Source organism: Allofournierella sp., assembly GCF_048388525.1.
Classification (GTDB): domain Bacteria; phylum Bacillota; class Clostridia; order Oscillospirales; family Ruminococcaceae; genus BQOK01.
Map to the genome: position 1 here is coordinate 1 of NZ_DBGCTQ010000041.1, position 47,009 is coordinate 47,009.

Annotated in this window: 39 protein-coding genes and 2 tRNA genes; 13 read left to right on the plus strand and 28 right to left on the minus strand. The window is 61.1% G+C overall.

The genetic code is table 11. From position 1 onward, the window contains the following. A partial coding sequence (locus tag ACMLHZ_RS04395; RefSeq protein WP_418666583.1) for a nucleotidyltransferase domain-containing protein occupies positions 1 to 336 on the minus strand: 336 nt, incomplete at its 3' end. 232 nt (positions 337 to 568) lie between these two features. Here ACMLHZ_RS04395 and ACMLHZ_RS04400 point away from each other — a divergent pair. After that, complete coding sequence (locus ACMLHZ_RS04400) at positions 569 to 805, plus strand: helix-turn-helix domain-containing protein (protein WP_418666584.1); 237 nt, start codon at positions 569 to 571, stop codon at positions 803 to 805. Positions 806 to 1,014: 209 nt separating this feature from the next. Here the strand turns inward: ACMLHZ_RS04400 and ACMLHZ_RS04405 are convergent. From ACMLHZ_RS04405 to ACMLHZ_RS04415, 3 genes are all read right to left on the minus strand, one after another. Continuing rightward, positions 1,015 to 1,106 (minus strand) — tRNA-Ser (locus tag ACMLHZ_RS04405). 167 nt (positions 1,107 to 1,273) lie between these two features. Next, positions 1,274 to 2,236 carry a rhodanese-like domain-containing protein gene (locus tag ACMLHZ_RS04410; RefSeq protein WP_418666585.1) on the minus strand — a complete coding sequence of 321 codons (963 nt, stop codon included), beginning with the start codon at positions 2,234 to 2,236 and terminating at the stop codon, positions 1,274 to 1,276. 81 nt (positions 2,237 to 2,317) lie between these two features. Continuing rightward, positions 2,318 to 3,241: a sulfurtransferase gene (locus ACMLHZ_RS04415; RefSeq protein WP_418666586.1), complete on the minus strand. Its 924-nt coding sequence runs from the start codon at positions 3,239 to 3,241 to the stop codon at positions 2,318 to 2,320. A 284-nt stretch (positions 3,242 to 3,525) separates the two neighbouring features. Here ACMLHZ_RS04415 and ACMLHZ_RS04420 point away from each other — a divergent pair, with 284 nt between their 5' ends. Beyond that, positions 3,526 to 5,103 carry a hypothetical protein gene (locus tag ACMLHZ_RS04420; protein WP_418666587.1) on the plus strand — a complete coding sequence of 526 codons (1,578 nt, stop codon included), beginning with the start codon at positions 3,526 to 3,528 and terminating at the stop codon, positions 5,101 to 5,103. A gap of 80 nt (positions 5,104 to 5,183) precedes the next feature. On the opposite strand, the gene ACMLHZ_RS04425 is transcribed toward ACMLHZ_RS04420, so the two are convergent. From ACMLHZ_RS04425 to ACMLHZ_RS04440, 4 genes are all read right to left on the minus strand, one after another. Continuing rightward, positions 5,184 to 5,939 (minus strand): ABC transporter ATP-binding protein, encoded by a 756-nt coding sequence (locus ACMLHZ_RS04425; protein ID WP_418666588.1) that lies wholly within the window; start codon positions 5,937 to 5,939, stop codon positions 5,184 to 5,186. Between the two features lie 14 nt (positions 5,940 to 5,953). Further along, positions 5,954 to 6,748, minus strand: coding sequence for an ABC transporter permease (locus ACMLHZ_RS04430; protein ID WP_418666589.1), 795 nt, complete (start codon positions 6,746 to 6,748; stop codon positions 5,954 to 5,956). A 20-nt stretch (positions 6,749 to 6,768) separates the two neighbouring features. Further along, positions 6,769 to 7,737: an ABC transporter substrate-binding protein gene (locus ACMLHZ_RS04435; protein WP_418666590.1), complete on the minus strand. Its 969-nt coding sequence runs from the start codon at positions 7,735 to 7,737 to the stop codon at positions 6,769 to 6,771. A 64-nt stretch (positions 7,738 to 7,801) separates the two neighbouring features. Next, positions 7,802 to 9,052, minus strand: a complete 1,251-nt coding sequence (locus tag ACMLHZ_RS04440; protein WP_418666591.1) for an ATP-grasp domain-containing protein — start codon at positions 9,050 to 9,052, stop codon at positions 7,802 to 7,804. A gap of 82 nt (positions 9,053 to 9,134) precedes the next feature. Between ACMLHZ_RS04440 and ACMLHZ_RS04445 the strand changes: the two genes are divergently transcribed. Further along, positions 9,135 to 9,353 (plus strand): sulfurtransferase TusA family protein, encoded by a 219-nt coding sequence (locus ACMLHZ_RS04445; protein ID WP_418455006.1) that lies wholly within the window; start codon positions 9,135 to 9,137, stop codon positions 9,351 to 9,353. On the opposite strand, the gene ACMLHZ_RS04450 is transcribed toward ACMLHZ_RS04445, so the two are convergent. Beyond that, entirely contained in the window at positions 9,350 to 10,249 is a 900-nt protein-coding gene (locus tag ACMLHZ_RS04450; RefSeq protein WP_418666592.1) for a LysR family transcriptional regulator, read from the minus strand. The genes ACMLHZ_RS04445 and ACMLHZ_RS04450 overlap by 4 nt on opposite strands. 274 nt (positions 10,250 to 10,523) lie before the next feature. Between ACMLHZ_RS04450 and ACMLHZ_RS04455 the strand changes: the two genes are divergently transcribed. The 5 genes from ACMLHZ_RS04455 (at position 10,524) to ACMLHZ_RS04475 (ending at position 14,154) form a co-directional block, all read left to right on the plus strand. Further along, a complete protein-coding gene (locus ACMLHZ_RS04455) occupies positions 10,524 to 11,267 on the plus strand; it encodes a YeeE/YedE thiosulfate transporter family protein (protein ID WP_418666593.1) in 744 nt (247 codons plus the stop codon). 57 nt (positions 11,268 to 11,324) lie between these two features. Next, the gene (locus ACMLHZ_RS04460) at positions 11,325 to 11,552 is read left to right on the plus strand and encodes a sulfurtransferase TusA family protein (RefSeq protein WP_177562719.1); all 228 of its coding nucleotides are present in this window, start codon (positions 11,325 to 11,327) and stop codon (positions 11,550 to 11,552) included. A gap of 129 nt (positions 11,553 to 11,681) precedes the next feature. After that, the gene (locus ACMLHZ_RS04465; protein WP_177562720.1) at positions 11,682 to 12,230 is read left to right on the plus strand and encodes a YeeE/YedE thiosulfate transporter family protein; all 549 of its coding nucleotides are present in this window, start codon (positions 11,682 to 11,684) and stop codon (positions 12,228 to 12,230) included. A 98-nt stretch (positions 12,231 to 12,328) separates the two neighbouring features. Next, entirely contained in the window at positions 12,329 to 13,555 is a 1,227-nt protein-coding gene (locus tag ACMLHZ_RS04470) for an FAD-dependent oxidoreductase (protein WP_418666594.1), read from the plus strand. 182 nt (positions 13,556 to 13,737) lie between these two features. Continuing rightward, positions 13,738 to 14,154 (plus strand): RrF2 family transcriptional regulator, encoded by a 417-nt coding sequence (locus tag ACMLHZ_RS04475; RefSeq protein ID WP_418666595.1) that lies wholly within the window; start codon positions 13,738 to 13,740, stop codon positions 14,152 to 14,154. A gap of 61 nt (positions 14,155 to 14,215) precedes the next feature. On the opposite strand, the gene ACMLHZ_RS04480 is transcribed toward ACMLHZ_RS04475, so the two are convergent. Further along, positions 14,216 to 14,563, minus strand: coding sequence for a helix-turn-helix domain-containing protein (locus ACMLHZ_RS04480; protein WP_418666596.1), 348 nt, complete (start codon positions 14,561 to 14,563; stop codon positions 14,216 to 14,218). Positions 14,564 to 14,866: 303 nt separating this feature from the next. On the opposite strand from ACMLHZ_RS04480, the gene ACMLHZ_RS04485 reads away from it, so the two are divergent. The 3 genes from ACMLHZ_RS04485 (at position 14,867) to ACMLHZ_RS04495 (ending at position 17,187) form a co-directional block, all read left to right on the plus strand. Next, entirely contained in the window at positions 14,867 to 16,054 is a 1,188-nt protein-coding gene (locus ACMLHZ_RS04485; protein ID WP_418666597.1) for a cysteine desulfurase family protein, read from the plus strand. Further along, a complete protein-coding gene (gene nifU / locus ACMLHZ_RS04490) occupies positions 16,041 to 16,475 on the plus strand; it encodes a Fe-S cluster assembly scaffold protein NifU (RefSeq protein ID WP_418666598.1) in 435 nt (144 codons plus the stop codon). Before ACMLHZ_RS04485 ends, nifU begins: the two co-directional genes overlap by 14 nt. A 220-nt stretch (positions 16,476 to 16,695) precedes the next feature. Next, the gene (locus ACMLHZ_RS04495; protein WP_418666599.1) at positions 16,696 to 17,187 is read left to right on the plus strand and encodes a YbaK/EbsC family protein; all 492 of its coding nucleotides are present in this window, start codon (positions 16,696 to 16,698) and stop codon (positions 17,185 to 17,187) included. Between the two features lie 102 nt (positions 17,188 to 17,289). Here ACMLHZ_RS04495 and ACMLHZ_RS04500 read toward each other — a convergent pair whose 3' ends face one another. The 4 genes from ACMLHZ_RS04500 to ACMLHZ_RS04515 form a co-directional block, all read right to left on the minus strand. Next, complete coding sequence (locus tag ACMLHZ_RS04500) at positions 17,290 to 18,180, minus strand: GNAT family N-acetyltransferase (protein ID WP_418666600.1); 891 nt, start codon at positions 18,178 to 18,180, stop codon at positions 17,290 to 17,292. Between the two features lies 1 nt (position 18,181). After that, positions 18,182 to 19,870, minus strand: coding sequence for an Hsp70 family protein (locus ACMLHZ_RS04505; protein WP_418666601.1), 1,689 nt, complete (start codon positions 19,868 to 19,870; stop codon positions 18,182 to 18,184). 16 nt (positions 19,871 to 19,886) lie between these two features. Then, positions 19,887 to 23,021, minus strand: a complete 3,135-nt coding sequence (locus tag ACMLHZ_RS04510; RefSeq protein WP_418666602.1) for a tetratricopeptide repeat protein — start codon at positions 23,019 to 23,021, stop codon at positions 19,887 to 19,889. 68 nt (positions 23,022 to 23,089) lie between these two features. Beyond that, the gene (locus ACMLHZ_RS04515; RefSeq protein ID WP_418666603.1) at positions 23,090 to 23,908 is read right to left on the minus strand and encodes an MYG1 family protein; all 819 of its coding nucleotides are present in this window, start codon (positions 23,906 to 23,908) and stop codon (positions 23,090 to 23,092) included. Between the two features lie 199 nt (positions 23,909 to 24,107). Between ACMLHZ_RS04515 and ACMLHZ_RS04520 the strand changes: the two genes are divergently transcribed. Next, positions 24,108 to 26,300, plus strand: coding sequence for an N-acetylmuramoyl-L-alanine amidase family protein (locus ACMLHZ_RS04520; RefSeq protein ID WP_418666604.1), 2,193 nt, complete (start codon positions 24,108 to 24,110; stop codon positions 26,298 to 26,300). 94 nt (positions 26,301 to 26,394) lie between these two features. Here ACMLHZ_RS04520 and ACMLHZ_RS04525 read toward each other — a convergent pair whose 3' ends face one another. The 7 genes from ACMLHZ_RS04525 to ACMLHZ_RS04555 all read right to left on the minus strand — a co-directional run bounded on the left by ACMLHZ_RS04525 (position 26,395) and on the right by ACMLHZ_RS04555 (position 34,416). Next, positions 26,395 to 26,874, minus strand: a complete 480-nt coding sequence (locus ACMLHZ_RS04525) for a PH domain-containing protein (protein WP_418666605.1) — start codon at positions 26,872 to 26,874, stop codon at positions 26,395 to 26,397. Positions 26,875 to 26,916: 42 nt separating this feature from the next. Further along, positions 26,917 to 27,984, minus strand: a complete 1,068-nt coding sequence (locus ACMLHZ_RS04530) for a branched-chain amino acid aminotransferase (protein WP_418666606.1) — start codon at positions 27,982 to 27,984, stop codon at positions 26,917 to 26,919. 296 nt (positions 27,985 to 28,280) lie between these two features. Beyond that, entirely contained in the window at positions 28,281 to 29,990 is a 1,710-nt protein-coding gene (locus ACMLHZ_RS04535; protein WP_418666607.1) for an ABC transporter substrate-binding protein, read from the minus strand. 409 nt (positions 29,991 to 30,399) lie between these two features. Next, positions 30,400 to 31,413 (minus strand): ABC transporter ATP-binding protein, encoded by a 1,014-nt coding sequence (locus ACMLHZ_RS04540; protein ID WP_418456215.1) that lies wholly within the window; start codon positions 31,411 to 31,413, stop codon positions 30,400 to 30,402. Then, positions 31,410 to 32,414, minus strand: coding sequence for an ABC transporter ATP-binding protein (locus tag ACMLHZ_RS04545; RefSeq protein ID WP_177562753.1), 1,005 nt, complete (start codon positions 32,412 to 32,414; stop codon positions 31,410 to 31,412). The genes ACMLHZ_RS04540 and ACMLHZ_RS04545 overlap by 4 nt, the downstream gene beginning before the upstream one ends. Positions 32,415 to 32,432: 18 nt before the next feature. Further along, complete coding sequence (locus tag ACMLHZ_RS04550; protein ID WP_418666616.1) at positions 32,433 to 33,479, minus strand: ABC transporter permease; 1,047 nt, start codon at positions 33,477 to 33,479, stop codon at positions 32,433 to 32,435. A gap of 19 nt (positions 33,480 to 33,498) precedes the next feature. Beyond that, entirely contained in the window at positions 33,499 to 34,416 is a 918-nt protein-coding gene (locus ACMLHZ_RS04555) for an ABC transporter permease (protein WP_418666608.1), read from the minus strand. Positions 34,417 to 34,821: 405 nt separating this feature from the next. On the opposite strand from ACMLHZ_RS04555, the gene ACMLHZ_RS04560 reads away from it, so the two are divergent. Beyond that, positions 34,822 to 34,898: transfer RNA gene (locus ACMLHZ_RS04560), tRNA-Arg, on the plus strand. A 596-nt stretch (positions 34,899 to 35,494) separates the two neighbouring features. Here ACMLHZ_RS04560 and ACMLHZ_RS04565 read toward each other — a convergent pair. From ACMLHZ_RS04565 to ACMLHZ_RS04595, 7 genes are all read right to left on the minus strand, one after another. Further along, on the minus strand, positions 35,495 to 37,279 hold the full coding sequence (locus ACMLHZ_RS04565) for an L-fucose isomerase (RefSeq protein ID WP_418666609.1): 1,785 nt from the start codon (positions 37,277 to 37,279) through the stop codon (positions 35,495 to 35,497). Positions 37,280 to 37,284: 5 nt separating this feature from the next. Beyond that, the gene (locus ACMLHZ_RS04570; protein WP_418666610.1) at positions 37,285 to 38,733 is read right to left on the minus strand and encodes a rhamnulokinase; all 1,449 of its coding nucleotides are present in this window, start codon (positions 38,731 to 38,733) and stop codon (positions 37,285 to 37,287) included. Continuing rightward, positions 38,730 to 39,164, minus strand: coding sequence for an L-fucose mutarotase (fucU, locus tag ACMLHZ_RS04575; protein ID WP_418666611.1), 435 nt, complete (start codon positions 39,162 to 39,164; stop codon positions 38,730 to 38,732). Before fucU ends, ACMLHZ_RS04570 begins: the two co-directional genes overlap by 4 nt. Positions 39,165 to 39,176: 12 nt before the next feature. Then, positions 39,177 to 39,884 (minus strand): class II aldolase/adducin family protein, encoded by a 708-nt coding sequence (locus tag ACMLHZ_RS04580; RefSeq protein ID WP_418666612.1) that lies wholly within the window; start codon positions 39,882 to 39,884, stop codon positions 39,177 to 39,179. A 90-nt stretch (positions 39,885 to 39,974) separates the two neighbouring features. After that, positions 39,975 to 44,732 (minus strand): hypothetical protein, encoded by a 4,758-nt coding sequence (locus tag ACMLHZ_RS04585; protein WP_418666613.1) that lies wholly within the window; start codon positions 44,730 to 44,732, stop codon positions 39,975 to 39,977. 53 nt (positions 44,733 to 44,785) lie between these two features. Then, complete coding sequence (locus ACMLHZ_RS04590) at positions 44,786 to 46,777, minus strand: DUF5107 domain-containing protein (RefSeq protein WP_418666614.1); 1,992 nt, start codon at positions 46,775 to 46,777, stop codon at positions 44,786 to 44,788. A 29-nt stretch (positions 46,778 to 46,806) separates the two neighbouring features. Beyond that, the coding region (locus ACMLHZ_RS04595) for a 1,3-beta-galactosyl-N-acetylhexosamine phosphorylase C-terminal domain-containing protein (protein ID WP_418666615.1) at positions 46,807 to 47,009 on the minus strand (203 nt) is incomplete at its 5' end.

The following is a 47,009-nucleotide window of genomic DNA, read 5'->3' on the forward strand; positions in this document are numbered from 1 at the left end:
TCCCGCCAGCGGCCGCAAAAATTCCAGATCGCCCACAACAGGCGCCGTATCCGAATAAAGGGCAAACAGGTCTCCCGGCTCCCAGCCCAGCAGCTCCTCTTTTCCTCCCACAAACCCGCACAGCTTTTCACGGCAGGGCAGCCCGCACACCGCTTCGCGGTACCGTGCGAGGTCGGCCGGGGTCAGCCGGTCCAGCACCAGCACCGCGTCGATGTCGCTCTCCGGCGTGGCTTCGCCCCGCGCCTGGCTGCCCTGCAGGCCCAGGCACACCACCCGGCTTCCGAACGCGGCCTCCACCGTCGCTCTGTATTCCTCCATCCAGGCGTTCAAATCCATCTTTCTCTCCTTTCTCTTGCCGTTCTCCGGGTGCTTTTGTGTGCACCCGAGAATATTGCGAAGCGCTTGCCCTCCGCCAATTCCATGTGCTCGTCGGAGCTCCCGCAGGCTGTCAAGCGGTCCTTTATTGTATATTGCGCGCAATTTTCCGTATTTCCCCATAAAAACGAATTATAGTGCGTTTTATCCTGCCGCCAATTGGGATACGATTCCACTAGAAAGGTGGAATTTTATGTCAATCAGTGTTGCTTTTATGAATGCCGTGACAAGCCAGAGAGAAGCGCTGGGCCTCACGCAGGCCCAGTTGGCTGAAATGTGCGAAATGTCCGAGCGCGGTTATCAAAAGGTGGAGTATGGGGAAGTGATCCCCAACCTGGAAACCGTTGGCCGCATCGCCAACGCGCTGGAGATCAGCCTGGACGCTCTCATGGAACAAACCTACGGCAAGCGTCCCGCAGCGGTGGGATGATCCCCGGCTTCCGGCGGCCTTTCCGCAAATGGCAGGCCGCCGGTTTTTTTATCTTTTATAAAACATCCGTGCCTAAACTTCATGGCGGGAACGACAATCTCCGTGCCAACCCCGACGCTATCTTTTCAAAACTCCCGGCACAAGACTAATTCAAGTGTGTACCTAAGGAGACAGAACCCCCCGCAAACGGCTTGTTTGCGGGGGGTTCTTGGCGGAGCAGCAGGGATTTGAACCCTGGCGGTGCTGTTAACACCCTACGAGATTTCGAGTCACGCCTCTTCGACCACTTGAGTACTGCTCCAACTTTCGTTTCCGGCCAAGCCGCGCGCTTTGTGCGCCCTGCCTGCCGGCACGTGATTTATTATACCAGTTTCGGCGCGCCGCGTCAATCAAAAATCCGCCCCCGGCAAGGCCGGGGGCGGAAAACACAGCGTTCCTTTAAAAGGCGTAACGGCGCAGCGCCCGGGCTCAGCCGGTCACCACTTCACCGCCGATGCCCAGCCAGCCGGACTCGCTCTCGGCGCTGCCCATACCGCCGGACAGGTTGTAGGCCTCGTAGCCCAGCAGCCGCATCACAGCCAGGGTCTGGGAAGCGGTCTGGCCGGTGTAGCAGTAGATGATTACGGGCTTCGCGGTATCGATGGCGGTCAGGCCCTCCTGCATGTTGGCGCCGAAGGGCACGTTGACGGCGCCCGCAATGTGGCCGGCGTCAAAGTCCTTGGCCTGCCGGATGGACAGGATGGTATAGTCCTCGCTCTCGGCCTCCACCAGCTCTTTCAGCTGGTCGGCGGGGAAGTTGAAATACTTGTAGCTGCTGGTCTCCATGTCGGCAAAATACTTGGTCACGGCCTCCTGCATGGCAGGATCCACCTCGTACTCGTCGCCGCTCAGCTCGTTCGCGGTGGTTTCGGTGTAGCTCTCGTAGCCCTCTTCCTTGGAAATACCGTTGTTCCAGCCCTTCTGGATGTTGGTGGCGTATTTGCCCGCCATGTTCAGCAGGGCCACGGTCTGGGAAGATGTCTGGCCGGTGTAGCAGTTCACATACAACTGCACGTCGTCGGGGATCTTGCTCAGGCTCTCGGCCAGGGTGGGCCCAAAGGGAACGTTCACGGCGCCCTTCAGGTGTCCCTCGGCGTAGGCGTCCGGCTGGCGCACATCCAGGATCAGCATCTCCTCGCCGGCGTCCATCTTGGCAAACAGGTCGGCAACGCCGATCATGTGGCCGTCCTCGGGCCAGTTGGCAAAATAGCCCATGGCGGCTTGCTTCACGGTGTCGGTGGCGGCAGCGGGCTCGCTGGCGGGGGTGCTGGCGGCCTGGCTGGCAGGCTGCGAAGCGGGCTGGCTGGCGGGGGCACTGCTGGCGGCGCCTCCGCAGGCGGCCAGGCTCAGGGCCATGGCGGCAGCCATGACCAGTGCAAGGATCTTTTTCATGTGTTTTTACTCCCTCTCTGTTTGTAGTGCGCGGAGCCGCCCCTCTGTTTCAGGGCCGCTCCATTCTTCTGAAACGCCCGGTCAGGACGCGTCCTTATTGGTGGGCGCGGCGGCGCCGGCGGCCATCTCGATGGGGCTGCCGGTGGTGGACCACTCGCTCCAGGCGCCGTCGTAAATCTTCAGGTTTCGGTACCCCGCATCGTACAGGCGCACGAACACGGGCGCGGCGCGCATCGAGGTCTTGCAGTAAATAATAATCTCCTTATCCGGGGTGATGCCCGCCTCGATGTAGTTGATCTGGGTGGTCTGCGTGTTTTTAAAGGTGCCGTCCACATCGTAGAAGTTGGTCAGATAGTTCATCATCACCGAGCCGGGCACCTTGCCCTCCTCGTAGTACTCCTCGTCGCTGCGCACATCCAGCAGAACCACATTGTCCTGGGGATCGTTTACCTGGGCCAGCACGTCCTCCTTGGTGGCGAGCCACTTCTCGTCCTTGGCGGCGGTAAAGCTGCCGGGGGTCACAGCCGGGGTTTCGGTGCTCATGGCAAAGCCGGCGGCGCCAATGGCGTCGATCCCGCCGGACACCACCTTCACGTTCTGGTGGCCGTACATAAACAGGCTCCAGGCCAGCCGCGAGGCGGTCATTTTGTTGCTGTCATACGCCACCACCAGGGTATCGTCCGAGATACCGGCGGCCTGCATGACCTTGGTAAACTTTTTCGCGGAAGTGAGCATATTGTCCACAGGAACGTTGATCACGATCTCGCTGTTTGGCACGTTCACGGCGCCCTGCACATGGCCGGCGGCGTAATCCTCCTCGCTGCGGGTATCCACAATCACCACGCCTGCCTGGCCCACATAGCCCTGCAGGTCTTTCGCGTCGATGATCAGCGTGTCGGTCTGCTCGAATTTTTCGCCGCAGCCGGTGAACAGGGACGCGCCCATGGTAAGTATAAGTACCAATGCCAACAGCCTGGCAATGCCGCTTTTGGAAACCAGACGCATGAGAAACCTCCTTAAACTTTCTTGTTGGGTTTCGGGGATAGTGTAGTAAACCTTTTCAAGCTTGCCGGCACAAAAGTGCTTCACTTCTTTTGCGCGGGGCAATTCCGTTTTTAATCATACTATGGCCGCCCCCCTTTGCGCCATAAGACTTTGTTATATTATATACATTTATTGGATAGTAGATAAAAAATTAACACCCTGCTGTTGTGGCAAAGCCGCCGCAAAAATGCTATAATTTGCCGCAGAAACACCCCCGTAAAGGCTGTAGAAAGGAGGGGGCCGCCGTGCCGGCAGCGCATCGCCCTAAACCGCCCGCCTGGCTGTGGCCGGTTATAACCGGCGCTTATATCCTGGCCTGGGGCGCTGTGAACCTGGGCTTTCTCACCTGCTTCCCTTTTGTCCACAGCGACGAAGCGTGGCTCGCGGGCCTTGCCCGCAACATCTGGCAGAGCGGCAGTCCCGCCGTAACCGAAACCTTTTTTGATCTCAAGCCCCGCTGGCCCCACGGCATCAAAATGGCCTTTCATGGGCTGCAGATTCTTGCCATCCGCCTGGGCGGCTACAATGTTTTTTCCGTGCGGGTGCTCAGCCTGCTGGCGGGCTGCGCTGTGCTGGCCCTCTTTTTTGTGGCTGCGCGGCGGCTCACCGGCAGCGGGCTGGCCTCCTGGGGCGCCGTGGCCGCCCTCTCGCTGGACGTACAGTTTATCAACGCGGCCCACATGGCCCGGCAGGAAATTTTTATTCTCCTGTTCATGGCGGCCTGCCTTGCAATCCTCTGCCGCGAGGGCCCGCTCTCCACAGGGCATATCCTGCTGCTGGCGGTGTTCACCGGGGCGGCGGTCTGGTTCCACCCCAACAGTTTTCTGGCGGCCTGCCTGTGCGGGGGGGCGCTTTTGGTTCGCTGGGCCTTCAGGCAGGCCAGCCTGAAGCAGCTGGCCCTTTATGTGGCCCTCACCGGCGCGCTGGCCGGGGCGGTGGTTGCCTTCTGCTTCTGGCTCGACCCCCGGTTCCCGGTGCATTACATGATGTACGGGCAGGGCGAATTCGATCTGCTGGTCCCGGTCACAAGCAAGCTGGGTCAGCTGGGGGGCTATTTCAGCCGGCTGTGGAACCAGTTCAGCGGCACCTACTACCTGCCCAACATCCGGGTCCAGCTGGTTCTGTTCTGCCTGGCGGCCGTGCTGGCGGGCTTTTTTGCGCTGGTGATGCACAGGGAACAGCCCGGCCCGGCAGCCCAGGCCCTGAGCCTGCTGGCCGGGGCCGGGGGGCTTTTGTGCGGCATGGTGCTGATTGGGCGCTACAGCCAGACCAGCATCGTATTTTTCTTTTTGCCCGGCTGGCTGCTGGTCCTGTTCTGCTGCAGGCTCTTGGGCGAATGGGCCGCGCGGCTCGCCCCCTTTGCCCTGGCGGGGCTGATGCTGGCGCTCTCGGTGTGGCAGATCGCCCCCTGGCTGAATGTGCGCTATGCCGATTACCTGGCCCGGATCGGCCAGTACGTGCAGCCCGGCAGCCGGGTGCTGGGCAATCTGAACGCCGAGTTCTATTTTGAAAACGGCGTGTTTTTCGATTACCGCAACCTGCCCTACCTGGCTGAACACGGCCTCACTCTGGCGGACTATGTTCACAAAAACAACATCGAATACATCCTGTATTACGACGAGCTGGACCTCATCTGGCAAAACCGCCCGGCCTACAACGCCCTGTACGGCGTGCCGGACGATTTCTATCCCCAGCTCAAGGCCTTCTGCGCCGGGCAGTGCACCCCCGTGGGCAGCTTTTTTGATCCCTGGTACGCAGTTCGCATCCAGGCCGAGCAGGGCAGGGGCGAGTGGGGCCGGGTCACTGTGTACCGGGTAAATTGAACGTTTGCCCTACACCTTTTATTTGCGCAAAAGCCCGGGCCTGCAACCAGGCCCGGGCTTTTTTGTTTGACTTCAACATATTAAAAACCCTGCTCTTGCGGGGCAGGCGGCTCTTCCCCTTTTGCCAGCAGTCCTTCCAGCCGCGCGCGCAGCGCCTCGCTGTGGTCGCAGGGCAAAACCTCGGTAAAGCGGTGCAGCCCCTCGTCCAGCACGGCGATCCGGTCCGCCAGACGCACCGCCTCGCCGATGTCGTGGGTCACGAACAGCACGGTGGGGCGGTACTCGGCGCACAGCTTTTCCAGGGTCGCCTGGGCCTCGCCGCGGGTGAGGTAATCCAGGCTGGAAAACGGCTCGTCCATCAGCAGCACCCGGGGGCGCAGCGCCAGTGCACGGGCCAGGGCCCCCCTCTGCTTCTGCCCGCCGGACAGGGTGTGCGGCCACCGGTCCTCAAATCCGGAAAGCCCGGTTTTCGCCAGCATTTCCTTTGCCCGCAGCGCGGCCTTTTTCCGGTCCGGTTCGGCGCCGGTGCGGCGCAGGGCCCACTCGATGTTGCCCCGCAGGGTGTACCAGGGCAGCAGCTGGTCAAAATTCTGGAACACCATCGTGCGCTCCGGGCCGGGGCCGCTCACCGGCGTGCCGTCCAGCAGCACCCTGCCCGCGGTGGGCTGCAAAAAGCCCCCCACAATGCGCAGCAGCGTGCTTTTGCCCCCGCCCGAGCGGCCCAGCACCGCCATAAATTCCCCATTCGCCACCTGCAGGCTACATTCCCGCAGCACCGCTGTGGGCGCGCCGCCGGGGGCGGGGAACGCCATGTCCACCTGTTCGATCTGCAGCATTGCGCACTCCTCCTTCACGGCTGGGCCATGCCCCATTTTTTAATGGTGCGCTTTTCCAGCTGGGCAAACAGCACGTCCTCCACCAGCACGCCGATCACCACCACCACCACAATGCCCGCAAACAGGCCGGCGGTGTTCATAAAGGTGCGCTGGGTCAGGATGTACCACCCCACGCCGCCCTTGGCGCCCACCGCGCCGAACACCATCTCGGCGCTGATCAGGCTTCGCCAGGCGCGCGCCCAGCCGATCTTCAGCCCGCTCAAAATATACGAGAGGGCGCTTTTCACCCGTATTTCCCAGGTGATGGCGGCCGTGGACAGACCGTAATTTTTCGCCAGGTCCAGGTAGATGGCCGGGGTGGCCCGAAAGCCCGCCGTCAGGTTCAGCAGCAGCGGCCACAGCACCGAGTGCACAATGATCGCCAGCACCGTCCCGCTGCCCACCCCGAACCACATAATCAGCAGGGGCAGCAGCGCAAGGCCTGGCAGGGGGTGGGCAATGGCGGTAACGGTATCCACAAAGCTGGCAGCCACGGGCCAGCGCACGCTGGCCAGCGCCAAAAGGAAAGCCAGCGCGCCCCCGATCACCAGCCCCTCCAAAATAATCCACACGCTGTAGGCGGCCTGCCAGGCAAGGTCCCCCTGCGCAAGGCCCTTCCACAGGGTGGCCGCCACCTCCTCCACACTTGGGAACAGCATGGGCGAAACGTCCAGCACTTTTACAGCAATTTCCCACACCGCCAGCAGCGCCGCCACCCAGAACAGGCGCGCGCCGCCCTTGTTCTTTTTCAGCATCTCCGCAAATTTCAAGGGGCGCCTCCTGTCTGCCGTTACTGGTATTTCACATTGGGAAAAGCCAGCTCCTCCATGGTGAGCTGTTTATCCACAAAGCCCATCTCATACATGGCCTGGGCAAACTTCTCCACCCCCAGCAGCTCGGTATTGTAAATGCAGCCGTTGTAGTCCATCTGCTCTTTCAGCTCCTGCTCGGTGATGCCGTACACCGGGGCCAGCTGGGCCGCAGCCTCGTCCATGTGGCCGTTGATGTAGTCCACGCTCTCCTGCAAAGCGCTCAAAAACGCCTCATACAGCGCGGGATAATCCTTATAAAACCGCTCCATCGCCACACCGCTGATCATGGTGAACGGCCCGCCCATCAGCTCGGTGCCCTCATACAGGATATGGGCGCCGTTTTCCAGTTCTTTTTGCAGGTAGGGCGGGGTCGACACGTCCCCCACGATCTCGGTGCCGCTGATCAGCGCGTTCGCCGCGTCCGGCAGGCTCATGGCCACCAGCTGGTTGTCCAGCGCGCGGCCGTCGCCCAGCTCCTGCCTCGCCGCCATGCACAGCAGCACGTGCTGGGTGCAGGCGGGCGAGATCACCGCGATCCGGTCGGTGGGCAAAAAGTCCGCCAGCCGCTTTACCTCCGGCTTTGTGGTGGTAATGGCCACCTGGTTGCGGGAAATGCCGGTGGCGTATTTCCACTCCATGCCGCCCGCCGCCCCCACAATCACCGGGGCCACGCCCATAAAGCCAAAATCCACGTCACCCGCCAGCATCGCCTCCCGAATGGCCGTGGGCCCGCCGAACTGCTGCCAGTTCGCGGTCACGCCCTCGGGCAGATATTTGTCCAGAATGCCGTTTGCCTTCATGATCTCCAGCGGCGCATAGGCCACCCCGAACTGCTGGGCAATGTTCAAGGTGGTCTTTTGCTCTGCGCCGCAGCCCGTCAGGGCCAGCGCGGGCACGCACGCCAGGGCCAGCGCCGCCAGGCGGCTTTTCCATTTGGTTTTCAACATGTATGTTCCTCTCCCGTTTAAAACTTTCGCGCATCGGCGGCGCGCAGGGCCAGGGGGCCGCGCTTTACAGCGCCGCGCCGGCAAAAACGTCCGTTCGCTGCACCAGCTCCCGCCCCGCTTCGTCCCGGGCATACAGCGCCCTGTAAAAGGCAGCCAACCGCCCGCGCACCGTGCCCGCCGGCCCGGCCACCACGGCCCAGCCATACCGGGCGGTGGCATTTTCCACCGCCTCCAGCCGGTCGCCGGGGCGGTAATTGTAGCCCGCCTCCAAAACCCCCGGCAGGCGTTTCAGCTCTTGCAGCGGGGTTTGCCCAGCCAAAAAGCCGGGGCGGCAGAACAGCAGCGGAACCGCCGCCTCTTTTTGAACGCCGGTGCAGTCGAACCCCCGCAGGGGCGCAGTGTCCACCGGGCGGCCCAGGCACTGGTCGATCACCGCCCCCAAAATATCGAACCCGGTCAGGTAGGGGATGGTCACGTCCTCAAACGCGCCCCCCACCCGGCAGGCAACCTCGTTCACCAGAATGCCCCCGGCCCCCACCAGCACCTGCACGTACAGCGGACCCGCCTCAATGCCGAACGCCGCGCAGATGCGCTGGCACAGCCCGTCCAGCTCTGTGGCGCGGTCCATGTGTACCGAGGGGAAGCGGTGCCCGGTGCATACCCCGATGTGCACCGGGTCATCGTACAGCAGCCGGTCGGTCACCGTCAGCAGGGTGGCGCGCCCCTGTTCCACCCAGGCGGAAACGGTCACCTCGTCGCTGGGGTAAAATTCCTCCACCAGCGCCTCCTTCTCCCTGCTCCAGCGCAGCGTTTCCGGCAGCTTTTCCAGCGCACCGCCGGCGCTTTGCACCTTAAAGATTCCCCGCTGGCCCTGGCTGTCCAGGGGTTTGATCACCAGGGGGGGCCGCAGCCCCCGCAGCTCCTCCGGCCCGGTGGCCGCGCTCACCAGCTTCCACCTCACCGTGGGGATGCCCGCGGCGCGAAAGACCCCCTTCATCACCCGCTTGTTGGTCACCGCCAGGGCGGTGCGCGGCGTGATGGGGCAGGCCAGGCCCAGCGCCTCGCTCACCGCGGCGGCGGTCAGCACCGGCTGGTCGGTGCCCAGGGTGAACACCCCGTCCGCCCTGTGCTGCCTGGCCGCCGCCAGGCAGGCGGCGGTATCAAAGCTGCTGGCCCGCACATGCGCGGCGGCCAGGCGGGCGGCCGGCGGGTCGGGCAGGTAATCCGCCACCACCACGTTAAGGCCCTTTTCACGGGCCTTGGCGGCGCCGTTTTTCTGGCATCCGCCGCCGCCCAAAAGCAATACCGTTTTCATGTTGCCGCCTTCCTTTTTTGCCCCCGCTATGCGCCGGGCCAAAAAGCGTGTATAATCAAAAGAAAAAACGGAGGTCCCCGCCATGAAAGAGATGGACTGCCTGGGCGACATGTGCCCGGTGCCCCTGATGAAGCTTCAGCAGTGCGACGATTTACAAAACAGCGGCGACAGTGTGCGCTTGGTCACCGACCACAGCTGCACCTGCGAATCCGTGCAGAACTATTGCCGCCAAAAAAGGCTGCTCTGCCGGGTGGTGGAACCCATGCCCGGCATTTGGGAGCTGGAGATCACAAAACCCTAGCAAATGCTGCGCTTCACCGTATTCTCAAAGTACTTGATAATGGCGTACACCCCGTCGTTGCCCACGTCTTCCTTGCTGCGGTAGATGCTGTACACATCGTAATTCAAATCGAAGTCCTGCACCTGCACCACCTTCAGCTGCTTTTGGTAGATCTCCTTTTTAATGGCCATGTAGGGCAAAAACGCCATGCCGAACTGGTTGATCACGCTGCTCTTCACGCTTTCGGTGGAATCCAGGTGATACAGCACCCGGTACTCCGAGATATCGTGCCCGCGTGCCTTTAAGTATTTCAGCAGCAGCCGGTACGAGCTGAAGGTTTCGCTCAGCAGCACCAGCGGATACTTTTTCAGGCTTTCCAGCGCGATGGTCTCGGGCACATTATAAGAGCTGTTGGCCACAAGATACACTTTATCGGAAAAAGCCTCGGTGCAGAAAAGCCCCGGGGCTTCGGTTTTGTCCACAATGAACCCCATGTCCGCCTCGCCGGCCTGCACCTTGTGGATCACCTCGCTGGAGGGCGCGCCAACCAGGCTGAAATTGTACGAGGGGAACTTGTAATTCACCTTAAACAGGCTGCAGGGCAGCGCATAGTTTGCCGCCACCGGCGTGGCCGCCACCCGAAAGGTGCCGGTGCGGGTGGAAAGGTTGTTCATATCCTCCCGGAAATTGTCGTAAATGTGGATGAACTGGGCCGCGTACCGCTGCATCACCTGCCCTGCCTCGGTCAGCTCAATGCCCCGGTTGGAGCGCTCGAACAGCTTTTGCCCCACCTCTTCTTCCAGGCGCTGCATCTGCTGGCTCAGCGCCGGCTGGGAGATGTGGCTCGCCTGCGCCACCCGTGAAATGCTTTTTTCCTCGGCGATTTTGGAAAAAAGCATAATGTGTTCCAGCTGCATGGCCGTGACCCCTCCCATTGTGTTTCATTATAAGGCCCGCCGCGCTTGCTGCGCCCTTGCCGGGGCGGTTTCGCGCCAAACTGCGGGTTTCGACCTATCCATTATACAGTTTTCTGTTAAATTTGCAACAATCCAGGGCGGCTGTCATAGCCAAAACGTTATAACAATTTGTTATGCAGCATAATCGCATTCGATAATCAAAAAATTAACAACATGCTATAATGGTCTTTGTAGTAAACCGCAAACATCCAAAATCTATGAGGAGGTGCAGAATATGCCTGACACGAATCCCACTTCCGGTGCCACCGCTGCGCCGGCAGCCGGCTCCACTTCGTCCATCCGGCGTTCTTCTGCGGCAGGCGGGCGAGCCCGCAAAAAAAAGAAGAACCAGCTGCCCATCGGCGTTCTGGTGTTTGTGCTGATCGTGGTCGTTGCCGTTCTGCTCAACACGTTCTTATCTTCCAGCCTGGCGCTGTTCTGGGTCTTCGGCTGCTGCTTCGGGTTTATCCTGCAAAAGTCGCGTTTTTGCTTCACCGCGTCTTTGCGTGACCCCTGCATCACCGGCTCCACCTCGGTCACCCGCGCCGTGCTCATCGCCTTCGCCATCACCAGCATCGGTTTCTGGGCCATCAAGTACGGCAGCTTTTTGACCACCGGCTCCATCCCCGGCCAAAGCTACGTCATGCCCATCAGCCTGGCCACTGTGGTGGGCGGCGTAATGTTCGGCATCGGCATGGTCATCGCCGGCGGCTGTGCGTCCGGCACCCTGATGCGGGTGGGCGAGGGCTTCGGCATGCAGATGCTCAGCCTTTTGTTCTTTGTGATCGGCTCCCTCATCGGCGCCAGCCACATGGGCTGGTGGACCGTGAATTTCATCGCGGGGGCGCCCCGCATCTTCCTGCCCGACGTGTTCGGCTGGTTCGGCTCCATCCTGGTGCAGCTGCTGCTCATTGCCGCGCTGTACTTCGCCGCCGAAAAGTACGAAAAAAAGCGTATGGGCATCACCGACGACGAGTGATTTTGCATCCGCAATTTCTCTTTTTCACAAATCAATTTATTTTAGGAGGACTTTACAATGGCTGAATTTTCTTTGGATTGCCTGGGCGAGGCCTGCCCTGTACCCCTGATGAAGACCCAGAAAGAAATCGAGAAGCTGGGCGTGGGCGATGTGCTGATCGTAAACATCGACCACAGCTGCGCCATGAAGAACATCCCCGAGTGGGCCCGCAACCAGGGTTACAACGTGGAAGTGGAAGAAGTTGACGACGGCGAGTGGGAAGTTGTGATCGAAAAGACCAAATAAGGTCTTTTTACCCCCCTTGCTGAATGCGCCGACCTCCAGCCGCCCGGCGCGGCGCCGGGCGGTTTTTCAGAAAAATATTTTATCGCAGACCAACAAAATTGTGAAAAGAAAGGCGGGTGCAAAGTTACAATGAAAGCTTTTTGGGAAAAGATCGCAAAGAACCCTACTTACAAAAAGATCTTCAAAAATCCTTTCACCTATGTAACTGGCGCTGTGCTTCTGTCCGTCTTCCAAATTGCCCTGTTCGCTGTTTCCGGCAACCCCTGGGGTGTGTCCGGCACGTTTGCGAACTGGGGCGCCTGGCTGTACCGCCTGGTGGGCGGCAGCGTGGATAAGTGGTATTACTTCTCCTCCACAGGCGCGCAGAGCACTTTGAACGCAGGTTTTTTGAACCACACCGGCTCCTGGCTGGACGTGGGCATCATCGTCGGCGCGCTGCTGGCGGCCCTTTTGGCCTCGCAGTGGAAATTCAAAAAGATCAAGTCCCTCCGCCAGGTGGTCGCGGCCATCCTGGGCGGCCTGCTGATGGGCTACGGCGCCCGGCTTGCCGGCGGCTGCAACATCGGTGCGCTGTACAGCAGCATTGCCTCGCTGTCGGTTTCCGGCTGGGTCTTTGCCATCTTCCTGTTTGTGGGCGCCTTCATCGGCTCCAAACTGCTGGCGAAATATTTCATGTAACAGCGGCAAAAAGGGGCTCTGGCAGGTTCAGGGCCTCTTTTCTTGTGCGTTTAATAATTTTTTGACAAACCATCCTACATACAGAGGGAACAAACACAATGGAAAAAAAAGTTGAACAATTCGACGTGGTCATCATCGGCGGCGGCGCCGCCGGCCTCACCGCGGCCATCTACTGCGGCCGCGCCCGCCTGAACACCCTGGTCATCGAAAAGGCCCTGGTGGGCGGCCTTGCCACCTACACCAACGAGATCGCCAATTACCCCGGCTTCCCCGAGGGCAGCACCGGCCTCGGGCTGATGGAGCTGTTCCACAAGCAGGCCAAAAACTTCGGCGTCAAATTCAAGCTCACCGACGTGCGCGCCGTGCAGCTGGAGGGCGACACCAAGGTGGTCGAGACCTTCCGCACCAACTACGAGTGCAAGGCCGTGATCATCGCCTCGGGCGGCAAAAACCGCCTCACCGGCGCCCCTGGCGAGGATAAATACCTCTTCGACAAGGGCATCTCCTTCTGCGCCACCTGCGACGCCGCCGCCAACACCGGCAAGACCGTCATGGTCATCGGCTCGGGCGACGCCGCCATCGAGGAGGGCATGTTCCTCACCAAATTCGCCTCCAGGGTCATCGTCAGCGTCATGCACGACGAGGGCAAGATGGACTGCAACGAGATCGCCAAGGCCGAGGCCATGGAAAACCCCAAGATGGAGTTTTTGTGGAACACCCTTCCCCACGAGTTCCGGGGCGACGAGCAGCACCTGCACAGCGTGGCCCTGAAAAACACCAAGACCGGTGAAATTCTGGACGTCCCGGTCGACACCTGCTTCCTCTTCATCGGCTATGTGCCCAACACCGAGATCTTCCAGGGCAAGGTCGCGCTGAACAAGCCCGGCTACGTGATCACCAACGAGCGCATGGAGACCAACATCCCCGGCGTCTACGCCGCGGGCGACGTGCGCGACAAGTGGCTCAAACAGGTGGCCACCGCCGTGGGCGACGGTGCCATCGCCGGCTACACCGCCGAAAAATACATCGCCGAGACCAATCAGTTCAACACCCAGATCATGGACGCCGCGGCCCCGGGCCTTGTCTACATCTACAACGCGGTGGTACCCGCCAGCCGCGAGCTGCTGCCCCTGGTGGAGCAGTTCGAAGAAAAGCACCCCGAGGTGCGGGTAAACCGGGTGGACGTGTACAAAAGCGAGGGCATTGCCCGCCGCCTGGGCGTGGCCGAGATCCCCGCGGCCGTCTACATCAAAGAAGGCAAGGTCGCCGGCGCGCTCACCGGCACCGTCACCCTCGAGAGCCTCGAGGCCCTCACCGAGCGCTGAAACGCCAACCCAACTGATTTTTTCAGTTTCCCATTCTCTCAAACCCAAAAGGGGCCCTCTTCGGAGGGCCCCTTTTGGGTGCAAAAACCATATCCCGCTTGAATTCCTATAAACCCTGTGGCATAATAGGTTTATCGGGCGGCCCGCCGGGCCGCTGCGGAAAAGGGAAGGGGGCAGCCCGCATGATCGTTTCCACCAAGGGCCGCTACGCGCTGCGGGTCATGATCGACCTGGCCCAGCAGCCGCCGGGCCAGTACGTGCCGCTCAAAGAGATCGCCCACCGGCAGGGCATCTCCATGAAATACCTCGAGGCCATCGTGGCCGCGCTGGCAAAGGCCGGCTTTGTGGCCGGGCTGCGGGGCAAGGGCGGCGGCTACCGCCTCACCCGCGACCCCGCCCAGTACACCGCCGGCTCCATCCTCGAGCTCACCGAAAAGACCCTGGCCCCGGTCTCCTGCATGGAAAAGGGCGCGCCGCCCTGCCGGCGCGCGGCGCAGTGCCCCACCCGCGCCCTGTGGGCCGGCCTCGACCAGCTGATCCAGGGTTATTTTGCCTCCGTCACCCTGGCGGATCTGGCAAACGGCGCGGTTCAGGTATAGGCCGCGCGCCCCCCATCGTCCAACTGTTTCGCCCGCCCCTTGGGGCGGGCGCTTTTTGTAATCAAATACAGCCGTTTTCTTGATCGGCCATCACGTTAATGACGCGAAAGATCCGCTCCCGCTCCTCCGGCGGTAAATTCTGCAATTTGTCATCCAGCTCTGTCTCCCGGATTTTAAAACCGCATTCCAAAACATCTTGAAGCACCAGGTCGGCGGACGTTCCCAGCGCTCCTAATATATTCACTAGGACCTCGAGGCTCGGCGCGCGAACACCGCGTTCAATCGTTGAAATCGTGCTCACGGTCACCTCGATTGCCTCCGCCAATTCACTTTGGCTGAATCCCGCTTTTTTCCGCGCCTCTTTGATCCTTCCGCCTATTTTCTTTTTGTCCCTATTAAAAAAATTCATAACCAAGCCCACCTGTCAGCGTTGTAAAGGCACTTAATATGATAAGTTATATCCACTCATTTGAAAACAAGCCAATAAGATCAATAAAACTCTAACAGAGTTGCTTTCAGGGATAGAAGCACACCATTTTCAAGCCGCATATCATAAATGCAGCCACGTTTTCCCCGTCCCGCTCCCGCTTTTCCCCGAGCGGGCGTATTTTTTTGATCAATATTCCTATTGACAAGATAGGTTTATCTGCATATAATAAAGCTATAAACCCATCAAACAACTAGGTTTACTGAACGGAAGGGGAATTCACCAATGATCTACGCGGATAACGCAGCCACCACCCGGGTCAGCGAGGCCGCCCGCCGGGCCATGATGGCCGCCATGGAAGAGAGCTGGGGCAACCCCTCCAGCCTGTATGCCTTCGGCCAGCGGGCCGAAGAGGCCCTCAGCCGCGCCCGCGCCCAGATCGCCGGCTGCCTGAACGCCCAGCCTGGCGAACTGGTGTTCACCTCCGGCGGCAGCGAGGCCGACAACCAGGCCCTGCGCAGCGCGGCCCGCACCGGGGCGCGCCAGGGCAAAAAACACATCATCTCCACCAAATTCGAGCATCACGCCATCCTGCACACCCTGCGCGCCCTCGAAGCCGAGGGCTTCGAGGTCACCCTGCTGGACGTGCACGCGGACGGCCTGGTCCGCCCGGAGGAGCTCAAGTCCGCCCTCCGTCCCGACACCGCCCTGGTCAGCGTCATGTTCGCCAACAACGAGATCGGCACCATCCAGCCCATTGCCCAGCTGGCGGCCCTCTGCCGCGCCGCCGGGGTGCTTTTTCACACCGACGCGGTGCAGGCGGTGGGCCATCTACCCGTGGACGTAAAGGCCCTGGGGGTCGACATGCTGTCCTTTTCCGCCCACAAGTTCCACGGCCCCAAGGGCGTGGGCGCGCTGTACGTGCGGCGGGGCGTGCCCCTCGTCCCCTTCATCGAGGGCGGCGCGCAGGAGCGGGGCAAGCGCGCGGGCACCGAGAACCTGCCCGGTGTCGCGGGCATGGCCGCGGCCCTTGAAGAGTCCTGCCGCTGCCTGGCGCAGAACGCCGCCTATGTGAGCGGCCTGCGCGACCGGCTCATCCAGGGCCTCTCCCAGGTGCCCCACGCGGCGCTCAACGGCGCGGCCAGCCCCCGCCTGCCGGGCAACGTGAATTTCTGCTTCGAGGGCATCGAGGGCGAAAGCCTGCTGCTTTTGCTGGACGAAAAGGGCATCGCGGCCAGCTCGGGCTCGGCCTGTACCTCCGGCTCGCTGGACCCCAGCCATGTGCTGCTGGCCATCGGCCGCCCCCACGAGGTGGCCCACGGCTCGCTGCGCCTCACCCTGAACGAGGAGAACACCCAGGCGGACGTGGACGAAATTTTGCGGGCGGTGCCCCAGGTGGTTGGCTACCTGCGGGAAATTTCGCCCGTGTGGGACGAATTACAGAAGGGAGAAAAGCAATATGTTATACAGTGAAAAGGTCATGGACCACTTTCAGCATCCCCGCAACCTGGGCAAGATGGAGGACGCCGACGGCATCGGCGAGGTGGGCAACGCCAAATGCGGCGACATCATGCGCATGTATATCAAGGTAAAAGACGGGGTCATCACCGACGTAAAGTTCAACACCTTCGGCTGCGGGTCGGCCATCGCCACCAGCAGCATGGCCACCGAGATGATCAAGGGCAAGCCCATTGAAGAGGCGCTCACCCTCTCCAACAAGGCGGTGGTGGAGGCGCTGGACGGCCTGCCCCCCCACAAGATCCACTGCTCGGTGCTGGCCGAGGAGGCGGTCAAGGCTGCCGTGAAGGATTATTACGACAAGCATGGCATCGCCTACGACCCGGACGCGCTCTGCACCGGCGGCTGCGCCTGCTGCCACGCCCACGACGCCTGATTCCTCCGCGCCTTTTTATTGCTCCGCAGCAGAAGATCTTCTCCAAAAGCACCCGGCCCTCGCCGCTGCCGCGGCGGCCGGCTGAAATACATAAAAAAGCCGGCGGAAAATTTCCGCTGGCTTTTTTTGCTTTCCGGTGTTATACTTTATTGCAATATTTTACAAAAGCATATGGATGCGGGGCAGCCTGCGCCCGCACTGAAAAGGGAGTGAACAAACCATGAGTTTCGAGCGTGCAAAAACCCATCTGGAGCAGTTCGGCCTGGCCGGTCGCATTTTGGAGTTCGGGGTGTCCAGCGCCACGGTGGAGCTGGCGGCGGCAGCGGTGGGGTGCGAGCCCGCCCGCATCGCCAAAAGCCTGTCCTTTCTGCTGCCCTCCGGCCCCATTCTGGTGGTGGCGGCAGGCGACGCCAAGGTCGACAACACCCGCTACAAGGCCCAATTTTCCACCAAGGCCAAAATGCTCCCCGCCGAGCAGGTTGAACCCCTTATTGGCCACGGGGTAGGGGGCGTGTGCCCCTTTGGGGTGGAGCCGGGGGTAAAGGTATATCTGGATGAATCGCTGCGCCGCTTCCCGCTGGTCTATCCGGCGGCAGGCACCGCGGCCAGCGCGGTGGGGCTCACCCTGCCCGAGTTGGAGGCCGCCTCCGGCGCAATCGGCTGGGTGGACGTGTGCAAAGGCTGGCGCCCCGAAGAACGGCAGCCCGGCTGAGCGCCTGCGCGCCCCGCTTCTTGGGCCGTGCGCTCCTTAAAATCACCATGCGGCGCCCCGGCAATGCCCAGATGGGCCGTTTGCCGGGGCGCCGCTCTGTTTTTATTCCGTGTTGGCACGCGCGGCCGCCCGGGGGCTGCCTTCCGCGATCTCCTTCCAGCTCCGCCCCAGCCTCGCCGCGGCCAATATCTCTTCCAGCCGCCCCTTCGGCAGCGGCCCGGGCAGCGCCTGCGGCTCCTGCTGGCCCTCGCGCAGGGCCAGCAGCCAGTAGCTCACGCCCTGCCAGCCGTGTTTATAGCCGCTGCGGGCCTGCCGCCCCTCGCACACAAAACCGAAGGCGGCGTGAAAGGCCTCGCTTTCCGGGTTCGGGTCGGCCAGCACGCCGTAGGCGTTCCAGTAGCCCTCTTCGGCCAGCGCGGCCAGCAGCGCGTGGTACAGCATGCTGCCCACCCCCAGCCGCCGGGCGCCCGGCGCCAGGTAGATGGTGGTCTCCGCGTCCCAGGCATAGGCGTCGCGGCCGTACCGCCAGGGGTGCGCGCAGGCGTAGCCCAGCATCCGGCCCTCGGCGTCCTGTGCCACCAGGTAGGGCAGGCTGCGGGCCAGGCGGCGGATCTCTCTTTGGTACTCCTCCACCGCGGGCGCTCGGTACAAAAACGAGGCGGTGGAGTTTTTTACATAGTGGTCAAACACCGCCAGCACCTCGGCCGCGTCGGCGGGGCGGGCGGGGCGCAGCACCGCAAAGCGGGCCGGGTCAAACCCGGCGGCCAGCGCCTCCTTCTGCTCCTTGGGCAGCTTTTTTACCACCGCCTCCCGCCGCAGCGCGGCGGCTTTGTCGGCCTGGGGCTCGGCCCAGGCCAGCGCCGCGGCGCCGAAGCCCTTGGTGTACTTTGCGCCAGTGCCGCTTTGGTGGGCGGCCAGCCTGCGGGCAAGATCAGTGGTCCAGCCGGTGTACAGCGCGCCGTTTTCGCACCGCACCATATACACGTAGGGCATTTTACTGCGCGCCCTCCTCCAGTCTGTCCAGCGCCTCCAGCAGCGCCTTGCGGCCCCGCTCGGCCTCCAGCGGGTCCTGGCTTGCCAGCGCCGCGTCGAACGCTGCGATCAGGCCGTCCACCTTGCGGCGCACCGCGCCCGTGCTCTCCTCGTACATGCGCTCGGCGCGCATCATGGCCAGCTTGTTCTCCTCCTGATCGCGGGGGCTCAGCTTCAAAGCGGCCAGTTCGGCCATGCGGGCGGCGGCCTCCTCGTCGCTCATTGCGTTCTGGCCGCTCTGCAGAATGATCTGCTTTTTCACCCCGGTCGAGGTCACTTCCACCTCCACCTGCAAGAGGGCGTTGATGTCGTAAGTGTAGGTCACCCGCACCGATTCCTTGCCCCGCGGCCCCTGGGGAACGGGCACCACCACCTCGCCCAGGTACAGGTTGTTCCGGGCCAGGCGGCTCTCGCCCTGCAAAATATCCACCCGGATCTGCTTCTGGTTGTCGTTGGCGGTGTAAAAGGTTTCGGTGCGGCTCACCGGGATCACGGTGTTGCGCTCGATGATGGGGCAGTAAAAGCCGCTCTCCTCAAACATCCCGTTCGAGCGCACCACGCTGGTACCCAGCGTAAAGGGGCACACGTCGGTAAGGATGATTTCTTTGATCGCCTGGTTGCGCTGCTTCATGCCGCACTGCATGGCCGCGCCCAGCGCCACCGCCAGGTCCGGGTCCACCCCGGCGGCGGGCTGGCGGCCAAACAGCTTTGCCACAAACCGCCGCACCAGCGAGGCCTTTGTGGCGCCCCCCACCAGCACGATCTGGTCCAGGTCGTCCACCATCAGCCCCGCGTCCCGCAGGCTGCGTTCAATGGGCTTGCGCAGCTTTTCAAACAGCGGCTCGCAGGCGGCCTCAAAGTCGGCGATGGTCACGTCCACCCGCTGTTCCGCGCCGTCCACGGTGCAGGCCATGCTCACCACCGCGCCGGTGGTAAAGGCGATCTTCGCCAGCTCGGCCGAGGCCGCAAGGTGGCTCAGTTCCCCATAGGTCAGCTGCTCCAGCGCAAGGTGTGTGCGCTCCAGAAACAGCTCCATCAGCACGGCAGTAAAGTTTTCGCCGCCCAAAAAGTTGTCGCCCGCAATGGCGTGCACCTCCATCACCGGCGCGTCCAGCTCCAAAATCGACACGTCAAAGGTGCCGCCCCCCAGATCGAACACCAAAAAGCGGCCGCTCTGCTTTTGGCCCATGCCATAGGCCAGGGCTGCCGCGGTGGGCTCGTTGATGATGCGGTCCACCCGGAACCCCGCCATCTCACCCGCCTGGCGGGTGGCCTTGCGCTGCAGGTCGTTGAAGTAGGCGGGCACGCTGATGATCGCCTCGTCCACCGGCTCGCCCAAAAAGGCCTCGGCGTCTTCTTTCAGGCTGCGCAGCACCAGGCTCGAGAGCTCCACCGCCTTGAACTTTTTGCCCGACAGCTCAAACTCCTTATCCGTGCCCATGGCCCGCTTGAACACGGCGGCCGAGCAGAACGGGTCCAGCATGGCCCGCTCCTTGGCGGCCCGGCCCACCAAAACGGTGCCGTCCTTGTCCACGCTCACCACCGAGGGGGTGAGTGCCTCGCCCAGCCGGTTGGGGATCAGCACCGGCTTCTCCCCGTCAAAATAAGCCGCAAGGCTGTTCGTTGTTCCCAGATCAATTCCAATCAACATGGCTTATATCGCTTCCTTATCGGTTCATCTTTCTTTTCAGGCGCAGAATGCCCAGCACCACGCTCTCGTCGTCCGCGCTGCGGCGGTATTCCTCCTGCAGAATGGCCAGGGCCGCGGCGTACTCGCCGCCCAGCTCCAGCACCTCGGCGCGTGCCATGGCGCCGTCGCGGCAATGGTCGTAGCTGCAGTGCTCGCACAGGGGCCAGTTGCCGATCTGCTTCAGCAGCTCCAGGGCCTTTTCCGGCTGCCGCCCAAAGGCCGCGGCCGACGCCTGGCTCGAAAGCACCAGCGGCATCTCACCGCCGTCGTCCTGCCCGCGGCGGCGCGCGTAGGCCTCGTTCACCTCGCTCAATTCCCCCGTGCGGCCCAGATCGTGCAGCATCATGCGGTAAATGCCCTGCTGGCGCACGCTGGCAGACTCGATGCGCTGCCACCATTTAAACGCCTTTTTGTTGTCGCCCAGGGCAAGGCAGTAGCAGGCCATAACCTGGTAATACTCCTCGGCCTGGTTGCGCTTGGGCAGCTTGCGCAGCGCCTGGCCCATGCCCTCCACATCGCCCTGGCGCAGCCGCAGCCACGCCTGCTCCACCCAGTAGCCGTCCCGGTCCTTGGGCTCCTGGTGGGCGCTGTCGGAAAAATAGTCGTGCCGGGCGGAAAACGCCTTGTCCCATTGCTGGGTCTTTTCCCACACCGCGTCCGCGCTGCAGTATTTTCCAAGCTCGCCGGTCAGCGCCGCCACCTGCATCCAGGCCTCGCAGGCCTCCGCCGTGCGGTTCAGGTGGTCCAGCAGGGTGGCCAGGTGCTGCCAATGCCAGCGCACCCGCTCCTTTTCCTGTTCGGCGTTCACCGCCTGCCGGGCATACAGCACCGCCTGGTCCCCGTCGCCCGCGTCCCGCGCCAGCAGCGACAAAAAGCGCAGGGTATAGGCGTCCTTTTCGTCCATCCGGGCCGCCTTTTCCAGGCACTCCTTTGCCTTCCCGGGCTGATTTGCATAGTAGTAGTAGCGGCCCGCCAGGTACCAGTCCTCCTGATCCTCCTGGGTGGTTGCGTTCTGCTCATACAGCGGCGCGGCCTTGGCGTATTGCCGGGTTTTATAATAGGCGTAGGCCAGCCGGTAGATCTGGTTCACAACGCCCGGGTAAGCCTTCAGGCTGCGCTCCGCCAGCTCAATGGCCTTGTCGAACTGCTCCAGCTCATTGTAAAGCCACACGGCGCGGCCCTGCAGGTCAAAATCGTGGGGGCGCCAGGCAAGGCCCTTTTCCGCCAGTTCCAGCTGCTGGGCCCGGGTGAGGGTGTCGTCAAAGCTGGCGGCAAAATACAGCTGCTCCTTAAAATAAAGGTCCAGATCCGGCTTTGTGAGCAACGCCTGGAAGACCGCGTAGGCGTCGGCCTCCTTTTCCTTGCCCCCGCAAAGCTGGTCCAGCCTTGCCCGCAAAAAGGTGGTGGCGTCGCAGTTCACGCCGTGCTCCGCCAGGTAGTCCAGCTGCCCCTTGGCGTCGTCCCACTTTTTGTAGATCAGCAACACCCGGATCTTGTAAAGGTAGAAGTCCAGGGTGGAGCCGTCCCGCTCCAGCGCCTGGCAAAAACTGTCGTACGACTCGCGGTAGTCCAGGTTCTCAAACTGGGCCAGGCCTAAGTAATACCAGCCGATGGCGTCGCCGGGCAGCAGCTCGCACAGCTTTTGCGCGGGCTCGTACACCGCCTCGAACCGCTTGTCCGCCAGCAGCCACTGGCACTGATTGCGCCAGATGCGGGGCTGCGTGGGGTCCAGCGCCTTGGCTTCCTGCAGGCGTTCCAGCGCCTCGTCCAGCCGCTGCAGACCGGCCAGCGCCGCGGCCTGCATCTCAAAGCTGCGGCTGATGCGGCCCTTCTTTTCCCGCAGCTTTTCGTCCGCGGTGTCCTCGGGGATGTCCCGCATGGCCTGTTCCCAGCCGCGGGCGTGTTCCAGTGCCCGCTCGTTCTGCTCCAGCGCCAGGCACAGGTTGCCGCAGGTGCTCTCGTACTCGTAGCGCTCGGTCAGATCCCGGGGGTCAAAGCCCTCCAGCACCTGCAAGCCCTTCTGGAATTGCTCCAGCTCCAGGCAGCACCAGGCCAGGTCCATGCGCGCCTTCCGGTTTTCGGGGTCCGCCTCCATGGTGTTTTCCAGCTGGGCGGCCCAGTCGGCGTACACCTGGCGCTGGCGGTCCCGCAGGTTGCGGTCGCTGGGGAACTGGGCGATCAGCTTGTCGTAGGCGTCGGCCGAATCCTCCCAGCGGCCCAGCAGCGCCAGGGCCTGCGCCCGGCCATAGATCGCTCCGTTGTGCTTGGGCTCCGCCGCCAGCAGCTGGTCATACAATTCCAGCGCCCGGTTCACCTGGCCTGCCAGGCGGGCCGCATCGGCGGCGATCAGCAAAAGGTACCCGCTCTCCGGGTGAAGGGCCAGGGTCGCCTCGGCCAGCTCCCGGGCCTGTTCGTACTTTTCCTGCCGCAGCAAAAGGCGGCTTTGCAGCAATTCGGTGAACGGGTGGGTCACGGGCAGCTCCCGCAGCGCCGCCAGCGCCCCGGCGGCCTCGGCCTCGTCGCCGTTTCGGATCAGCTCCTCCGCCTTGAAGTACTTGTGCAGGTATTCGTCCGGGGTGCGGTCATGGCACTCGCTGAACCACTCATAGCGCACGTAATCGTCGTACTTGATGCCCGGTTCCACCACCCGCTCGATAAAGGCGGGGGGGTACTGCTCCTTCAATTCCTCCACATCGTTCAGGATGCCGAAAAAGGCGTCCAGCTGCTGCCACACCAGGTGGGGCAGGTAATAGTCCTCCATAAAAATATGCAGCAGCTTGTCGCGGGCGGCGGCGCGGCTTGCCAGCGAAAAGCACACCTCGTCCTCACACAGCTCCTGCCATTGCTGCGGGTCGATGCGGCGGGCAAAATCGTCGTACAGGCCCTGTGCGCGCGCCGCCCAAAGGCCCAGGGGGCTCTCGTCCTTCTGTGGCTCCTGCTGGGCGCTGGCGGCCTCGGCCTCCTGCAGCGCCTGCTCATAGGCGGCGCGCAGAGCCTTGAATTCCTCCGGCTTTTCCTCGGGGTGCACCTGGGTGAGCTGCTCGTGATAAGCCGCCTTGATGGCGTTTTTGTCCCGGGTCGGCAGGATGCCCAATACCTTCCAGATCTCCATGCGTCTCTCTTCCTTCCTGACCGGCGCTTTTTGCGCCTTTATGTTTCAAAACGAGTTTGCGCCGCCGTTTATTGCAAACCCAGCACCTGGCGGCAGGCGGCCAGGGCGGTCTCCTTGGTGTCGGCTGTGATCAAAAAGCGGCTGGCGTGGCAAAAGCGCAGGCCCGCAAGGCCGCTTCGCTGTGCCAGCACCTCGGGCGGCTGCCCGGCCCAGCCCTGGGGGAACGGGCGTTTCGGCCGCTTGGTAAGCCGGTCGTTCACACACTGGGCCGCCCAGCCGCCCCGCTGGCTGGGGTACACCACAAACAGCGCGTCCGTGCGGTACAGCGCGTTTTTCCAGGGCGCGTAGCAGGGCAGCACCACGATCCCGTCCCGCATGTTCCGGTAGGCCTTCTGCACCAGGGCGTCGGCCCGGTTCACCGCGTTGGCCGCGTCCAGGTTGTTCTGCAAAATCACCTGCGCAAACTCCACCGCCCTTGCAAAGCAGGCGTCCGGGTCGTCGTGCGAGTCCCAAAGGGGGTTGAACCCGCCGATGGCGTCCGCCAAAAGGCAGTCCGCGCCGGTGTTGTCGTTCAGGTCCAGCGGCTGCACAAAATTCTCGTCCAGCAGGCGGGCCTGGTTTTCCCCCACCAGCTGCGCGCCGAACACCTTCCACAAAAGGCCAAAGGCCGCATAGGGCACCCCACCCGGGCGCAGGGCCCGGTCGGCCGAGTGGTGGTCGAACATGCCGTCGCCGATGTCGTACACAATGCCCTCAAACCCCTCGGGCACCTCAAAGCCCCGGGTCACGGCAAAATCCGGCCGAAGAATGCGCAGCAGCGCCGTGGCGAACACGTCGTCCGCGTGGAATTTGCCCCCGTGGGTAAAGCCTTTGGCTGGTACTTTCATCTGCAAAAACGCCCCTCTCTTTCCGGGGCGCGCGTGTGCCCCGATTTTTTAAGTATACCATATCCCAAGGTCAAAAAACAGCGGGCATGGCCATATAATGGAACCTGGGCTTAACAGAACTTTCATACCCGGTGTTCCGGTTTTATGCTATAATGGAACCAGATTCGACAAGCCACGCACCACAAAGGGGGAGAGAACCATGAAAACCAAACGCAAGACCCGCCGCCTTCTGGCGGCCGCCGTGTGCCTGCTGGCGCTGGCGGCCTTGGGGCTGCTGGTATGGCTGGCGGTGCTGCTGGTAAAAAGCGTCGCCGGCGCCGCCGGGCCGGATATGCGCTCGCTGGGGGATGTGCGGGCCGTGGAGCTGTCGGCAAGCTGGAGCAGCTACTTCTCCTCGGAAAAAGAGCGGGACGCGCAGGAGGCGTACATTGCCAGCACCCTGGACGAAGCCGCCGCCCAGGGCGCCACCACGGTGCTGCTCAGCGGCCGGGTGAGCGGCGGCCGCAGCGCGGCCGACACCCTGCTGCGCGCCCCCACCCGGGACGAGATGGCCCCGCAGCTTGCCCCGGCGGTACAGGCCAGCGACAAGTTTTTGAACAAGTTCGACCCCCTCAAGCTGCTGATCAAGGAGGCCAGGGCCCGCAGCATGCAGGTGGCGCTGCTGGCCACCGACGACTGGGGCACCGCCATTCTGGATGAGGGCGAGCTGCCCCAGTGGCTGGCCGACGCCGCTTCCCACTACAAGCTCACGGTCTACAGCCAGACCACCGGCGGCAGCCTGGGGGTGCGCACCTACACCGCCTATTCCGACGCGCCGGACCTTCTGCGGATGGACGCCGATCCCGGCGTGTTGGCCGCCGCCTACCAGCTCAACCCCGGCCGGGGCCTGGTGCTGGGCGATCTGGCGGACCTGGTGGCCGGCGGCTCCAACGCCGCCCTGCTGCTCAGCTACCTGGATGGCGGGGACCTGCCCGCGCTCATGGAAAAGCAGATCCCCCAGACCCTGGCCATCGTCTCGCCCGACCCCGCGCCCCCCGCCTATGGCGACGAGATCTTTCTCATCGGCACCTCCGACCCCTCCCAGCCGGTCACCGTGAACGGCCAGCCCGTGACCTACCAGGGCGCCAAGGGGGTCTGGGGCGTCACCCTCCCCCTGGAGGCGGGCGAAAACAACTATTCCGCCGTGCAGGGCGGCGAGACCGTCACCATCACGGTGCGCAAGGGGGCCGGCGGCGGGGGCGCCGGCGCTGCCCGGCCGGACGGCAGCGTGCCCGCCCAGTGGGGCCAGAAGCTGCGGGTCACCGCCACCCTGGCCAGCCAGCTCAGCCAGTATAACAACGACGATTCCATCACCATGACCGCCTACAAGGGCGCGGTGGCCGAGGTGGCAAACAGCGTTGCCTTTACCCGCAGCGGCAAAAACACCTATGCCTATCAGCTCCAGAACGGCTCCTACATCCTCGCCAAGGACTGCGAGCTTCTGCCCCCCGGCACGCCGGACGCCGCCTTCACCGGCGCCTCCCACTCCGCCGAGGGCAACGTGGAATACCTCACCTTCACGGGCAGCGGCACCCCCCTGTATACCCACACCTGGGAGGGGAATGTTCTCACCCTCAACTTCTATTCGGCCTCTTTTAACGGCGAGCTGCCCGCCGACTTCGGCTTCGGCGGCGCCACCGTGGCCAGCGAGATGGGCGAGCACGGCTTCGCCCTCACCTTCACCTTCAACGAGGTGGATCCCCTTTGGGGCTACCATGTGGATTATCTCGAGGGCGGCACCACCCGCGTCGCCCTGAAGCACAGCCCCCGGCGCGGCGCCGACCCTGCAAAGCCGCTCGCCGGCGTCACGGTCATGCTGGACCCCGGCCACGGCGACACGGACATGGGCGCGGTGGGCAGCCCGGATCCAGACTTTCCCCAGGAAAAGGACCTAAACCTCGCGGCCTCGCTGGCGGCCCGCTACCGGCTGGAACAGCTGGGCGCCACCGTGCTCATGACCCGTGATACCGACGTATTCTACGAGCTGGGCGAGCGGGTCGAAATGCTCAACGCGGCAAAGCCGGACTTTTTCATCGCGGTCCACCACAACAGCACCGCCCTGAATAAAGACGCCACCACCCTCATGGGCACCGAGTGCTACTGGTTCTACACCGAGGGCAAATCCCTGGCGGAAAACCTGGTGGCCGGGGTCACTGCCGCCACCGGCCGCGAGGCCCGGGGCACCTTCTACAATTACTTCTACGTCACCCGCTCCAACATCTGCCCCGCGGTGCTGCTGGAAACAGGCTTTGTCAGCAGCCCGCAGGAATACGAGTCCTGCGCCGACCCCCAGGCCCTTTGGGCCGAGGGCGCGGCCATCGCCCAGGCGGTGCTGAACACCCTGCCGGGCTGACCTCTTGTTCTTCGCCCCATAAAAACCAGGCCGGGCTGCAAGGCGGAACGCTCCGCTGTGCAGCCCGGCTTTTTGTTTGCTGTGCGGCCGGGGTTCATTCCAGCCGGTCGTCCACCCCGTTCTGGTCCGCGTCCGGGAACAGCCCCCCGTCCCCTGTGGGCGCTTCGCCGTCCTCGTGGCCCATGGGCCCGCTCACGATCTCGGTGGCGCGGATGCCGTTGCGGCGGCGGCTCTCCTCCACACCGGCCGAGAGCACCTCCTTGACCTTGCGGGGGTTCTTCACATGCTTCAGGTGCACATGCGGCATGGAGGCGTCCGCACTTTCCACACAGATGGTTCCCACCCCGAACAGCCGGTCGGCCAGCGTTTGGGTCAGGCGCAGGTCACGCACCCGGTACAGGCGGATTTCCTCCTCCCGCAGGTTTAAAAGCCCCACGTTGATCAGCAGCTTCGCGGCGGTGAGCCTGTAGCGGGTAAAGCTGATGGGCAGCCCCAGAATGCGCTTGCGGTCCTGCCACAGCAGCTCTTCCTCCTCCACGCTCACTGCAAAGCCCCCGTTTTTCAGTTTTGCCATGGGTCGTCCTCCTTTTTCGTGCGGCCGGCGCCGGTCGTTTTGTTATACCCTGCAGGTCCAGCCTTTCTCATCGGGCAGCTTGCCCCACTGGATGCCGGTCAGGGTGTCGTACAGCTTCTGGGTCAGGGGGCCGATCTTTCCTTCCCCGATCACCGCCTGCTCGTCCTTCCAAACCAGCTCACCCACCGGGCTGATCACCGCCGCGGTGCCGGTGCCGAACACCTCTTCCAGCCTGCCCTCGCGGGCGGCGGCCATCACATCGGCAATGGCCAGGGGGCCTTCCACCACCTCATAGCCCCAATCCCTGCACAACTCAATGCAGCTGCGGCGGGTCACGCCGGGCAACACCGTGCCGGTGCAGGCGGCGGTGTACACCTTGCCGCCGATCTTGAACATAATGTTCATGCTGCCCACTTCTTCCACGTACTTCTTCTCCACGCCGTCCAGCCACAGCACCTGGGCAAAGCCCTTTTCCTCGGCCAGCGCGCCCGCCTTGATGGAAGCCGCGTAGTTTCCACCGCACTTGCAGAAGCCGGTCAGGCCGGGCGCGGCGCGGATGTACTCGTCCTCCACATAAATGCGCACCGGGTTGATCCCCTCGGCATAGTACGCGCCCGAGGGCGAGCAGATGATGATGAACTTGTAGCTCTTGGAGGCGTGCACCCCCAGCCCCACGTCGGTGCCGATGATGAACGGCCGGATGTACAGGCTGGCGCCGTCCGCGTGGGGCACCCAATCCCGCTCCAGGTCCACAAGGGCCGCCACCGCCTGCACGTAGTCCTCCACCGGGATGGCGGGGATGCACATGCGCTCGCAGGTGTCCACCATGCGCTGGCCGTTGCACTCGGGGCGGAACAGCTGCACCTCTCCCTCGGCGGTGCGGTAGGCCTTCATGCCCTCGAACACCTCCTGGGCATAGTGGAACACCGTGGTGGCCGGGTCCATGGCCAGGGGCCCATAGGGCAGGATGCACGGGTCGTGCCAGCCCTGGCCCTCGGTGTAATCCATCAGGAACATGTGGTCGGTAAACAGCTTTCCAAAACCGAGCCGCGTTTCGTCGGCGGGCTTTTCTTTTGGCTGCTTGTTCTTTTCAATCTTGATTTCCAGCATTTTGCTTTCCCTCTTTTCAGCGGCGGGCGCTCCGGCCCGCGCACAGCTTTTCCTTTATTATAGTAGCGGAGCAAATTTTGCACAAGTCCTTTTCCGCAAATTGCCGGGCAGATTTTTTATCCGAATCCGCCTGCCGCCCCAGCTTCGGGCGCGCCGTTTGCCGCGCAAATCCCGCTGCGGCTGTTTTTGTCAAAATGCCCCTGCGCCTTCCCCCCTGGGCAAGGGTGCAAAGAACCCCCGCCGCAGAAATTGCGGCGGGGGTTCTTGTGGGTTTTTATGCGCTCCGAAGCGGCTGTTTAGCCCTCAACGTAGGCGTACTGCAGGTACCAGTAGCCGTAGGGGCTGTGCCAGCTGCCCTTCAGGGTGGGGCTCTGCAGCCAGAAGTCGTTGTAGTAGGCCACCGGGATCATGGCGTAATCGGCCATGGCGGCGTCCTCAGCCTTGTGCAGGTTCGCAAAGCGCTGCTCCACATCGGCGATCTGGGTGTCTTTCATCAGCTGGTCATAGGTGGCGTTGGAGTACTTGCCGTCGTTGTTGCCGTTGCCGGTCATGAACAGCTCCAGCATGCTGGAGGGGTCGTTGTAGTCAAAGACCCAGCCGTTGCGGCTCATCTCGTAATCGCCGGCGCGGCGCAGCGGGGTAAAGGAGCCCCATTCCACCACTTCCACGTTCAGGGTGATGCCCAGAACTTCCTGGTAGCACTGCTGCAGGTACTCGGCGACCACCTTGTGGTAACCGGCGTCGTTGGTGGAGTAGGTGATGGCGGGGAAGCCCTCGCCGTTCGGGTAGCCGGCCGCGGCCAAAGCCTCCTGGGCCATCTTCTTGGAGGTCTCGTAATCGGTGGGCAGGTACTCGGTGCTGGACTTATCCATGTAGGCGCTCTTGCCGTCCGCATCGGTGATGCCGGGGCCGGTCAGGGTGTAGGCGGGGCTGTAGGTGCCCTGCATCAGGGTGTTGGCCACAAAATCGCGGTCGATGGCCAGGCTCAGGGCCTTGCGCACGTTCACGTCGTTGAAGGGGGCCTTCTGGGTCTGCATGCTCAGGTAGTAGGTGCCCATGATGGGATCCACATAGAAGTCGCCGCCATCCTCGGCCTTCTTCAGGCTGGGGATCTCCTCGGTGGGAACGTCCTTCACCAGCTGGGCCTGGCCGCTCTGGTAAGCGGTGTAGGAAGCGGTGGAGTCCTCGATCAGCAGGAAGGTGATGGTGTCGGACACGATCTTGCTGGTATCCCAGCCGCCCTTGTAGTTGGGGTTCTTCTTGGCAACGATCTTCTCGCCCACGGTCCACTCGTCGATCATGTAGGGGCCGTTGCACACATAGCTCTCAGGGGCGGTGGCCCAGCTGTCGCCGTTGGCGTCCACGGTGGCCTTCTGCACGGGGCTCAGGGTGGCGAACGCAGCCAGCTTGTCAAAGTAGGTGCAGGGGTAGGCCAGCTCCACCACAAAGGTCTTGGCGTCCGGGGCCGAAACAGCCAGCTTGGTGGCGTCCGGCTCGGTGGTGGGGTTGCCCTCGGCGTCCGGGTTGCCCTGGGCGTCGTCAAAGCCCTTGATCATGCCCACGGCGGTGGCGGCATAAGGGGCCGCGGTGTTCACGTCGGCCACGCGCTGGAAGGTGTAAACAAAGTCTTCCGCGGTCATGTCGGTGCCATCGGACCATTTCAGGCCGTCGCGCAGGGTAAAGGTCCAGGTCAGGCCGTCCTCGCTCACTTCGTACTTCTCGGCCTGGCCGGGCTGCACGGTGTTGTTCTCATCCACAATGAGCAGGGGCTCAAAGAAGGTGATCAGCATGTTGGCGCCGTCGATGGCGCTGTTCAGCGCGGGGTCGATGGTCTCGGGGTTGGGCCCGATCTGCACGGTCACGCCGGAAGCGCCGGTGGTGCTGCCGGAAGCCGGGGTGGAATCGCCCGCCGGGGTGGAACCCGTCGGGGTACTGGTGTTGCCGCCGCAGGCGGCCAGGCTCAGCGCCATGCAGGCTGCCATGACCAGGGCTAACATCTTTTTCATGGTTGCGTCCTCCTAAGTAATGTTCTTTCCCACTCGTCCCCTCCGGTTTCCCTGGGGCTTCAGCGCTCTTTGTTGCAGGAAGTTCCTGCAACAGCAAAAAGGGGTACCCCTTTTTGGGTGAGAGCCTTTTCCGCCCGGCCGGTTTACTGAAAAGGTCCAAGAGTGTTTTCCTGCTGCGAACACTTGCTTGCATTCCGCAGGATTTGTAAAGTATTGTAGCACTTTACAAAGGTAAATCGCAATACAAAATTGCGATTTGTAAAAAATTTGTATCTTTTTAATAGCTTTTTCTTGTGCCGCCGGTGAAATATTATAAACCCCTCACAAATGCTCCCGGGCCCTTTGCGCAAAAAGGCCCCCACAGCCCGGAACTGCCGGCTGCGGGGGCCTTTTGTCTGAAACAAAAGCCTTATTTTACCCGGTCCAGGTGGTGGCAGGCAGCCCAGTGGCCGCTGGCAACCTCCTTGAACGCGGGCGTCTCGGCCGCGCACTGCTCGTCCGCGTAGGGGCAGCGGGTGCGGAACCGGCAGCCGCTGGGCGGGTCCAGGGGGCTGGGCACGTCGCCCTCCAGCACAATCCGCTGCGACTCCCGGGCCGCCTTGGGGTCGGCCACCGGGATCGCCGAGATCAGGCTGCGGGTGTAGGGGTGCACGCTGTGGAAGGTCAGCTCGTAGCTGTCGGCCAGCTCCACCAGCTTGCCCAGATACATCACGCCGATGCGGCTGGAAATGTGCTTCACCACCGAAAGGTCGTGGGCGATAAACAGGTAGGTCAGGCCCATCTCGTTTTGCAGGTCCTCGAACATGTTCACCACCTGCGCCTGAATCGAAACGTCCAGCGCAGAGACCGGCTCGTCGCACACAATGAACTCCGGGTCCACCGCCAGGGCGCGGGCAATGCCCACCCGCTGGCGCTGCCCGCCCGAAAATTCGTGGGGGTAGCGGTTGGCGTGCTCCGAGTTCAGGCCCACCCGTTCCAGCATCGAGATGATGCGGTCGTGGCGTTCCTGGGTGTTTGCGGCCAGCTTGTGAATGTCAATGGCCTCGCCCACAATGTCGCCGATGGTCATGCGGGGGTCCAGCGAGGCATAGGGGTCCTGGAACACGATCTGCATGCGGCGGCGGTAGGGCAGCATATCCACGGCCACCTTTTTCTTCGAGTCCGGCAGCTTGCCGGAGTCAAAGATCACCTGGCCGTCATAAATAATGCGGCCGTCGGTGGGCTCATACAGGCGCAGCAGGGTGCGGCCGGTGGTCGTTTTGCCGCAGCCGGATTCGCCCACAAGGCCCAGGGTTTCGCCCTTGTTGATGTAAAAGCTCACATCGTCCACAGCCTGCACGACCTTGCGCTTTTTGCCCACGCCTCCGGCAGGGAAGTGCTGCTGCAGGTGCTGCACTTCTACCAGCTTTTTCACTTCGCTCATTGGGCGTTCCCTCCTTCGGCCTCAAATTCCGCCTTTTGCAGCAGCCAGCACTGGGTGTAGTGCGTGTCTGAAAGCTCGGTGCGGGGGGGCATCTCCCGCAGGCAGATCTTCATGCAGCTGCGGCAGCGGGGGGCAAAGGGGCAGCCGGCCGGGGGGTTCAGCATGTCCACCGGGCTGCCCTCAATCGGCACCAGGCGCTCCTTCTCTTTTTGGTTGAGCTTGGGGATCGAGTTGATCAGGCCCTTGGTATACTCGTGCTGGGGGTTGTAAAAGATCTCGTCGGTGGTGCCATATTCCACGATCTTGCCGGCATACATCACGGCGATCTTTTCGCACATGTTGGCCACCACCCCAAGGTCATGGGTGATCATGATGATGCTCATGCCCATCTTCTCGCGCAGCTCCATCATCAGCTCCAGGATCTGGGCCTGAATGGTCACGTCCAGCGCGGTGGTGGGCTCGTCGGCGATCAGCAGCTTGGGCTCACAGGCCAGGGCAATGGCGATCATCACCCGCTGGCGCATGCCGCCCGAAAGCTCGTGGGGATACTGCTTCAGGCGCTTTTCAGGCTCGTTGATGCCCACCAGCTCCAGCAGCTCCTTGGCCCGCTCCCGGGCCTGCTTTTTGTCCTTGTCGGTGTGCAGGCGCACCATCTCTTCGATCTGGTTGCCAATGGTGTACACCGGGTTCAGGCTGGTCATGGGGTCCTGGAAGATGATCGAGACCTCTTCGCCCCGCATCTTGCGGAACTCCTTCTCGCTCATCTTTTCCACTTCATGGCCGTTGAAGTGCAGGGTGCCGCCGATCAGCTTGCCGGGGAAGGCGGTCAGGCCCATCAGGCTGTAGGCGGTCACGGATTTGCCCGAGCCGGATTCGCCCACGATGCCCAGCACCTCGCCCTGCTTCATGGAAAACGACACGTCGTTCAGCGCTTTCACCTCGCCCGCCGGGGTGAAAAAGGAGAGGCGCTCGTTTTTGATGTCCAGTAAAATTTCGCTCATTGCCGCTTCTCCTTTCCGTCAGTCCTTCAGTTTGGGGTCAAAGGCGTCCCGCAGGCCGTCGCCCAGCAGGTTAAAGCTCAAAATGATCACGCTGATCAGAATGGCGGGCAAAAACAGCAGGTACGGGTAGGTGTTCATGCCGTTCAGCGCGTCGGTGGCAAGGCTGCCAAGGCTCGGCAGGGGCACCGCCACGCCGATGCCCAAAAAGCTCATAAAGCTCTCGGTAAAGATCGACGAGGGGATCTGCAGGGTGGTGGTCACGATCAGGGTGCCGATGCAGTTGGTCAGCAGGTGTTTTTTGATGATCCGCCCGTTCGAGGCGCCCAGCGCCCGGGCGGCGGTCACATATTCGGCTTCCTTCAGGGCCAGCACCTGGCTGCGCACGATGCGGGCCATGCTCACCCAGTACAGCAGCGCAAACACGATGAAGATCGACACAAGGTTTGGCCCCAGGGTGTTCAGCCATTTAAAGGCCGGCGTTGCGGCCAGCGCCTGCAGGTTGTCCTTCAGCGCAAACGAGATCAATATGATCAGCAGTATATCCGGGATCGTGTAAATAATGTCCGTAATGCGCATCATGATCATATCCACCCAGCCGCCGAAGAAGGCCGAGATCGACCCGTAGATCGACCCGATGATCAAAATCAGGAAGCTCGCCACCAGGCCCACCAGCAGGCTGATGCGGGCGCCCAGCATCAGGCGGATGGCGTAGTCGCGGCCCAGCTTGTCAGTGCCGCAGATGTGGGGGAACACGCTCTCGCCCGCCTCAATGCGCGCAAGCTCTTGCTCCGAGTACTCCATGGGAGCCAGGTTTTCCGAGCCGCGGATCTGGTCCCGGTAGGTGTAGGGGTAGAACGAGGGCACGATGAACGCAAAGATCATGATGATCACGATCACGATCAGGCTCACCATGGCCACCTTGTTTTTGCGGAACCGGCGCATGCCGTCCTTCCAAAAGCTCACGCTCTCCCGCATGACCACCAGCTGCTCCTGCTCGTTTTTGGTGGCGGGCAGAAAGTCCTCCGGGTCCAGCTTGAGCTGAAAGCTCAAAGGATTCTTTTTCATATCCATTGCCGTATCCTCCTCACTTCAGCTTGATGCGCGGGTCGATGAACTTGTACACGATATCGACCACCACGTTTGCGGTAATGACCAGGAACGCCAGGAAGATGGTGGTGCCCATGATCATGGTGTAGTCCCGGTTGGTGATGGCCGAGACGAACTCCTTGCCGAGCCCCGGGATGGTAAAGATCTTTTCCACCACAAAGCTGCCGGTCAGCAGCTGGGCCAGCATCGGGCCCACGTAAGTGACCACCGGCAAAATGGCGTTGCGCAGCGCGTGCTTGAATAGGGTCTTGAAATTCGAAACGCCCTTCGCCTTGGCGGTGCGCATGTAATCCTGGCCCATCACGTCCAAAAGGCTCGAGCGCATCAGCCGGGCTATGTACGCGGTGGGGTAGAACGCCAGGGCGGTCACCGGCATGATGTAGTTCAGCGGCCCGCTCAGGCCGATGGTCGGCAGCCACCCCAGCTTCAGCCCAAACGAATAGATCAGTATCGTACTCGTCACAAAACTCGGCACCGCAATGCCGCAGGTGGCAAAAAAGATGATGGCGTTATCCGCCCACTTGCCCCGGTGATAGGCCGCCAGGCACCCAATGGGGATGCCCACGCACACGGCCACGGCCACGGCCCACAGCGCCAGCCTGGCCGACACGGGGAATTTGGTGGAAATGATCGTGCTCACATCACGGCCGCGCTGCTTCAGGCTGGGCCCCATGTCGCCGTGCATAAGGTCGCTCATGTAAATGCCATACCGCTCCAGGATCGGCTTATCCAGGTTGTACTTTGCCTCCAAAGCCGCCTGTGCCGCGGGGCTGATGGATTTTTCCGCCACGAAGGGGCCGCCCGGCACCGCATTCATGAGGAAAAAGGTGAGGGTTGCCACAATGAACAAGGTCAGCAGCCCCAGGAAGATGCGCTTAATGGCGTATTTGGCCATTCCGTTTCACTCCTTGTCTTGCTTCTTTCCCACCGCCGCAGTCGGGCGGCAAAACGGATGCTCTGTGCGCAGGCGTACACGATTGACCGTGTGCCGCATACAACTTTGCGAAAAAAAGAACGCGGCGGCGCTGGCAAAGTTCACCGTCTGCGTACAGATATAAGGATATGATACTTTATTCTGCTAAATTTGTCAACGTGTTTTGTAAACTTCACAGGATTTTACGCCCCTCCCAGATCCTGCAAAAGCGGGGCTCTGCGCGCCTTTCCCCCATATCTATTATAATAAGGTAGATCCTGGTGGAACATATTGTGCATGTGCATTTTTAATTTCCCGGGCAAAAAAGTTTTTTTCGAAAATCCATTGACAAAACCCCGCCCGAATGATAGTATATACCTTGCACTTGCGCTGGTAGCTCAGTTGGATAGAGTGTTTGGCTACGAACCAAAAGGTCGGGGGTTCGAATCCCTTCCAGCGCACCAACAGCTCCCTGCAGGCTTAAAGCCCGCGGGGGGTTGTTTTTTTATTTTCCAAAAGGAAAACGAATCCAAAAGGTCAGTGGTTCACATGCCCTGTGAAGTGTCAAAGAACGGCTTAGCACTGCGGTTTTGCGGAGCTGCGGTATTTTTGTTTTTGCTAATATCTTTCTGCCTTTTGTTATTTATAGAATGCGTTTTTCGCAAAACTGAGAATTTATTTTTGGTCCGATCGTCGTGAAGAACATTCCTGAAAATTTTGGTTTTGCTAATACAGTTGCTAATATGGAAAATTTCACCCACAAGGTCTTTGCCTTTGTGCAAACCGTGATCTGGCGCACACGAAGCCGCTGCATAGGAACACTTCAGCGAATTCAAAATACCGAAGGAACAGGCTTACTTGAAAAAGGCGCTTTCCCCGCAGATGATGGGGAAAGCGCCTTTTTCTATGTTTCGTCAAATCTTGACGATTTTGGGGATCTATGCGACACGAGCATTTCTATCGCTGAGATTCTTAAAAACCTATCATTTTGCAAACTCAGGTATCGTCATGGCCGTCTCCATCATAGATTTTTGTTTACTTCCCGGCACCTATCTCACATTCAGCGATAAAGTGGCCCGTAGGCTTTGCAAGCGGCATAGTCAGCGGCCTGGGCGTCTTCGGTGCCAAAGCTGGACCAAGCGTGGGGACGGTACACCTTTTCGCTTGGCACGTTATGCATGGTCACGGGGATGCGCAGCATACTGGCCAAGGTAATGAGGTCGGCGCCCACATGACCGTATACGGTCACACCGTGGTTTGCGCCCCAGTTCGCCATCACACTGTACACGTCTCGGAACGCGCCTTCGCCCGTCAGGCGGGGGGCAAACCAGGTGGTGGGCCAGGTGGGGTCGGTGCGCCTGTCGATTGCGTTGTGGATCTGGTCCGGCAGATCGGCCGTCCATCCCTCGGCGAGCTGAAGCACGGGCCCCACGCCCTGCACGATGTTGAAACGCAGCAGGGTCACCGGCATCTCGGCCCGGCAGCGAAAGTGGCTCGAAAAGCCGCCGCCGCGGAAGTATTCATAATCTGCCCGGCACCAGTCGGTGGCCGCAAGGCAGGCGGCGCGGTCGGCCTCGGTCATCTCCCAGAAGGGCTTCATGCAGCCCTCGCCCCCAGCATTTTTGGACGCCCCGCTACCGTCCAGCGCCGTGGCGCCCGAGTTGATGAGGTGGATGAAGCCGTTTTCCGCCACGCCCGCGGGGCGCAGGCCGGTCACCCGCTCACAGGCCTCGGGGCTCCAGTAGGTGCGCACGTCGTGAAAGCAGGGGGCCGTCCCGGAGATCAAGGTGCCCAGCAGCATAGAGACGCCGTTGCAGGTGTCGTTCTCGGTGGCAAAGGGCGTGGGGGCCTTGGGGCCGTTCCAGTCGAAAGTGGAGGCCAGAATGGCCTCGGTGAAGTCCGCGTTGGGCAGCCAGTCGGTCCACTGGCGCTGCCCCTGGAAGCCGCCCGCCACGGCTCCTCGCCCCAGTGCCTCCTCGTGCCAGCCCAGCCCGGCCAATTTTTCGTTGCCGTACAAAATATCGCGCATGACCAACGTCATCTTCACGATGAACTCCCAATCCTTGCCGGCGGGGATCACTTTCGAGCGGGTGATGACCGCCGGCAGCTCCTTGCCGGCGTTTTTGTCAAAGCCCTCGCGGCAGTTGGCCTTCACCCAGGCAAGTGCTTTCTCATACTCCTCTGCGTCGTAGATGCCCAGTGTGATGCGCCGCAGGATCTCCACCTCGTCCACCCACTCGGCGCGCAGGCCCAGGTATTTCTGCAGCACGTCCGCGTCGCAGTAGCTGCCGGCAATGCCCATGGCCACCGCGCCGATATTAACAAACGCCTTGTTCCTCATCCAGCCCAGGGCGACCGCGCCCCGGGCAAAGCGCAAAATTTTCTCCGCCACGTCGGCGGGGATCGAAGCGTCGGTTGCGTCCTGCACGTTGCGGCCATAGATGGAAAAGGCCGGCAAGCCGCGCTGGGCGTGGGCCGCCAGCACGGCGGCCAGATACACCGCGCCGGGGCGCTCGGTGCCGTTGAAGCCCCATACGGCCTTGGCGGTGGCGGGATCCGTGTCGAAGGTCTCGGTGCCATAGCACCAGCAGGGCGTAACCGACAGCGTGCCCACCACGTTCTCGGTGCTGAATTGCTCGGCCACGCGGGCTGCCTCGGCGCCGCCGCCGATAGTAGTGCAGCCAATCACACACTGCACCGGCGTGCCGTCGGGGTATTTGAGGTTTTCCCCGATGAGCTTCGCGGCGCTGCGTGCCATGTTCATCGTCTGGGTCTCCAGGCTCTCGCGCACGCCGCCCCAGCGCCCATCGATCACGGGTCGAATGCCAATCTTGGGATACAACATATCGATCACTCCTTCAAAATATTTCGGTAAGTCCTGTAGGCTACTTCCCACTTCCCCTTATCCGTTGGCTGGTATTGCATGAGCGCCTCGCTCTGCGCGAGCATCCGGCGCCCAGCCGCCAGGTCCGGCAGGGCCCGCAGCGCGACCAGCTGTATGATGAGATTGCCCAGTGCCGTGGCCTCTACGGGCCCCGCCACAACGGTGATACCACAGCTGTCCGCCGCCATTTGGCACAGCAGCTTATCCTTGGCGCCTCCGCCCAGCACATGCAGCGCCTTAAAGTTTATGCCCGTGGCGGCAGTGAGCTGGTCGAGTGCATACCGATACTTGAGTGCCAGGCTCTCATAAATGCAGCGCATAACTTCGCCCACCGAGCTTGGCACGGGCTGCCGGGTGCGGCGGCAGAATTCCTGGACGCGGAGGGGGATGTCGCCTGGGGACGCGAACACTGGCGCGTCCGGATCGATAAAGCTTTGGAAAGGCGGCGCGTCCAGCGCCTGCTTTTCCAGCTCGGCATAGGAATACTCTCGGCCCTGCCGCCGCCACTGCCGCCGGCTCTCTTGGATGAGCCAGAGGCCAATGATGTTTTTTAAGTAGTTGATCCTGCCGTTTGCACCCCTTTCGTTGGAGAGCTCAAGCAGGCGGCTGCGCTGCGTAAGGACGGGCGCGTCCAGCTCGCAGCCCAAAAGGCTCCAGGTTCCGCAGGATAAAAAAGCCGTATTTCCTTCGTTGGTGGGCAGCGCTGCCACGGCGCACTGGGTATCATGCCCCGCCGCCGCGATCACCTTTGCCGTGCCGCCGTTACAGACTGCGGTGCCGATAACAGTTCCGCTTTTCACGGGCCGTGCGAACAGGGTCTGGGGGATGGCGAAAGCGTTCAGCACCGGCAGGCTCCACACCTGGGAATCCGGGTTCAACATCTGACTGGTGGAGGCGATGCTCGTCTCGCACACGGCTTCGCCGCACAACCGCCAGGCGAATAAATCCGGCATGAACAGCAGCGTCTTTGCCCGCGCCCATAACTCCGGCTGCTTTTTTTGCACGGCCAGCAACTGGAACAGCGTGTTGATAGCCATGATCTGATTGCCCGTATAGGCGTAAAGGCAGTCTGCCGGGATTTGCGCCAACGCCGCTTCCACCATGCCCTGCGTGCGCGCATCCCGGTAGTGTACCGGTGGGCCCAACATGCGTCCCTCACTGTCCAGCAGCCCGAAATCCACCCCCCAGGTATCAAAGGCCAGGCTGTCTACCGGTCCTGCCTTGCAAATCCCCTTTTGCACCTCGGAAAAAAGTGTGTCAAAGTCCCAGCACAGCGCGCCGCCCCGCTCCACCGGCAGGTTTTCAAAGCGGTGCACTTCCTGATAGCGCAGTTTTCCCTCTAAGTAGGTGCCCAGCACTGCGCGTCCGGACGACGCGCCCAGATCAAAAGCCAGCACGGCTCTTTTTCCTCTCATCGCACCACGCCCTTTTTTAGCAGGATGTTTGCATAGATGGCAGTCTCGCCCGTGGCAACGATTACCCGTGCCTTTTTGGCCCGCTCGTAAAAGGCAAAGCGTTCGATCCACTCAACACCACAGTGCTGCGGCTCATACTTTTGCAGGATCTTCAGATACGTGGCCCAAATTTCCGGCTTTACGGGGTCACCAGGCACCACCTCCATCAGAGCTGCCGGATTTTCGGAATATTGATCCAATGGCATCAGACGCAACACTGCGTCCAAAAGTTCCGGCACACCGTGGCCGTCGGCACGCACCACAACGGCATCCCGTCCCACACTCTCGGCCGGAAAATTGCCGTCCGCCAGAACCATCTCATCGCCGTGCCCCATCTCTGCCAGCGCTTTCAAAAGCGCCGGTGACAGGACGGGCGGGATATCTTTCAGCATATCCTCATCTCCTTATATGTCTGTGGGCGCGTCCTCTTCCCGCTCCGGATATTTTTTATAGCCGGGATGGCGGCCCGTCACCCCATAGTAGTCACGCAGGGCAATCAGTTTGTCGATATTTTCCCGGCTGATGTCGCGGCTTCCGCCCAGCAGGATCGCGTTGATGGTGATCTTCGCCCAAAGTTCCAGGCTCTCCATGCGATAAAAGGCCGTCAGCACATCGCTGCCTACGGCCAAGGCCCCGTGGTTTTCCAGCAGCATCACGTCGTGCTCCTGCAAATAGGGTTCGATGGCGTTTGGCACCTCGGCGGTGCTGGGGGTGCCATAGGGTGTCAGCGGCACACTGCCGAGCACGGCCACGTCCTCAATCATGTTGTACATGTCCATGGGCCGGTGCGCCACCGCAAAGCCTGTGGCTCCCGGAGGATGGGCGTGAAGTACGCTGCCCACGTCCGGCCGCTTTTCATAGCAGCGCAGGTGCATCTTGATCTCGCTGGAGGGCCGCAGGTCTCCCGCCGCTTCCAGCACGCGGCCCTGGGCGTCAATGCGGATCAGCTTTTCCGGTGTGATGAAGCTTTTGCTCATGCCTGTGGGGGTACACAGGATGCTGCCGTCCGAAAGGCGCGCCGACACATTGCCGTCGTTGGCCGCCACCCAGCCAAGCTGCCACATCTTGTGGCAGACATCGCATATTTGCTCTTTCAACGATTCGGGTCCCATCAAAAACCTCCTATCGGATACCGCCGCAGAATCATTCTGCGGCGGTATCCGGTTTATTTACAAATCACATTGGACGGGGAGGAAAATCAGTTACGATGCGGCGGAAGTGCTGCTCAAAAGCGTCGCTTCCCTGAGTTTTAAATGATCGGAACTGACGGCGTTGGTGAACGCAAGATTTATTGTGTGGGTCTCGGCAATCGGTGAAAGTGTGTAGGCTGTACCGCTTGCAGCAGGGCCGCTGTACAGCACCCGGCCATTCTCATCCGTAATCCGTACTTCAAGCGTTTTACCGGCGGTATCCAGGCTGTAATCAAGCTGGAAAGAAGCCAGGCTGCGCGGGCCGGCAAGTTCGAAGTGCAGCACCGGGCTCGCGTCCGAGGCGGCAGGCATCCAATAGGTGTCCTCCACGCCGTCGGCGGCAAAGCCGCTGATCACGAAACGATGATAGCGCAGATACCGCGCGTCGCCCTCTTTCAGCATGGCGCCGGTGAGGTTTTTCAGTAAGGCATCGTTTCCGGTTGCCCAGGTATCACTCTCGCTGCCGGTCAAGTCGCCTTTTTTTATGTACAGATCTTCCGAGGCCACCGGCTTTCCCTTGGCATCCTCCTTCCAGGAAGCGCGCTGCTGATTCGAGCTCGCCGTAACCTTGGCGGTCAGCGCCAAATTTTCAACGGCATCCGCCGGCCGCGCCGCGCCCGTGTAGTCCAATACATAGCCCACGCCGGCATCGGCCTGGAAAGATATCTGTCCGGCCGTTTTGCTCAACTCGTCCACAAAGACCCGCCCGCTTTCCGTGAGCCGATACAGCTTAAAGTTTTGGGCAGAAACATCGGCGGGGATATCCCACGTTTTTGCACCACCGGCAGAGCTGTAAGCAAAAATGCGTTTGGAAGCGTCATGATAGGCCGGTACAAAACAGTCGCCTGTGATCCTGCCGTTTGCAAGTTTGAGCAAGGCAACCGTTTTTCCGTTTTTCGTGACCGTCAGTGTATTCCCGCTGACCCGGTATTGCACGCCGTCACCCCACTGCGTGAACTGCCCGGCTGCATCGGTACCATAAGACAAGAGGCCGTGCTGTGCCACAAATCCATTTACGTAACCCAGCAGGAACAGTTCCTCCACCTGATCCAGCGCGGCAGCATTGCCGGCGCCGGTGCTTGCTACGTTCAGGTTGCCGTCACGGTAGGTATCACTGTACAGACTGGCCCAAATATAATCCTGAGCCTGAACGTTTACGTTTCTCGTGTCGTTAAAAATCGTTTGCCCGGCATTGATGAACTGATCTACAAGGCTGGGGCTGGAATAGTTTTTCATCAGGAATAAGCCGCCGGTACGTTTCTCTGAATAATAATATTCCGTGGCAAGGGAACTGCCAAGCGTACGATAGTGATCGGTCAACCGGAACTTTGCGTATTGCTCGTCGGCAGCCGTTGTTCCAAGCTGGCTGGCCGGTTTGTCCAGCATCACATCAGAATACAAAAATTGCGGAGCAAGAAAACGTCCGCCGGCGCCAATAAATGCATCCTGCCGGTTCAGCGCATAGGGCAGGTCCTTGAAGTGGCTGATGAACCAGGCGTTCCACCCAAACACGTTGGAGCCATACGATCTCTGGTTTGTATTGGAGGAACCATTGCCATAAGGGCTTTGTGCCGTATTCCGCAGATAGGAGGCACTGTTATCCGTCATATCGCTCATATTGGTATGGAAGCTCAAATCTCCCCCGTATTGCTGGATCGCGGTTTGTGCCGCCCGGAAGTTGGCCTCCGTTCCCAAGGCGGGGTTAAACGTGACCTCGTTGATATTCGGCCAGCCATAGTCGTGCCCGCGGCCATTCCAGCCCACGACTTCCATCGTGAATTTACCCATCCCGTCGGTCAAATGATAGATTTGCCGTTGTACCTCCAGCAGCTGGTCAATCGTTGAATAAACGGTGGTAAAGCCTTTATAATTGCCTACATAACCCGCCTGGCCGTTGCCGGGGAAGGCCGCGTGAGTCTGAGCCCAGCCTCCGCCGTTAAAGAAGTTGCGCACGCTCTGTGGCATTTGTGGGATCTGTGTGCGGGTCCAAAGGGCGGCGTCCTGCCAGTCCACTGTGCCATTGCCGTTTGCATCGGCACATAAATATACGGTCTGCCGATAGATAATTTCGGTCGTAAGTCCGTTCTCTGCGTCCTTGATGGGGCGCACGCCATCTGCCATGCGATGATAGTACCCGTCGGACCATATTTCTCCGTTGCCCCCACTGATTTTGACCGTATAAGGGCGGTTCCACTGGTCCTGCGTATATACGGCGGCTGCGGCATGACTGCTTGCGAGGAACGGCCAGCTGACACTGCCCGTGTTCAGTGAACCGCCGCTGATCGCTTTTACTCCGCTACCGCCGTTCCCGTTTACGCCGCCATAAGCGATTTTGGCATCCGGTTCGGAGCCTGCCAGCGTAATGACCGGCGCGTCCAAGGTGATCTGAAAACGCTGATTTTCCACATCGCCCGTCACATTGCCGATCGTCATGGCAAGCTCACTACCGGACAGCGTATAACGGACATCAAACGAAACGGCTTTTGTTTCAGTACCAACCGATACACCGGATATTTCCACATGATACTGCACGGCCTTGTTTGCCGGTTCGGAGGTGACAGTCACATTCTGCGGGGTATACGCGCTCCCATTGATTTTTACAGTGTTTTGCGTTAATGCCGCGCCGCCAAACACCGTATCATTCCCTTTCAGGCGATAACGATATACCGTAGGGAAGGCCTTGTTCAGTTCGATGCGAACATCGGTGTTCTCCAGCACCATCAACTGACCCGCCGCCGTCGTCACTTTAATCTGATATTGCGTAGAGACGCCGCCGGCTGTAACTGTATAAGGCAGGCCGTTTTGCTGCGCCTCCTGTGTGGAAAAATCCTGTGGCCCGGCGGGTGATATCACGGCGCTCTGGGGAAAGGCGGTCAGCGCCGGAGTATAATGGGCCAGATCAGTGCCTTCCGGCTCGACGAAAGTCACGGCCGTCCCGGTTATAGTGCCGGTCGTTCCGACTTCCGTTAAAAAAGGCGCAAACGGCTCGAAGCGCAGGTTATCAAAGGCGGTGCCGGTGTGATCCCAGCCCATCATACCGATTTTTCCCTGGCCTGCGGGCTGCGCGGTGTTTTCTTTTTTGTGCGGCCTCGGGCCCTGATAGAGAAGTACATCTCCTGCATAAATCGCCAGTTCATCTTCAAAATAAGCGGCTTTCAGCGTGAATTTGCTTCCGGGAAGCGTAATGGATTCGATGATATCTTTCTCTGTACCGCCAAGGCACTCACGGATGCGCAGTGAATTGCTGCTCTGTATGCCAACCCAGGTGTAGTTCTGCCCGTCCTGCGCCCGCAGCAAAAGGCCTGTGCGCCATTGACTGGCATTCTCACTGTAGTCGACAGCGGCAAAGCCGCTTTCTGCGCTGGGGCTATTGGTGTCCATCCAAAGATGATTTCCTGAGCCTGTATTCGTCGTGCTGTATACTTGTCCATTCGTGTGTGTCATTTTTATACCGCTCGCATCGGAATGGATGTCCTGAAGGCTATCGATCAGTGTTTGATTATTGCTGCCGTCGAATGGGTTCAGGTAGCTGCCGGCCGCCATTCTGGAGGCAGACACATGATAAACGCGGCTTCCTCCCTGCGCCAGCGACAAGGTGTAGTCCACCGTTTTGCCCAGCAGGTCCTGTGCCCCGGTGGGGGAGGCGGTCGCCCCTTGGGGAGATGTCTCGAAATTCAGGACGAGGCTCGACAGATCGGTGTCCGCAGCAAAAACCAAACGGATCGCCGAACCATCTACGGTCGATTCAATCAAGCCTGCCGCCGATACGCCCGTCACGGTGGGGGCATACTCGCAAACATATAAATTGTCAAAATCGACATTGAATATGCTCCATCCCACAAGCCCGCATTTGCCTTCGGCGGGCGCGTTGGCGGAAGCAGCATATTTATTTACCAGTGGGCGCACACCGTCATAGATGGAAGTCCCGTCAATAAGGATCTTCAAATTATCTTGCCAGTATTCCACCTGCAAAGTAAATTGCTGGGGAATGCTTTTCCCGTTGAGCAGGATATCACTTTCCTGACCGCCGGTTTTTTCACGGATGCGCAGTGTGCCGCTGTTATCAAAACCGACCCAGCTGTAAGTGTCCGCATCCACAGCCCGGAACATGACCCCGCAGCGATATGCGCTGCCAGTGCTGATGTCAACGGCTACAACGCCGTTGCACACGCTGCGCTCCTGTGTGCTGTAAAGGAACAGTGCGTCGCCGCCGCTGCCCTCGGCATGGGCCGTCTGCGCTGCTCCCAACGACAAGGTACGGCCTCCCCCCAAAAGGTCCGTAAAGTTTGTCAGGGAAGTGGCATCGTTGAAAGCCTGATGGGAAATCACATTGCCGGCCGCGCCGCCCGGGGTCCCGGACGCAAGAGCAAAAACGACCGGAGGGCTTTGAGGTGCAGGCTGCCCTGCGGGCGCAGCCGTTTCGGGCAGCGTGCTGCTATCCGGTAAAACAGACTCTTGCGGGGAGACGCTGTGGGGCTCTGAAGATACCGGAACAGGGTCCTGGGCAATACTGGTGGGTTCAGCTTCGCCGACCGGCGGCAGCGAGTCCGCCGAGGAAGCTTCATCCACTTCCGGCATCACAGATTCCGTCGTCTCTGCGGGCACAGGGTCAGTGGCCGCAACAACATTCCCCTCGGCCCCCAAAGAGTCTCCCGGCGGCTGCAGCTGCTGTGCGTAAGCAAGGGGTGTTGCGGAAAAGAGAAATGCCGTTGTCAGGGTGACGCTGAGAAGGCTTGCACACAACTTTGTAAGCATGGACTTCTTTTTCATCTTGGTCTCCTTTCATATTCCGGACGGTTTTTATGAAAATTTACCGAAAGCTTTTATGCTTTTGTGGCAAAGCTTTTTTCACTGATTTTCGGGTCGTGTGTCCTGAAATGGAAGCGATGTGGGATGCCGGTCTTTCTGTCATAGACCTTTTCGTAAAGCTCACAGTAGAGCTCGTCGACCAGGGCCTCTCCCTCCCGGATGTCGGCGAGTTCCAGCCCGCCGTCCTGCGTCAGCAAGGCGAACGCCTCCTCATACCGCCCCAGGACCTTCAGCGCAAGGATATAATCGAAGCGGATGCGCGTGTCTTCTTGAATCTGTTGGGGAAGGCATGGGTAAAGCACGGCCAATTCGGAACAGGCCCTTGCCTGCAGTAGGATGCGGCAGGCCTCCTTGCAGTAGGAAAGGTCGGTTTGACGCAGCGCAAGGCCCTGTGCCGCCTGCTTGGCTGCCAAAGCGGGGCGTTGCCCGCCCAGATAGACTGCTGCCAACGCATGGCGCGCCCACGCGCTGTCTGCCATCGCGAGGCTGTGGACCAGGCAGTTCTCCGCGCGCTGCATATCGCCCCGCACAAACCATCCCAGGCCCAACTGATACAAAACATACCAGTTAGCTTTCTCCTCGCACGCGGCTGCCGCCTGCAACAGGCCGAAAAAGCAGTCGTCAATCATAAAAGCGTCCGGGGCCTGCTCCGGGCAGGGCGCTTCCAACAAACCAGTGCGCACGAATTGCTCCCAGCGGTGTGTTTTTTCATCGCAGGCGCCAAAGTCGAGCCAGGGGGGCAATCGCCCTTCTCCTTGGCTTTCGCGGCACACATTGGCCAATGCGCCGAAGCTGCTGCCGTGCTGCACAACCGTCCCCGGGGTTTTTGCCAAAGCTTTCGTGTCCGCCAATACCCGCTGCGGATGGCGTTTTTCCATCTCTTGGGCCACAAGCTCGGTTGCCTGCGCAATAAATGCATCAAAGGGCAGCAGGATCTGCTCTTTGGCAAGCTGCACCGGCCCGTATTGCTCAAGCCATTCCCACGCGGTATGGGCGGGCATGGGCACGCAGCCGAACTGTGTTTTGCCAAGACCCGCCTGTATCTCGATGTACGGCCCCCCGTTTTCCGTCAGGAATTCCTGCCAGCGGGCGGAGCCGTCCGAATGTCCCCAGGTAAACAGCTTGCGCCCCCGCAGGCGCTCGGTAGAGAGCTGCATTAAGCCGTAGCCGGCTGCGTCCACGTGCAAAATATACTTTTCCGCGGTTTTGGGGATGTTAAAGAAATAATCGTCCGAGAGCGGGATATCGTTGTAGCGGGTCACGTCCAGGCCGTCCGCCTGGGGCAGCGCCGTTTTGTATACGCTCTCTGCGCCATTGGTATAGGCTTCTTTTGCATTGACGGCAATCCGGCCGCCTTTGTGTTCCGGCACGGCGATATTGCTCCACCAGTACATGGGCACCGTGTCGGACGATGAATTGTCGATACGGATGCGGCAATTGAGAAAACAGTCGTCCGCTCCCAGCCAGAAATCCATCTGGTAAGTCACGCCGCGCACGCGCTCATATTCGTACATGCGCAGCATCGGCGCGTTGCCGGGCCCACGCAGCGTCGCGGTAAAGAGCGGCTCCGCCGTGTGTGGGGAGTGCCCAATCACGCCGATATTCCACTCCACGCCGCCGGAAAACCAAGCGTTGCACAACGCCAGGTTGCTGGGGCGGATCACATCGTTCGTATAAAGCAGATCTCGCCCGGTGCTTTTATCCACAAGCTTCCACAATCTGCCGCCAAATTCCGGGAGGAACGTTGCCTGGATATAGTCGTTTTCCAGCACGGCCGTTTTTACCTTGCCCGCATGCACCGCGCGGGTATAGCAATTCCTCTGCGGGTAAGGAAAAGACGTTCGCCGCTGCCCGTACCCTTCAAAGAGTTCATCATCGTCGTCCAAATCGAACCGGGTTCGGTTCTGCACATTGATCTCACCCAGCAAATCGGGAATCGTTGCGGCGGGGCCGAAATCCCCGATCAGAGTGTCCAGAGATGAAAACGTCAGGGATGGCTCCATCATTATATTCTCCTTTGGCAAAACCGGCGGTATCAGCCGATCTCGTACCATTTGATCTCGTTTGCCTCCATGGCCAGCTCAAAGCAGCTGCCATCGCCTTTGTACACGGTGGTAAGCTGGGGCTCGTAGGTGTTGTTCACCACGCAGTACTTGCCGTTTTTCACGTAGGCGTGCACTTCCACATTAAAGTTCGAGCTGAACCACCTGTGCAGCTCTTCTTCCGCGCGGGCCGCCC

What these genes read in the sequence shown, in the direction of transcription:
- ACMLHZ_RS04475 (WP_418666595.1), top strand. Translation starts at nt 13,738, where the DNA reads ATGATCGTTTCCACCAAGGGCCGCTACGCGCTGCGGGTCATGATCGAC.
- ACMLHZ_RS04460 (WP_177562719.1), top strand. Translation starts at nt 11,325, where the DNA reads ATGGCTGAATTTTCTTTGGATTGCCTGGGCGAGGCCTGCCCTGTACCC.
- ACMLHZ_RS04530 (WP_418666606.1), bottom strand. Translation starts at nt 27,984, where the DNA reads ATGCTGGAAATCAAGATTGAAAAGAACAAGCAGCCAAAAGAAAAGCCC.
- ACMLHZ_RS04455 (WP_418666593.1), top strand. Translation starts at nt 10,524, where the DNA reads ATGCCTGACACGAATCCCACTTCCGGTGCCACCGCTGCGCCGGCAGCC.
- ACMLHZ_RS04495 (WP_418666599.1), top strand. Translation starts at nt 16,696, where the DNA reads ATGAGTTTCGAGCGTGCAAAAACCCATCTGGAGCAGTTCGGCCTGGCC.
- ACMLHZ_RS04505 (WP_418666601.1), bottom strand. Translation starts at nt 19,870, where the DNA reads ATGTTGATTGGAATTGATCTGGGAACAACGAACAGCCTTGCGGCTTAT.
- ACMLHZ_RS04525 (WP_418666605.1), bottom strand. Translation starts at nt 26,874, where the DNA reads ATGGCAAAACTGAAAAACGGGGGCTTTGCAGTGAGCGTGGAGGAGGAA.
- ACMLHZ_RS04440 (WP_418666591.1), bottom strand. Translation starts at nt 9,052, where the DNA reads ATGAAAACGGTATTGCTTTTGGGCGGCGGCGGATGCCAGAAAAACGGC.
- ACMLHZ_RS04510 (WP_418666602.1), bottom strand. Translation starts at nt 23,021, where the DNA reads ATGGAGATCTGGAAGGTATTGGGCATCCTGCCGACCCGGGACAAAAAC.
- ACMLHZ_RS04565 (WP_418666609.1), bottom strand. Translation starts at nt 37,279, where the DNA reads ATGTTGTATCCCAAGATTGGCATTCGACCCGTGATCGATGGGCGCTGG.
- ACMLHZ_RS04545 (WP_177562753.1), bottom strand. Translation starts at nt 32,414, where the DNA reads ATGAGCGAAATTTTACTGGACATCAAAAACGAGCGCCTCTCCTTTTTC.
- nifU (WP_418666598.1), top strand. Translation starts at nt 16,041, where the DNA reads ATGTTATACAGTGAAAAGGTCATGGACCACTTTCAGCATCCCCGCAAC.
- ACMLHZ_RS04485 (WP_418666597.1), top strand. Translation starts at nt 14,867, where the DNA reads ATGATCTACGCGGATAACGCAGCCACCACCCGGGTCAGCGAGGCCGCC.
- ACMLHZ_RS04445 (WP_418455006.1), top strand. Translation starts at nt 9,135, where the DNA reads ATGAAAGAGATGGACTGCCTGGGCGACATGTGCCCGGTGCCCCTGATG.
- ACMLHZ_RS04515 (WP_418666603.1), bottom strand. Translation starts at nt 23,908, where the DNA reads ATGAAAGTACCAGCCAAAGGCTTTACCCACGGGGGCAAATTCCACGCG.
- ACMLHZ_RS04425 (WP_418666588.1), bottom strand. Translation starts at nt 5,939, where the DNA reads ATGCTGCAGATCGAACAGGTGGACATGGCGTTCCCCGCCCCCGGCGGC.
- ACMLHZ_RS04480 (WP_418666596.1), bottom strand. Translation starts at nt 14,563, where the DNA reads ATGAATTTTTTTAATAGGGACAAAAAGAAAATAGGCGGAAGGATCAAA.
- ACMLHZ_RS04550 (WP_418666616.1), bottom strand. Translation starts at nt 33,479, where the DNA reads ATGAAAAAGAATCCTTTGAGCTTTCAGCTCAAGCTGGACCCGGAGGAC.
- ACMLHZ_RS04590 (WP_418666614.1), bottom strand. Translation starts at nt 46,777, where the DNA reads ATGATGGAGCCATCCCTGACGTTTTCATCTCTGGACACTCTGATCGGG.
- ACMLHZ_RS04535 (WP_418666607.1), bottom strand. Translation starts at nt 29,990, where the DNA reads ATGAAAAAGATGTTAGCCCTGGTCATGGCAGCCTGCATGGCGCTGAGC.
- ACMLHZ_RS04410 (WP_418666585.1), bottom strand. Translation starts at nt 2,236, where the DNA reads ATGAAAAAGATCCTTGCACTGGTCATGGCTGCCGCCATGGCCCTGAGC.
- ACMLHZ_RS04465 (WP_177562720.1), top strand. Translation starts at nt 11,682, where the DNA reads ATGAAAGCTTTTTGGGAAAAGATCGCAAAGAACCCTACTTACAAAAAG.
- ACMLHZ_RS04585 (WP_418666613.1), bottom strand. Translation starts at nt 44,732, where the DNA reads ATGAAAAAGAAGTCCATGCTTACAAAGTTGTGTGCAAGCCTTCTCAGC.
- ACMLHZ_RS04520 (WP_418666604.1), top strand. Translation starts at nt 24,108, where the DNA reads ATGAAAACCAAACGCAAGACCCGCCGCCTTCTGGCGGCCGCCGTGTGC.
- ACMLHZ_RS04555 (WP_418666608.1), bottom strand. Translation starts at nt 34,416, where the DNA reads ATGGCCAAATACGCCATTAAGCGCATCTTCCTGGGGCTGCTGACCTTG.
- ACMLHZ_RS04470 (WP_418666594.1), top strand. Translation starts at nt 12,329, where the DNA reads ATGGAAAAAAAAGTTGAACAATTCGACGTGGTCATCATCGGCGGCGGC.
- ACMLHZ_RS04500 (WP_418666600.1), bottom strand. Translation starts at nt 18,180, where the DNA reads ATGCCCTACGTGTATATGGTGCGGTGCGAAAACGGCGCGCTGTACACC.
- ACMLHZ_RS04570 (WP_418666610.1), bottom strand. Translation starts at nt 38,733, where the DNA reads ATGAGAGGAAAAAGAGCCGTGCTGGCTTTTGATCTGGGCGCGTCGTCC.
- ACMLHZ_RS04415 (WP_418666586.1), bottom strand. Translation starts at nt 3,241, where the DNA reads ATGCGTCTGGTTTCCAAAAGCGGCATTGCCAGGCTGTTGGCATTGGTA.
- fucU (WP_418666611.1), bottom strand. Translation starts at nt 39,164, where the DNA reads ATGCTGAAAGATATCCCGCCCGTCCTGTCACCGGCGCTTTTGAAAGCG.
- ACMLHZ_RS04540 (WP_418456215.1), bottom strand. Translation starts at nt 31,413, where the DNA reads ATGAGCGAAGTGAAAAAGCTGGTAGAAGTGCAGCACCTGCAGCAGCAC.
- ACMLHZ_RS04435 (WP_418666590.1), bottom strand. Translation starts at nt 7,737, where the DNA reads ATGTTGAAAACCAAATGGAAAAGCCGCCTGGCGGCGCTGGCCCTGGCG.
- ACMLHZ_RS04580 (WP_418666612.1), bottom strand. Translation starts at nt 39,884, where the DNA reads ATGGGACCCGAATCGTTGAAAGAGCAAATATGCGATGTCTGCCACAAG.
- ACMLHZ_RS04450 (WP_418666592.1), bottom strand. Translation starts at nt 10,249, where the DNA reads ATGCAGCTGGAACACATTATGCTTTTTTCCAAAATCGCCGAGGAAAAA.
- ACMLHZ_RS04400 (WP_418666584.1), top strand. Translation starts at nt 569, where the DNA reads ATGTCAATCAGTGTTGCTTTTATGAATGCCGTGACAAGCCAGAGAGAA.